Raw genomic sequence first — 57,671 nt, 5'->3', positions numbered from 1 at the left:
CCAAGGGGTCCACTATTTGGGTATATATCTTTAACGTACTTTTCTGAGGGATAATCGCTCGGCGAGTAATGGCTCGATGATTTGACTGGATTTGTAACGTTGCGGCTTATAAGTATGTTTTTAGCGCCTGCATCTTTTAATAAATCACACGCATTGTGCAATAGCGTTTTATTTTTTAAAACTAAATCGGCTTTGTCTGTGCCCATTCTTGATGAATTACCACCAGCAAGCACAACGCCTGTAAAATCTCGCTTAGCTTTTACTTCCATATTAACCACCTAACATGGCTAAGTGAGTTGTCGCACCTGTTAAGCGTTTACCTAGCTCATGGCTTATTTCTTTATTGCCCATAGCAGCTCGAATTGCCTTTACGGTCGCTGCAGTATCGTCCTCGTTTAGTAGTTCGCGTAAATCTATACCTTGTTCGGCAAACAAGCATAAGTGTAATTTACCCAGTGCCGACACCCTTAAGCGATTACAACTTTTACAAAAATCTTTACTGTACGGCATTATTAAACCAATACGACCATCGTAATCAGGATGACAAAATTCTTCTGCGGGTCCATTTAATTTCCCCCTCACGACTTGTAACCAGCCTTGAGCTAAAAGCTGGGCTTTAACCGTTTGCCCACTTAAGTGATTTTCTTCAAAAAAGGTTGCGCCGTCACCGGTTTCCATTAATTCTATAAAGCGTACCGTAACTTTGTGGTGCTTTACCCACGCTAAAAAATCCTTCAATTGGTTTTTATTAAACTGCTTGGCAAGCACCGCATTTATTTTTATATCTTTTATGCCCAGCTCTACCGCGCGCTCAATCCCTTTTAAAATAAGGGTAAGTTTGTCGTGCCCTGTTATGAGTTTAAATAGATTCGGATTTAAACTATCAATACTGACATTAAGCGCATCTAGCCCTGCTTCTGCAAATTCATCAATTTTCTTTAATAAATTAAAACCGTTGGTAGTAATGGCTACTTTTTCTATGCCTGGCGTATTTTTACAGAGTTTTATAATATCGGTTACGTCGTTTCGTAAGCATGGTTCGCCACCTGTAATGCGCACTTTTTTAGTACCTAGCTCTGCAAACGCATTTACCAGCGTGCTAATTTCATTTTTATTTAAAAAATTACGCGGCGTATCGCACTGATAACCGTTTGGTAAACAGTAACTACAACTAAAATTACATACATCGGTTATTGAGAGGCGCAAATAGTTAAACTGCCGACCAAATTGATCATTAAGCATATGCTTCCTTTTTTCTTTACATTACAACCGCAACATTAATGCTGCTAGAACCTGCTTTGTAATGTTGTTTTATTAATTGGCTTAATTGTGTTTTACACGAACCACAGTTCGTTCCACATTTAAGTTCAGAACCCAATTGCTCGACTGTGTTTGCACCGTTTTTAATGGCGTTTATAATCGGCTGCTCTCTTACTTTAAAGCAGCTACACACTTGCACGCCTTGGGTAAATTCTTCATCGGGGGTTGCATAAAGCAAAGATTGTAACTGTGTAAACGTCAGTAATGGCTCTGCAAATAAATGGTTTATCCACTCAAGTGATATTTCTTTTTGCTCATTAGAAATAACACCAACAAACGCTAATTGATCGTTTTGAATACACTGCACATGCATTGCTTTTGCCGTATTCATAGCCGACCACTGCCCTTGTAAACCAGTTAAGGTTTGGCAGTAATACAGTAAATCACTTTGTGCCTCATTAAGCGCCAATTGGTAATTAAAGCAATTACTAGCATTAACTTTGAGCCAAAAATCACTGTTTATAACAAGTTCGTTTTTAGCAAACAGCTGCATATATTGCCCAAAGGGTGCTTTAACTATATTAACGGCGCCGTGTTTGCACTCAGCCTGACCAGATAGAGGGTCAACTACCGATTGATACAACCCACTTACTGTTGCTGATGACGCAAATTGCTTGTTCCAATGAATAGGCATAAAGCATTCACCTTTTCGCACGGCATCGGTTACTTTTGCATGCGCGGTAACGTGCCCTGTTTGGGCAATTGCACTTATTAAATCGTTTTGTTTAATTGCTAATTTACTGGCATCAAGCGGATTAATTTCAATATACGGCCGTGTAATATGCGATGAAAGCGCAGTGCTTTTACCCGTACGGCTCATCGTATGCCATTGGTCGCGTATACGCCCTGAGTTCATTACAAACGGGTAATCACTTGATGTTTTTTGTACCGGTAATTGCGGCGTTATAGGTATAAAACGCGCTTTTTTATCAGCGGTGCTAAATTGGTTATTTGTAAAAACCTGACCATTTTTATAAGGCTCGTTTTTAACAACAGGCCACATAATGGGTTTTAAATTATCATACTGATCTTGTGTGAGCCCAACTAAACCAGAGAGGTTTAATAATCGGCTGCCGTTATTTTCAAAGTCGGTTAATTGTGCCCATTCTTCAAAAATGCCACTTGGATCTGTAAAATCAAATCCTTCAAAGCCCATTTTTTTAGCAACTTCGCACATAATTTGCCAATCATTTTTAGCTCCTGAATAAGGCGCTACTAACGGGCGCTGCCTTGATATTCTGCGCTCTGAGTTAGTTACTGTGCCGTTTTTTTCACCCCATCCGGTTGATGGAAAAGCAACATCGGCAAACTTTAACGTATCACTTTTTGCAATACAGTCAGATACAACCACCATCTCGCAAGTCTCTAATGCCTTTTTAATAGCGGCGTTATTGGGCAAGCTCACCATTGGGTTTGTTGCCATTATCCACACTGCTTTTATTTTGCCCGCGGCTATGTCATCAAACATATCAATAGCATTACTGCCTGCTTTTTTAGCAATAGTTGGCGAGAGCCAAAAACGTTGTACAAGTGATCGATGTGCTTCGTTTTCAATATCTAAATGCGCCGCCAACTGATTAGCCAAACCACCTACTTCGCGCCCGCCCATCGCATTGGGTTGCCCAGTAATAGAAAACGGACCACTGCCTGGCTTAAGTAATTTACCAGAGGCTAAATGTGCATTAATAATGGCGTTACATTTATCTACACCCGAGCTTGATTGATTTATACCCATTGAATAAAAGCTAATCGCACTTGGGCTTTTAGCAAATAGCGCATAAAACTCAGTAACTTGCTCAATTGCTATATCGCAAAAGTCGCCAACTGCCTCACAGCTCCACTTTTGTGCCTCTTGCAATGCGCTTTCAAAGCCGTTTGTGTGCTGAGCAATAAATTGCGTGTCGAGGTGGTTATGCTCATTTAAATAATTAAGCAAGCCGTTATAAAGCGCGGCGTCACTGCCTGGTTTTATATTTAAAAATGTATCGGCAAGCTCAGCGGTGTCGGTTTTACGCGGATCAATAACCACCACTTTCATATTTGGGTTAAGCTGCTTTGCACGCTCCATTCGCTGATACAAAACCGGGTGAGTCCATGCGGCATTAGAGCCAATTAAAATAAGTAACTCAGTTTGCTCTAAATCCTCGTAGGTACACGGCACTACGTCTTCACCAAAAGCGCGTTTGTAACCTGCCACAGCAGACGACATACACAGGCGCGAATTTGTATCAATATTGCCTGAGCCTATGTAGCCTTTCATTAATTTATTCGCGATGTAGTAATCTTCAGTAAGTAACTGCCCCGATACATAAAAAGCCACCGCATCGGGTCCGTGCTTTTGTATTATGTTGTTAAATTTATTGGCAACGTGGTCGGTTGCTTCATCCCACGTAACAGCTTGGTTATTAATGAGGGGCGACGTTAAGCGGTTATCACTGCCTGTGGTGTCGAGCAAATGCGTGCCTTTTACACATAAACGACCAAAGTTTGCGGGATGCTCTCGCATGCCTTCAAGCTTGGTTGGCACATTGTTAAAAAGTGAAATATCAACACCGCACCCTACACCACAGTAAGCACATGTTGTTTGTTTTAAACTCGTTTTATTTATAGTTGGTGACGTGTTTGCGGTTGTCATACTGCTCTCTTTTAATGTGCTTTAATTAGTGTGCTTTAATTAGTGTGCTTTAATTTATGCGGGCTGTTTTACAGGCTCATTAAGGGTAACTACATTAATAGTGTTACTTGCTTTAGCGAGTGCGCTGCTTATTACATTTTGAACGAGTTTTTCACACCCTCCACAACCTGTACTGGCTTTGGTGCTTTGCTGCACACTTGCCAAATCTATGCAGCCGTTAGAAACTGATTGTTCAATGGTGTGTTTAGTTACTTTATGACAAGCGCAAATAATAGCGTCATCAGGCAAGTCATCGGCGCTTAGCTCTGCTATTTCGCCGGCAAGGGGCATAATGAGCGCTTCGGGTGCGGTGGTAAGTTCAATGTCGTTTAAATGATATTGCAGCAAATTGTCGTAATCGCTTGTATCGCCAACAAGTACCGCGCCAATCAGCTTATTACTTTGTGAATTGGTAACTATTTTTTTATAAATACCATTGGGTTGATCTTCAAAATAATAGCTTATTGCGCCTTCGCTGCGTGCATGTGCATCGCCAATAGAACCCACTTCAACACCCATTAATTTAAGCTTGGTGCTCATATCGGCACCACTAAATTCATCGGCTTTATTGTCTAAGCCAGTACTTTGCAAAGTACCTTGCTGCGTATCTTGTAAAATATGCCCAACTGCTATTTTAGCCATGGCGTAACCAGGTGCCACTAAGCCAAAAATAAAATTATTCCACAGTGCACATTCACCAATAGCGTATATGTTTTTATCACTCGTTTGGCAGTGGTTATTAATTACAATACCGCCGCGCTCGCCTAACTCTAAATTAAACTCGCGGGCCAAATTATCATAAGGGCGAATACCTGCCGAAAATACAATCATGTCGGTTTCAAGGGTTTTACCGCCTTTAAAACACATTTTGTAACGACAACTTTCACCTTCTACTATTTCCTCTGTTGCTACCGATGTATGCACAGTAACGCCCAAGTCTGTAATTTTGTTTTTTAGTAACCGACCGCCCCCCGCATCAACTTGTACGCCCATAAGTTGCGGTGCAAATTCTATTACGTGAGTATGCAGACCCAGTTGCTTTAATGCGTTTGCAGCTTCAAGCCCCAGTAAACCGCCACCAATTACCACGCCTACTTTGCTGCCGTGGGCTGAGTTTTTTATTGTGTGTAAATCGTTAATGGTGCGATAAACAAGGCAATGCTCGCGATCTTTACCCGGTATAGGAGGGACAAATGGGAATGAACCTGTAGCAAGCACAAGCTTGTCGTATTCAAACAACTCCCCTTTAGCGGTCGTTACAGTTTGCGTATCACGATTTATGTCAACCACTTTAGAATGAGTATGAAAGCGTACTTGCCAATCGTCATAGGTTTTATTGCATGTAAGTGCGAGGTCGTCTGCGGTTTTGCCTTTAAAAAAAGACGATAGCTGCACGCGGTCATACGCTAAACGGTCTTCACCGCTAAGTGCCGTAATTTCAAATTGCTCATCAGCTTGATTTTGAGAAACTAGCTGCTGCACAAAATGGTGCCCCACCATTCCATTTCCTACCACTACAACACGCTGCTTGCTTAGCATTTACTCACCTTAAAATGATATCTACTTTAGTGATTGACTAAAGCTAACATCGAATAATTTGTTATAGGATTGTTATAGCAATATGTAAGCCAAATATATAAGCATTTAAAATCAGCAAGTTGCCTATATTGGTGCAGAGGTGAAAAGCATAAAGCCCCACAAGATGGTGCAACTGCACCATCTTGTGTCGCTATAAATTACAAGAGGATTTTAGAAGATAGTGAGGGTTAAAATTTAGCGCTCATCCATACCCACAATTTTTGAGTATCGACTTTATTAGCAGCAGTATCGCCCGCTGAGTAATCAGCGTATTTAACACCTACTGCATATTGTTTATTAATAGGTTTAACGTATTGTACGTTTAGTTCAGTACCCAAATCGTCAACCCCATTTGATTGCTCATTAGCATCAAAACTGTGATAAGCCACCAGCCATTTTCCGTCAAACGCTTTACCGTTTAAGCTTATGTAAGTGTCGTCCAAGCCTTGTGCGGGTGTATTTAAAAACGTATCTGCCCAACCATTAAATTTATGTAACGTGGCAAGCGGTGTTGCAAACCCGTAATCGCCATTATCAGAGCCAAGTGACTCTATGCCAACTTTTAATGTTACTGTTTTTATACCCAAACCATTTAAATCAACAGCGCCTTCAAGTGCATAGTAATCGGCATCAAAATCACTCACGCTTGTTGACGCAGACTGCGTTGCATACTCCGCTTTGTAATAAAATTTTATGTCGTTTAGGGTTTTATTACCGTTAAAAGAAACGCCATAAGTGTCTAAACTGTCGTCTTGTAGTGCATCGTCACTTAATAAGTAACTGTATAAAACCACTTTACCGTAGTCTGTTTTAAAGCTTGCATTAATTAGATGATCGGACGATTTAATGTCTTTATCGTCAGCAAATATGCGGTTACGCTTATTTAAATAACTGTACTGTAAATCTATGTTATTAAGTGCGTAATTAATGGTTGCTGCATCAAAGGTTTGCCTGTCTTGGCGCCAACCTACGTGCCCAACAAAACGCTGCCCATCAAGGGCTATTACTTGGCGCCCTACTTTTAGCGATAGACCATCGCGGGCATATTTAACAAAACCTTGGTCTATCTCGGTGTTTTCTGGGTCGGCAATAACAGAGTAATTAGTATTTTTCCCCACCGTATTGTTGTAATCATCTACGCCCAATAGGCTGCGAGTATCTTCTACTTCAATAAGGGCTGAAAAACCATTAACCTCGTCTGTTTGATGCGTTAAGCGGGTTCTAAGTGTTAAGCCGCTTGCATCTTTTAGAGCATTTTCTTGATCAACGCTTTCAAAACGCAGTCTAAAATCAAGATCAGTTTGCGAAGCTTGGCTTATTGAAGGCGCAGTGAAGCAACCCAGTATAAAAATAATAGGTAAGTTGTTCTTATAGTTAAGCATTTTGGTTCTCTAAGTTTTAATTATTAATACACATACCAAAGCAATAAATAAACACAGCGAAATACATTTCCACACCATAACTGGATCGCGTTTCATTATTGAACTTTTATTAGCGGTACTTTCTAAATAAGGATTAGGTTTGTTGATATCGTTTATAAACTCAGAAAAGGCTTGGTATCTGAGCTCTGGTTTAGGGGCAAGCGCTTTCATAAGGGCTTGATCTAACCAAAACGGAATATCGGCTCTGTATTTACGAATACTTGTGTAATGCCAATGGCTGTAATCTTTTGGCGCTACGTGGTTAAGTGGCAGTGGTTTGTAAGGCAATTTTGAGCACAATAACTCGTATGCAATAACGCCAAGTGAAAACAAATCACTTTTAAAATCGGCGTGCATAGTAATGAGTGTTTCGGGTGCAGTGTAGTCGGCAGTGCCTTGCGGGCAATCATCCGCAATTTGTTTAACCGACTCGTCCATAGCCGCAACACTTACTGTGCCGTAATCTATTAGCGTTACTTTGCCGTGCGCATCTATCATTACGTTATCGAGTTTTAAATCACGATGTACCATATCGAGTCGCTGAAACGCCCTTAGTGCATGTACTATTTGTTCAATAATATTGCGTACTTGGGTTATTTCTGGGTGCGGCACGTCGTGCTTCCAATCACTGAGTGTTTGCCCGTCCATGTACTCACAAATATGATACAAAAAACGACTTTGCGATTGCGTACTCAGTACTTTCATCACGTTAAGGTGGTTTATGCGTTGCCCTACCCAGCCTTCTCTTATAAAGCCTTGAAGGTAGTGCACATCGTCTTCAAAATTAACCGAAGGTGCTTTTAAAACCACTGGCGGTATATCGGGCGCTTGTTGCACTAAATAAATGTGCGAGCGACTACTGGCATGTAATTTACGAATAACCGTGTAGTCATCAATTTTTTGCCCAACATTAAGCGCAGGTGGAATTTTTCGTCGTGTTAGCGAATGATAAAGCTCATCTAACTTTTGCTCGGCAATATTTTCTACTTTTACAAGCAAACAACTTACGTTGTCGTCACTGCCTCGCGCTAATGCAAGTTCGGTAATTGCTTTAGCTGCATTTTCTAAATCAGTGTGCTCGTTAATTAATTTAGCTATATCACTACTTGGAAGCACATCGTGTACGCCATCGCAGGTTAATATATAAATATCGTCTGCTTTTAGGTCAACTTCGTATACATCTATTTCTTGATGAAGTTGTGCGCCAAGCGCACGCGTTAGCGTATCGTTTACTTTGTGATCCCGTGTAATTGCCTCTATTTTATTTTCTCGCAAGCGGGTAATACGCGTATCACCTAAGTGAAATATATAACCCGTTGCCGACTTTAAAATAAGTGCTGTAAAAGTGGTCATCCAATCGGCTTGGCGCTGACCAAGGTGATTATAATTAACCGATTGCGAATAAAGCCACTGATTTAAACTTGCTAACACCTTCGACACTGACTTTTTAACCGCCCAACTTTCGGGGGTATTTAAATACTCATTTATAAAATGAGTAACCGAAAGTTGAGACGCTTGTTTAGCATTTTTTGCTGATGAACACCCATCGGCTAAGCAGGCAATAACGCCTTTAGACTCTTTTTCTTGCGCTTTGGTATTAAGAGCTGCAAACGCATCTTGGTTTTCTGCTTTTAAGCCTTTTGCGCTGTGTCCGCCAAATGAAACGTTGAGTTCATTTTTTAGCGCTTTAGCGTGGAGTGTTTCATCAAACATAGTCAATAATGCCTTAAGTCACTGAAATAAGTTCAACGGTGCCGTCTTCATTTACCTCGGTAATATGCCCGTCTGGCTCGGTCATAAAAAACAGTGCAGCTAGGCCAAGTAATGCACTACCCGCAATAATGAAAAAGAAAGTTTGATAATCAACAAGTGACAATGCCGTTAAGTACACTACTGCACCTACATTACCGTAAGCACCTGTCATACCTGCAATTTGCCCAGTTAAACGACGCTTAATTAGCGGTACTGCGGCAAATACAGCGCCTTCACCTGCTTGCACAAAGAACGAACATGCCATAGCCGCAACAACTGCAAGCCACAAAGGCCAAGATGCATCAACCAAGCCCATTACAAAATAACCAACAGCAAGACCCATTGTAAGTACAATAAGGGTAATACGACGACCTAATTTATCTGAAATCCAACCGCCACCCGGGCGAGATGCTAAGTTCATAAATGCATAAGCAGAGGCTAAAATACCCGCGTACACCATATCAAGCGCAAACACATCCATAAAAAACAGCGGTAACATAGAAACAACCGCAAGCTCAGAACCAAAGGTTGTAAAATATAAAATATTTAAAACAGCTACTTGCTTAAATTCATAACGATGCGACTCGGGTACAGGCTCTTTAAAAATATGACCATTTACGTCAAAGGTTTTATACACTTCGTAAATATAAAGCAGAACTAAAAAAGCATACACGGCAAGTACAAAATTAGCCGAAATTAGGTTAGCACCAGTTGGTGAAAGCTTCCAAGTAAGTAATGCTAATGCGCCGTACATAGGGATTTTCATAATAAGCAGTAATACAAAGTCGCCTTTACTGGTAACTTCCATAGCGCCTACTTTTTTAGGTTTAAAGTATGTACCGCCTTTTGGTGTATCGGTTACATTTAAGTACCAAATAATACCAAATATAACGCTTAATACACCGGTTAAACCTACTGCATAACGCCAACCATCTTCGCCACCAAACATAAGTGCAATAATTGGCAGTAACATAGCCGCAGCTGCTGAACCAAAGTTACCCCAACCGCCATAAATACCTTCTGCTATACCCAACTCGTTAGCAGGAAACCACTCACTCACCATACGAATGCCCACAACAAAACCAGCACCAATAAAGCCTAAAGCAAAACGCGCTATTGCGGCTTGTTCAAATGTGGTTGCCATAGCAAACATAAAACAAGGAATACTACAGCTAATAAGTAGCGCCGCATAAACAATCCGAGGGCCAAATTTATCGGTCAGCATACCCACCACAACACGCGCTGGAATAGTTAACGCTACATTTAAAATTAGTAATGTTTTAACTTGCGCCATGGTGATTCCAAGCGAGCCCGCAATTGCACCTAATAAAGGAGCATGGTTAAACCATACAAAAAATGACACAAAAAAGACCATCCAACTCAGATGCAATACTTTCATTTTTCCTTTAAAGGATATTAAGTTAAATCCAGAACTCGGTTGCATGTTTATTTCCTCGTAAACGTATTATTGTTTTATAAATGCCCCACTCTTTTATATGAGTAGCAGCCCTAATCTTGTTAAATTTTAGTTAACCCAATACAGCAATTACTGAGCCACTAATTAAAAACCATATATTTCAGTTGGTTATATGTATTTATTATTTCAATGCGTTATAGTTGCACTATATGAGTGAGGGGATATGGGCTGTTACAGTGCAAATAAAAAGCGTTACTACTTGCTCTAGGATTTAACAAATTGGTATTGTTCAAAAAAAAGTATGAGAAGTTTGAAAATGCAAAAAACACCGCTAACTTACCAGCAGCAACTGCGCTATTCTCGGCACATTATGCTCCCGCAGCTTGATATAGACGGACAAGAACGACTATGGCAATCGCATGCTTTAATTATTGGTGTGGGTGGGCTTGGATGTGCGGTAGGTCAATACTTAGCGGCATCTGGCATTGGCACGCTTACCTTAGTTGATAACGATGAAATAGACGTGACCAACCTGCAAAGGCAAATACTGTATAAAGAAAGTGATATTGGTAGCTCAAAATGCAGTGCTGCTAAAAAACAGCTCAGCGCACTTAATAGTGAAATAGATATAAAAACCATTGAGGCATTTTTTGATGTAAATACCTCTACAGAACAGCTCTTTAATAACATTGATATAGTGATTGATTGCTCAGATAACCTAGCAACGCGCAATGCACTTAATAGCGCCTGTTTTAAAGCTAAAGTTCCGCTAGTGTCAGGCTCTGCAATACGTATGGAAGGACAAGTCGCGTGTTTTACTATGGATGGAAACAGCCACTGTTATGGTTGTCTATCACAATTTTTTAGTGAACAAACACAAAGCTGCTCAGAATCCGGTGTGCTCTCTCCTATTGTGGGGCTAATAGGCAGTATTCAGGCTACTGAAGCGCTAAAAATGCTTGCTGGTTTACCCAGCGGCTTAAGCGAACATTTATTGCTGGTAGATGGTTTAAGCATGGAGTTTAATCGTTTTAAAATAGCTAAAAACAGCCAATGTGCGGTGTGCAGCATTTAGTATCTGCACCAAACCTTGTAATGGATGATTTAACCCGTTAAAGCGTTACTCTAAATTATGGATTGTTGTATAAAGCACATCGCCCACTTTAAAGTCGTTTTTGTCCCACACTCGTCTTGAAACCAAGCCAAACAAGGTTTGCTCATCTACATTAAGCGTTAGCTGCCACTTATTATTAATAAGCTCAGCCTGAGTTAATACCGACTTTAAAACATTGCTATGCGTTGTTTGTTCAGGCCTTAACGCACTAAACGACATTTGCTCACTTTCTATAATTAGCTTATTACTGCTGTCTACAAGTTCAGGAAGTACAAAAAGTGGCTGCTCACTTTGCTTTAATTGCAGTTGATATAGCCCGTAGTCTTCATCAAATTTAACCACATCGTAATTAATTAAGCTCAGCGGTGTTTGCCTGTCGTTTGCGTAAATAGCTTTTGCAACGTGCGCACTTGCACCTTGGTTTATCACCTTACCTTTATTAAGCTGGATAAGGGTATCGCAGCAAAATAGCAGCTCTTTTAATGAGTGACTTACTATTATAAATTTTATATTAAACTTAACGGCTAACTCATTTAGTTTTGTGAGTGTTTTAAAACGCAACGACCAATCAAGCGCACTAAAAGGCTCATCAAGCATTATAAATTTTTGACCGGCAAGCAAAGTGCGCGCAAATACTACACGTTGGCGTTCGCCACCCGATAAGCTTTGTACGTCACGATTTAGTAAATCTTGTAATTCAAGTGTTTTAACAACGTATTCTAGCGTTAAGCTAGTTTGTTTATTCCCGCAGTGTTTTTGTGTAAACGCTAAATTACCTGCCACATCTAAATGAGGAAACAACGGGCACGATTGCAACTGAAGCGTAATACCGCGTTTATCGCTTGGCAACTCATGCACTGGCTGATTGTTTACATAAACGCTTTTTGCAGGCTCTAAACCACTAATACAACGCAGTAATGTTGACTTACCCGAGCCAGAAGGCCCGTGAACACCGAGTACATTAAACGACTCAAGCTCAAGGTTTATATCTAAATCAAAATTATTGAGTGCTTTAAAAAGGCTTAACTTAATCATGTTATTGCTTAACCCCTACAATGCTTTTATTAAACTTAAATAACAGCACTAAACAGGCAAACGAAATAGCCAGTAAAATAAGTGAAAGCTGATGCGCCGCCGTATAATTTAACGATTCAACATGGTCATAAAGCGCAATAGACACCACCTGTGTTTGCCCCTGAATATTACCGCCAATCATTAATACCAAACCAAATTCACCCAATGTGTGCGCAAAGCCCAAAGCAAACGCGCTACCAATACTGGGTTTTAAAAGCGGAATAATTAAATGCACAAAGCGTTTAAATGGGCTCAACCCAAGCGCAATGGCAGCTTCGTTATAGGTTTGATTAATATGCTTAAACCCAGCCACAAGCGGCTGCATTACAAAAGGCAGTGAATAAAAAAGCGAGCCAATAACCACTCCCTGAAAACTAAACGCAAGCTGTGTACCCGTTAGCCAAAACCAAAACTGCCCAAAAGCGTGATCAGGCGAAAATAAAACAAGTAAGTAAAACCCTAATAATGTAGGCGGTAGCACTAAAGGCATTGCAATTAATGCCTCTAAAAATGGTTTAAATTTACCGTTATAGCCAGCGAGCTTGTATGCCAGTGGAATACAAAAAATAAGAAGGAGTACTGCGGTTATAAAGGCAAGTTTTATAGTTAACCACAGCGCGGTTAAATCACTTTGAAGCATTGTTATCCTTTATTCTGTAACCTAATTCAATTAACTGCTGCTGCGTAGCTTCTGCCATTAAAAATTGCATAAGTTGCTTAGCGCTAGCATGCTTTTTAGTCGAGCTAATAATAACGCCTTGTTGAATTATATCGGGATATTGATTGGTAGGCAGCACGGTATAATCTAAATATTTTTGATCTTGCGTGTTACTGTAAGCCGCCCTTAGTGATGAAACAGCCACCAGCCCTACTCCTACATTACCACTTTGCACAAACTGAAACGCATGTGTAATGTTATTCCCGTACACATAATTTATTGGTTTTTTAAAATGGTTATTCGCGTAATGCTCTGAGGCACGCCCGTATGGTGAAAAACGCGGATTAGCAATGGCTACTTTATCATTTACTTTTTCAGTTTTGGGTTGCCACAAAGCAAGTTCGCCTAACGCGTAAGTGATTAAGCTGCTTTGCTCGGCATAGCCTTCTTTAATAAGCGATTGCGGGCGAAAATCGTCAGCTGATAAAAACACATCAAATGGCGCGCCATGCACTATTTGCGAATATAAAACACCGCTAGAAGCTGCTGATATTTTCACGTCAACATTAGGTAATGGGGATTTTTTTAGTAGGGTTTGCAATACAGTTTTAAAATTACTCGCTACGGCTACTTGCAGCGTTTCTTTTGCGTTTACGCTGCACGAAAGCATGCATGCTACACACAAAAAATAACCCAACCATGTATTGTAAAGCTTTGACATTATAAGTATTGTTTCAAAATAAAATGATTTAAGTAAGCAATATATATGAACGATGTTTGCAATGCACCCGGTTTATTACCAATTGAAACTGCAATACACAATATACTTGGCACAATAGCGCCAGTTAAAGACGTTGAAACCATATCAATAATGCAAAGCGTTGATCGCGTTTTAGCAAGCGATGTTAAATCAACTATAAACGTACCAGCACATAACAACTCCGCAATGGATGGCTATGCGCTATGTATTTCAGATAAAAGCTTAACCTATACACAAGTAGGTAGCGTGTTTGCGGGTCAAGTTTTTGAAGAAACGCTTACCCCAGGGCAATGCGTAAGAATAATGACCGGCGCCGCCATTGCACTCGGCGCTAACGGCGTTGTAATGCAAGAAAACGCCTCGGTTGATGGCGATAAAATTACGTTTACTGCGCAACCAGAGCTAAATGAAAACGTGCGTTTTGCTGGCGAAGATATAGCAATCGACGATGTTATTTTAAAAGCAGGCGATAAACTAAAAGCCGTTGATGTGGGGTTACTTGCATCTTTAGGAATTGCCAATATAGACGTAGTAAGAAACTTAAAAATAGCCGTGCTTTCTACAGGCGATGAGCTAATTGAACCTGGTCAGCCTCTTGAGCAAGGCGCTATTTTTGAGAGCAACCGCGCTGTTATTATTAGTGCGCTGCAACAAAAAAATATCGACGTGATAGATTTAGGAATTATTCCTGATGACAAAGAACTCATCACTAATGCATTTTTGAAAGCGAACGAACTTGCCGATGCCGTAATAAGCTCAGGTGGTGTATCGGTTGGTGAAGCCGACTTTACGAAAGAAGTGCTCAACGAAATTGGCAATATTCACTTTTGGAAAATAGCCATGAAACCAGGCAAACCTTTTGCCTTTGGTAAACTAGCTAACAGTTACTTTTTTGGCTTGCCAGGTAACCCTGTGTCGGCTGCTGTCACCTTTAATCAGTTAGTAGAGCCTGCACTGCAAAAGCTGTCGGGTCTTGGTGAAGTAAACCCTAAAATGCGCTTTAACGCTGTTACTACATCCGTTATTAAAAAGCGCCCTGGCAGAGCTGACTTTCAGCGCGGTACTGCAACAACTAACGAGCAAGGTGACTTGGTGGTTGCCCCGTTTAATAAACAGGGCTCGGGTGTGCTTTCGTCGCTTAGTAAAGCTAACTGCTTAATTGTAGTGCCAGCACAAAGCGGCAATATCGAAAAAGGTGCAACGGTAAGTATTGAGTTGTTATAAATACTTAATATAGACATAAAAAACCAACTAATGTTGGGCTTTTATGTCTAATATTTAAGTCAATTAATTAGAACAACGATTCAAAATCGCCATTTGAAAATAAAACCCCGGGGATGCCACGAACGGCAGTAACGTCAGCTATTTTAGTATCACCAAAATATAAACCGCCACTGTAATTACGGCCCTTTTGTTTTACATCTAACCAACGGCCATTTTCGCCTTTCGCAATGAGGTTAATATTGCCACTAACATCACGAATACGTAAATCTAGCGCGCTATTTTTTACACTAACAAATATATCTGTAGAAGTAAGTTCAGATAAATTTTCAACATCACCTACGTATGCAAATTTAAAGTCGCTTGCTCCACTTAATGGAAAATCTAACTCAAAAGTAAAGGCTAAATCATCATTGTCTTCGCCAATAAAAGGCGAAGCCTCTACTGCTGTGATATGAAATGCAGTGTTTTGAATGCCGCTTACGTAATTACCATTAAAATCAAAGGTAGATAACGTAGTTGACTCCTCACCTAGTGAATTAACAAAACGATTTAAGTTTAATGATAAGTCACCTTCTAGTTTACCCGCTGCTTTATTGATAATTACATTGGTCGTGATCTGCGCTATACCTGTATCAGCTTCTGGGTTTAATTCACTTTGAGCATCTATACCATCAAATTGAATCACCAGCTCACTCACATCAACACTTAATACCGTAGCGCCATTTGTGACAGTTGCACTCATTACACCTTCAATTTTATCTCCCAGTACACCACTTACCCTAAATGTTGGGATTGATAAATCAATTGCTATAGGTAAATCATCATATGTGCCAGTAATAGCCCATGTATAAGGTGATTGGCTATAAATGATATCCAAATCACGAAGCTTATATTGTCCTGCTGGCGTAGAGCCTTCTGCAAGTGGAGAATAGTTTGTAATAACTTCATTTAAAGCATTAGTAAGCGCACTAAGAGTTCTTTGTGTGTCTTCATCAAATGCACCTTCAAGCTCAGTAAATTTTGCGTCTAATTCATCTGAGTAAGCTTTTTCTTGAAGTCTTGCAACACCTATTATATTTCGCGTATCAACAAGTAACTCTCTTGAATCTAAGCTTTGTACTTCTGCTGAACGAGCCTGCCAATTTGTGAATGTAGTTACGCTCGCAATGGTTTGCTTAACTTGACCAGCGACATTTTTCAGCAAAGCATTACCTTGGTCGCTAAATAAGTTATCTGTAACATACTGCACTGCTAAATCGCTGTAATCTTGCCACGCTTGCTGGTCAGTCTCCAAGTTAGTAAATGCATTAAAAGCACTTACAACGCTAAACGTACTATCAGCAACACCACCTAAAATTGCCGCGTAAGTAAATGCGTTAGTAACCATTTCTGCTTCAACACTTGCATTTAAATTACTGTGCGTTAAATGATAAAAAGGCGTGGCTGATAAACTAGCCTGTGCTGCACCAAAACCTTCGTCAGTAATTGCTTTACTCAATGGCGATAAATAAACCGTATTTACACCAGGAGCACTAAAAGCAGCTGCTTTGTAATTAAGAGTAACGGCTGTTAATTCTTGATAGTCGATTAAACGGTTCGCGTTTAAGTCATTTGCATCACCACGAACTGTTCTGCCGCAACCGGTAAAGCGTGGGCAAGGTAGCGTTGTATCACTAGGTATAAACTCAAAGCTATTAAAAGTAAGTGGAGTTACATTTATACTCGCAGTATTGATGTTTTCGACTTCAATTGATTCTTTCACCACCCCATCACTATCTAAAACATTAAGCGTTCCCTGTGGTGATTGCCAATTAGATACATAAAAATTTACAGAAGAAGATGTTGAAACTTCACTCACTGCAACAGATTCTGAACTGTCACTGTCTGATGAAGAACCACAACCTACCAATGCAATAGCGACCCCTAAAGGTATAATTTGTTTTAACATCTTCATTCCTTAAAACTTAATGTTCACGTACCAATTCACATTCGCATAATAGGCTTTATCTAAATCTAAGCTATCTGTTTGTAAATTAAGACCAAAATATTCACTTTCTATACCAACCAAAAACGCTTCACTTTTTGTTTCGTAGCCTGCTTGTACTTTCCAATGATCCCAAAAGTGAATGCGGCCTTTTAATTGGCTAAACGTGTCTTTATCGTAACGTTTTAAAGTTAGTTGGGTTGAAAAACGCTCGTTTATTCTGTAATCGGCAAATGCTTGTAGTCGCATTTCCATCTCAAAATCATGCGATTCGGTATTTCCAAATGCAGACGTTTTTAATGATACTGTTGGCTGGGTAGTAATGTCGCCGTTGTCATTTTCACTAAATGGAACTTCTGTAGTTTGGCCTTTAACAAAGCCACTATCGTCGTAATCTGTTTTATAGAGTAAATCTTTTACACTAAAACCAAGTTGTAGTTCATCATTTACTTGCCAATCAGCAAAAATATCTAGGCTATAGCCTAGGCCTTCAGGTTTCTGGTCTGGTGTGAATTTTTTAAATAAAATATCTTTTGAAAAATTGTAATCAACAGTTACAGCACCTTCAACTTCATCGCTATAAATTTCGCCATTTACAGTAGCATCTTGAAAATGCGTACTCGAAAAAACGGATAATTTAGGTGTAATTGTTAATGAATTTTTATCTAAAAACTTAAAATCGTAAGATACAAAAACACCATTTGAAGTCGCTTGTTTTGCATCTAAATTATATGTATAAAAACGATCCTCAAACTCTAAATTATTTTTTTCAGTGTGAGTGTATTTGGCCGTATCTGGATCAAAATTAAGCACGTAATCATAGCGACTTTGTAAACCAACCTTAAAATTCCCGAAACCCACACCGACTTCAAATATATTGTAAGTAAATGCACTGTCTCCCGATTTTAGTGGTGCATCGAAATCATCGACAAAAGCTTGTACTGGCTGTGCTTCGGTGTAAATTTCTGCGTCAAAATGTGTAAATACTTGAAATTGGTTATCTGCGGAAACAAATGGAGAAATAAGAGCTGTTGAAAATCCTAACAAGAGAATTTTTTTTTTCATAATTTAATCGCTTTCTATAAAAAAAGGGAAAAGCGCTAGGCTTTTCCCTTTTATAGTTTAAATATTACTTAGATGAATCAATTAAATCAACATCAGTGTAATCAACCACGTCACCATCGATATAGGTTATTGAAATACCATTAGTAATCTCGGTTACTGTACCAAAAGACATCATAGCCTCATTGTACATAGCCATAACGCTACCTATGTAATCCGCACTTTCGCCATCAGTAATAGACAATGTGTAACCCATAGCATCATTCACAGTAATATCTAAGGTACTGTCAGAGCTCATTACTTTAAAGTCTACATCACCAGATACACCTTCTAATGAAATAGAACTTGAATCTGTTTCTTCATCAGCTGTAATGCTTAACACGCCGTTAAAGCCAGAATCGCCATCCATAATTTCAATATGGTTAGTCGTTTCAGTCATTATGATTTCTGCATCATCTACATTATCAGCCGTCACCGCGCCATCAAAAGTAAATACTAAACATGAATCGATTTGAGTAGCATCAATTGTACCTGCTGCAAATTCAACACAATCTGTCAATGCTGCTACTTGCGTATCAGCAGTTACAAGCTTAATAGATGCATCATTTTCGCCTACCAGCGTAGCACCCCAAGCAACAACTAGCTTATCACCTTCATAAGAAGCCGCTGCGTTAATCATTTCACCTGTAGTAGCATTGCTAAGCATAAGTGTAAGATCATCTAAGCTGTAATTGTAAGCCCAGTTAGGGAAACGTGTAGATGTACCCGATGCAGAATCACCCATACCAGAAACTTCATCGATTACATCAGCTACAATTTCAGCAGCATCAATAATAGCATCACCACCAGTACTCGTTAGCACTGTCATAGTCGCTAATGACTCTGACGTAGCTTTAACAGAAGCTAGTACAGTTAGTTTAGGAAGCGCTTCTTCTGCAGCAACTTGAAGCGCTAACGCAGCTGTAAACTGCTCTGCTGCTAATTCAGCTTTATCAGTAGCAACTTTAACCATTGCATCAGCATCATCAACTAATGTTTGTGCTGCGTCTTTATCTTCATCTGTTACAGCAACATCTAAATATGCTTGTGCAGCTGCTTTAGCTTGCGCTATAGCAATTTCCAATGCATCTACAGTTGTAGCAAATTCAGATGCGGCAGAGACTGCTGCTGTTGCAAGCTCTAAAGCAGCCGCTGCATTAACAGCGGTATCGATCGTCGCGTTTTGTGCATCAGCAAGCGCTGAAGTAGAAGCAGCTTCTGCTGTCATTGATAGGGTTTGCTTCGCATCTGCAACATCTGCTGCATCAATAGCAATAGCTTTAGCCGCCGTTACTTCAACATCAAACTCTGTAACAGCCGCATCAACAGCAATAACTAATTCAGCAAGCGCTGCGTCAAACGCACTTACTTTGTCAACTTCTGTATTTGCATCAGATAGTAGATCTTCTGCATTATCAAGAATTTGTTGGTATGTATTATTTTGGTCAACAAGTAATGTTGCTGCTGAAACAAGACCTTGAGACTTAATAAATAATTTATTTACTTTATTTGCTAAATCGGCAGTTTCAGCTTCATTAACAAGTGTAGCTACTGCACTTGCAAATGCGACAGCACTTGCTGCATCAGTAACCGTTTCTCCACCTAGAGATTGAGCATCTGCTAAGTTAGTCTCAGCTGTCACGACTAAAGCTTGTAAAGTAACAAGTTCAGCTTCTGATGCTGTAACCTCTGCTGTAACAGAAACAGCTAATTGAGCATAAAAATTGTCATCAGCTTCACAGTTATCTGTACAACCTAACTTTTCTAATGCTTTTTTAACTTTTTTAGCAATAAGCGCTAAACTAGCGTCAGTTGCTGCGCCATTTTTAATAGCTTTATTTTTTGCTGCTTTTGCTTTAGCAGCAATGCCAGCCGCTTGTAAAATAAATGCATCTTTTTCAGCATCTGTTGCATTTGGATTAACAACATTGAATGCATTTATAATTGCAGCTTCAATAGCATCATCATCACCAGTAGCAATGGCTAAAAAAATGTTAGATGTGTTTGTTACTGCTTGTTGAAGTTTAGCCGCTAACGCTGCAATTTCAGCATCATCACTACCGCTTAACTTACCATCTTTAATGCCTGTTTTTAATTTACTTAGCACATCGCTAATAGAGTCTAAACCTTGAATAGATGACGCTATTTGAGAAATTGCTAAAATACCTTCGCTTAACTCTTCTTCACCGTCTACATCACTTAAATCAACTGCACCACCAATTGAAGGGTCAGCAAGTAACTCTGGTATTTGAAGTGTGCTATCAGGTCCCATTAATTGGAAAAAACTGCGTAAACTTACTTCAGCAATAGTAGGAGGACCAACCTCTCCTCCAGCTGTAATAATTAACTGAGAACCGATAGTCGTAAACAATGTTGCATTAGCTGTTAAAGAACGAGATACACCTGGATCGCCTTGAGCTCCACTTGCACCTGACGTATCAGCTGTAATTGCTGGGACAAATTTGATTACTGACAGTTCTAGATCAGTTTTGTACCATTCACCAAATTCAATTGCAGTATCGCCATCATTTACATCATCAACTTCTGGGGCTGTTGCGTAAGAACCACAACCTAAGTAAGCATCACATCTTAAAAAGCTCTCATCGCCTTCTTCTGACGTTTTAACTGTGATGTAAACTGGTCCAGTAAAGTTATCTTCTAAGAAAATGCTGTAGCGTCCGCTTTCATTTGTTAGAACATCATCAGGGTTACCTGCAATTTTGTTTGCTTCTAAATCAGCATCGGCTGCATCTTGCGATAAACCTTCTCCAGAGAAAGATTCAGCTTCAGAAGAGGCTTCTAATCTAAATGCAACAGGTACACTTTGACCAGTTGCATCTAATGTAGAAACGCTTACTACCGCGTTCATCATTGCGCCTTTAACAGCTTTACCAGTTACTTCAACATTAAATTGAGCATCATCTGATGAGCTAAAAGATTCAACAGGAGGTACGTATACATTCCTATCGTTATCAGAACCACAAGCTGTTAAGCCCAATGTAAGTGCAACTGATGCTGCAATTGGTGTAAATTTGATCATACGCTTCGACATTTATTTCTCCTTGATAGCTTGAAATGAGTATCAGAAATTAGTTTAGTCACAATTTGCATTGTTCAAGTTTACAAAAATAATAAACGAACACGCAATACTAACCTTTGTTACTAGAATTCTAAAAATACCATTAAGCCATATATTTTTGCTACATATTTATACATTTTATTAAATGTATTTTGATTTTATCTACATACTATTTCTTTATGACCCTCAGTAATCTAATTAAAAATCATAAAAACTCAGGACGCTAAAATATAGTATATCCATTTTGTGAATTGAATATTACATTTAATTTAGTTTGTTAATATTATTCTTCAAGTAAATGCGATGAATCGAAGAAAAAAGCGGTTTTTTTACTGAACTGGAATGAAAATTAACTAAAAAAATATGACTATGACAACATTCAAATTTTTTCAATCGCTAAGCATTGAGCCATATATTTGGTTTTTCTTTTTATTACCTAAGGCAATTTAATCGCGATGCGAGGTTTGTAATCTAGTGGGCTCGCTAACTGCGTTGAAAATAGCTGGCTAGAGAAAATAAGTTTAATATCATCATGATTCAATATGTTAGTAAGTCTCTTAACCAGAGTTCAGGTTAAGTAATAACCGAGCAAATAGTCCCCAACACGAACCCAAGGGCAATGCATGTTTGACATCTATGCTGCGTTATCGCCTATTTATAGTAAATAACACCATAGGCGTTGCCTTGCCTAAAAACCAAACATACAGCTGCAAATTCAACCTCGAAGATAAATAGACCCAGATATTGAAATAATTACTACATAGAAAACCCCACTGCATAATCACAAGAGGGACTTTATTTTAATAAGGAACCCTTACAACCCCTTCCATTAATACTCGTGCACTGCGGCTCATACTTGCTTTGGTAACTAGCCAATTACCTGCAGTATTTTTAGCTTCAGCACCTACTTTTAGCGTGCCCGACGGATGACCAAAGTTAACTTCACTCAATGCACCGCCACCAGCGGCTATATTTACGAGTGTGCCTTCAATAGCCGCAGCCGTACCAATAGCTACAGCCGCTGTGCCCATCATGGCGTGGTGCAGTTTACCCATCGACATAGCACGTACTAATAAGTTGATATTGGCAGCCTCAATCATTTTACCGCTAGACGCTTTGTAATCTAAAGGCGCTGCAACAAACGCAACCTTTGGCGTATGTTGGCGAGCTTGCGCTTCACTAATGTTAGTGATTAAGCCCATTTTAACAGCGCCATAAGCACGAATAGTTTCAAGCTTTTCAAGCGCTGCAACATCGTTATTTATATCGTCTTGCAGCTCTGTGCCGGTATAATTAATATCAGCGGCGTTAATAAATACAGTAGGAATACCTGCATTTATCATCGTGGCTTTTAAAGTACCAACACCCGGTACTTCTAAGTCATCAACTACGTTGCCTGTTGGAAATAACGCGCCATCGCCATCAGCCGGGTCTATAAATTCAAGTTTTACTTCAGCTGCAGCAAATGTAACGCCATCGAGCTCAAAGTCGCCGGTTTCTTGTACTTCGCCATTGGTCATAGGGACATGCACTAATATGCTTTTTTTAATATTAGCCTGCCACACCCGCACGATAGCAACACCGTTATTAGGTACTCTGCTTCTATCGACTAAACCATTACTAATGGCAAAAGCACCGACTGCTGACGTTAAGTTGCCACAGTTACCACTCCAATCTACAAAAGGTTTATCTATAGCCACTTGACCAAACAAGTAATCAACATCGTGTTCGGCTTGCTCACTTTTACTTAAAATGACGGTTTTACTGGTACTTGATGTAGCACCGCCCATGCCATCCGTTTGCTTAGCATACGGATCGGGGCTGCCAATAACACGCAGTAATAAATTATCGCGCGCCTCGCCTGCTACTTGAGCAGGCTTTGGCAAATCAGTTAAATTAAAAAATACACCTTTACTGGTGCCGCCACGCATATAGGTTGCAGGCACTTTAATTTGCGGTTTAAACATAATGCTTGCCCTTATGCAGATTGTGTTGCTTCTAAAAAGTCTTGAGCAAAGCGCTGTAATACACCACCAGCTGCGTAAATAGAAAGCTCTTCTTGGGTGTCGATACGACACTTCATAGGCACAGTGAGTACTTCACCATCTTTACGGGTAATACTTAAATTAACGGTGGCACCTGGCTTTAAATCGCCTGCTACATTGTACGTTTCACTGCCATCAAGCTTTAGAGTTTTACGCGTTGTGCCTGCTTTAAATTCAAGCGGTAAAACCCCCATACCAATTAAGTTAGTACGGTGAATACGCTCAAAGCCCTCAGCTGCTATTACTTCAACACCAGCAAGTCTTACGCCTTTTGCAGCCCAATCGCGCGACGAACCTTGACCGTAATCGGCACCGGCTACAATAATAAGCGGCTGTTTACGCTCCATGTAAGCTTCGATTGCTTCCCACATACGGGTATTAGTACCTTGTGGCTCTAAGCGTGCGTAAGAACCTTGTTTAACGTCGCCGTTTTCGTCAAGTACCATTTCGTTTAGCAGCTTTGGATTGGCAAAGGTTGCACGCTGCGCTGTTAAATGATCGCCCCGGTGCGTTGCGTACGAGTTATAGTCTTCCTCTGGGACGTTCATTTTGGTCAGGTATTCGCCAGCAGCGCTGCTTGCCATAATTGCGTTTGATGGCGATAAATGATCCGTTGTAATGTTATCGCCAAGGACTGCAAGCGCGCGCATACCGGTCATAGTGCGCTTACCCGCAAGTGCACCTTCCCAATAAGGAGGGCGACGAATGTAGGTGCTTTCTGGGCGCCAGTCGTAAAGTGGGTCGTTATCTTCACCGTAATCTACGGTTAAATTAAACATCGGCTCGTATACTTTTCTAAATTGCTCAGGCTTAACGCTTTGCTTAATTACTGCATCAATCTCTTCGTCAGACGGCCATAAATCTTTAAGCGTAATATCGTTGCCTTGTTGATCTTGCCCTAGTATCCCTTTTTCAATATCAAAGCGAATAGTACCTGCAATGGCGTACGCAACAACTAAAGGAGGTGACGCTAAAAATGCTTGCTTAGCATAAGGATGAATTCGCCCGTCAAAGTTACGATTGCCCGAAAGCACCGCTGTCGTGTATAAATCGCGATCGATGACTTCTTTTTGAATAACAGGGTCAAGGGCACCGCTCATCCCATTACAGGTAGTACACGCAAAACCAACAATGCCAAAGCCAAGTTGCTCAAGCTCTGTTAGTAAGTTTGCATCTTCAAGGTATGATTGCACTGCTTTTGAGCCCGGTGCTAATGAAGTTTTAACCCAAGGTTTGCGCGTTAAGCCTTTTACATTTGCGTTACGGGCAAGGAGTGCAGCGGCAATTACATTGCGCGGATTACTGGTATTGGTACAGCTAGTAATAGCCGCAATAATACATGCGCCGTCTGGCATTAAGCCCTCTTCATTTTCAACGACACCCGAAATACCTTCTTTAGCTAAATCGCTTGTTGATACACGGCGGTGCGGATTAGATGGACCCGCAATATTGCGCCCCACGCTTGATAAATCAAACGTAAGTACACGCTCGTATTTTGCGGTTTTTAAGCTATCGCTCCAAAGGCCCGCTGTTTTTGCGTAGTTTTCTACAAGGGCAATTTGTTCTTCTTCACGCCCTGTTAAACGCAAATAATCTATTGTTTTATCATCGATATAAAACATGGCTGCAGTTGCGCCAAATTCAGGTGTCATGTTTGAAATGGTTGCTCTGTCGCCAAGTGTAAGCGCGTCTGCACCTTCACCGTAAAACTCTAAATAAGTAGATACAACACGTTGCTCACGTAAAAATTCAGTAATAGCCAGCACAATATCGGTTGCGGTAATACCTGGTTGGCGCTTACCTGTAAGCTCAACACCGACAATATCAGGCAAGCGAATATAAGAAGCACGGCCCAGCATTACGCTTTCAGCTTCAAGCCCGCCTACACCCACAGCAATAACACCCAGCGCATCAACATGTGGCGTGTGGCTGTCGGTACCAACTAGTGTATCTGGAAATGCAATGCCATCTCGGTTTTGAATAACCGGCGACATTTTTTCAAGATTAATTTGATGCATAATGCCGTTACCCGGTGGAATAACGTCAATATTTTTAAAGGCAGTTTTTGTCCAGTTGATAAAGTGGAAACGGTCATCATTTCGTCTGTCTTCAATGGCGCGGTTTTTTTCAAATGCGTCAGGATCAAAACCGGCATGCTCTACCGCTAGTGAATGATCCACTATTAACTGCGTAGGTACTACCGGATTCACTTTTGCCGGATCGCCGCCTTTGGCTGCAATTGCATCACGAAGCCCTGCTAAATCAACAAGTGCTGTTTGGCCTAAAATATCGTGGCAGACCACACGCGCCGGATACCACGGAAAATCTAAATCTTGTTTGCGCTCAATTAGCTGATTAAGTGCATCGGTTAACATGGCAGGATCGCATCGGCGTACTAGATTTTCAGCAAATACACGTGATGAATAAGGTAGCGTGGCGTATGCACCTGGCTTAATTGCATCTACGGCTTCTTGCGTATCGTAGTAGTCGACATTTGAGCCCGGTAAGGGTTTACGGTATTGGGTGTTATTAATTATGGTCATAATAAATTCGCTAATTGGTGACGGTGTTTGCTCACAGCTAGCGTGTTTAATGAAAAGTTTGAGAAAAACTGCTCGCTAGTGGCTATGTGCAATAAAAAAGTGAGCACATGCGTGCTCACTCATTTTTTAACGTGACTCTATTGGTGTGTAACTACGTGCATCAGGGCCTGTGTAATCGGCACTTGGGCGAATAATACGGTTGTTAGCGCGTTGCTCTTTTACATGCGCAGTCCAACCAGTAACACGGCTCATTACAAATATTGGCGTAAATAACTTAGTCGGAATATCCATAAAATGATAAGCAGATGCATGGAAAAAATCAGCATTACAAAACAGCTTTTTCTCGCGCCACATAATCTCTTCACAACGAACAGACACAGGGTAAAGCACGGTATCGCCTACCTCTGCCGCCAGTTTTTCAGACCACTTTTTAATAATTACATTGCGTGGATCAGACTCGCGATAAATCGCATGACCAAAGCCCATTATTTTGTCTTTACGTTCAAGCATGCCCATTACTTCTTGCTCAGCATGCTCTGCACTTGTAAAACCTTGAATCATATCCATAGCTGCTTCGTTAGCACCACCATGAAGTGGGCCACGTAGCGTACCAATCGCACCTGTTACACAAGAGTGAATATCAGAAAGCGTTGATGCACACACACGACCCGCAAATGTAGAAGCATTAAACTCATGCTCTGCGTATAAAATTAGTGATACATTCATCACTTGTGCAAATAACTCGCTAGGTGCTTTGTCATGTAACAGTGTTAAAAAATGTGCGCCAACAGAGTCGTCATCAGTTTGTGTTTCAATGCGTACGCCATCATGTGTAAAGCGGTACCAGTAACAAATAATACTTGGGAACACAGCAACCATACGGTCGATTGCATCATTAGCTTCGCTAAAATCAAGCTCCATTTCAAGGTTACCCAACATTGAACAGCCCGTGCGCATTACATCCATTGGATGCGCATCTTTAGGAATATTTTCAAGCACAGTTTTAAGTGCATCTGGTAAGCCGCGTAAGCTTTTAAGTTTAGCTTTATATTCAGCCAATTCGCTAGTTGTTGGTAACTCACCGCGTGAAAGTAAAAAAGACACTTCTTCAAACTGCGCTTTTTCGGCAAGTTCGCTAATATCGAAACCACAATACGTTAAACCAGAACCACTTTGTCCAACAGTACACAATGCTGTTTGACCAGCCACTTGCCCGCGTAAACCCGCGCCGCCTAATGCTTTATCTACCATGATTTTCTCCTATCTTAAATTTGTGTGTGATTTTATTTTTTAATAATTATTATTTGTCAGTTTTTGATGAAAAAAGTGTGTCGAGTGTGTTCTCGTACGTGTGGTAATCTAAAAAGTCGTAAAGCTCAGAGCGCGTTTGCATATTTTCAATTTGGCTTTGTTGTGAGCCTTCATTTAAAATTGCTGAATACACGTTTAATGCTGCTTTATTCATGGCTCTAAATGCACTTAGTGGGTAAAGCACCATTTCAACACCTACATCGCTTAACTGCTCTTTTGTGTAAATAGGTGTTTGGCCAAACTCAGTAATGTTTGCCAAAATTGGAACGTTAATCGCTTTTGCAAATGCTTGGTAATCAGCAAGGTCGTGCACGGCTTCTGCAAAAATAGCGTCAGCTCCGGCTTCAACACAGGCCGCTGCACGGTCTATCGCGGCATTTAAGCCTTCTTTTTGAAAGGCATCGGTACGGGCCATAATATAAAAATCGCTATCGGTTTTTGCATCAACCGCCGCTTTAATGCGGTCAACCATTTCACCTTGGCTTACAATTTCTTTATTAGGGCGATGGCCACAGCGCTTTTGCGCTACTTGATCTTCTATATGAAAACCCGCCGCACCGGCTTTAGTCATTTCTTTTACCGTGCGTGCAATGTTAAACGCCCCACCCCAACCGGTATCGGCATCAACAAGTAGTGGTAGATCGCTAGCACCTGTAATACGGCGAATATCTTCAAGCACGTTATCAAGGCTTGTCATACCTAAATCAGGCATACCAAACGAGGCGTTTGCAACACCGGCACCTGAGAGGTAAATAGCCTGGTGACCCATTTTTTCAGCCATCATCGCGGTGTATGCGTTAATAGTACCTACTACTTGTAACGGGCGGTTATTGGCAATAGCGTGTTTAAATTTTAATCCTGCTGACATTACTTTCTCCTCACTTTGAACGGTTGCTACGTGGAGTAACTTATAGTTTTAATCTGTAATTGTGACTGTTTAACTGCTCTTGCTAGCTTTTAGCTTTTAACAGCTTATGCTTTCTGCTTAGCTAATAAATCAAATTTGGTTTGAATATTTGCTTGCGATGCACTTATGTGGCGCTTCATAAGCATTTCGGCCAGTTCGCCATCGTGGTTTTCAATCGCGTTAATAATAGCTAAATGCTCATCAAACGCTTTTGATACACGCGGCCCCACCATGCCCATTTGTACACGGTACATGCGTATTAATTGATAAAGCTCATTACACAGTAAATGAATTAAATGCGCGTTTTTACTGCCTTGAATTATACGGTAATGAAAATCTAAATCGCCGGCTTCTTGATAGTAAGATTCGCCCTCTTTAACACGTTGTGTTTGTAGGTGCTGATTAAGTAATTGCTTTAAGCCTTTTACTTCTTCGGGTTCCATATTGTCGGCAGCCAGCCTACATGCCAAGCCTTCAAGCGAACTGCGAACTTGATAAACTTCAATCAAACGCTCAGCGGTAAGGGCAACTACTCGGCAACCTACGTTAGCTTTACGCTCAACAAGGTAGCAACTTTCTAAGCGATTTAATGCCTCTCTAAGCGTTGCACGGCTTACACCATAACGTTTGGCAAGCTCAGGCTCTGATATTTTACTACCTTGAACTATGCTGCCTTCAACAATCTCACGGCGCATATCTACAAATACCTGATCTGATGCGGTAGTAATAGGCGCTTCGTTTAAAAATGTGTGTGTCATAAGTTATTTTTTAGATTGTCGACAATTAATGCCGTTACTATGGGCTTATCAAAAAACCATGTCAACCCTTGAGCACAACAAAAAGACTAAAAAACGCACTCATTGTCGACACTATTAATCTAAAGTCGTATAAAATCACCTTTAAAATAGAGTAAAACAACAAAGTGTCGACACAGTAATAAATTGGATGTTACGTTTTTAAGCGCTGAAAATGCGTTATATAAATGCTATTATCGCGCTTTATTTTTATAGTATGAGCTAACGCGTGAACGCCAACACTTTTATTCCTGAGCACTTTATTGATGACGTAAAAACCTATTTACCAGCGCATCTAAACTTAGATGACTTTTTAAATGCGTGTCGTCGACCGCTCAGAAAATCTATCCGCGTTAATACATTAAAAATTAGCATTGAAGAATTTGTAGAACGTGCAACTGAAAAAAATTGGCTGCTAACCCCCATCCCTTGGTGCAGTGAAGGCTTTTGGTTAGAACGCCCAAGCGATGAAGAGCAAAACCTCGCTCTTGGTAATACTGACTTACATCTAAGCGGTGCGATGTACGTACAAGAAGCAAGTTCAATGCTGCCGCCTATTGCCTTAAAACAAAGTATTAAACTCGCTAACTCGCAAAATAACACCGTGCTTGATATGGCATCAGCACCGGGTTCTAAAACATCACAACTTGCAGCACTTATGGATAACCAAGGCGTGCTTGTTGCAAATGAGCTTTCGTCATCTCGTTTAAAGGTACTTAGCGCCACCTTAAAACGCATGGGGGTTGGTAACTGTGCGCTCTCGCACTTTGATGGCGTTATATTTGGCAACTACATGTTTGAATGCTTTGATAGCATATTGCTAGACGCGCCATGCTCTGGCGAAGGTACTGTGCGTAAAGACGCCGACGCACTAAAAAATTGGTCAATAGAATCAAACATACAAATAGCCCAAGTACAAAAAGACTTAATTAAAAGCGCATTTTACGCATTAAAGCCAGGTGGCACGTTAGTGTATTCAACCTGTACACTTACTCCGCTCGAAAACCAGCAAGTATGCGATTATTTACTCAGTGAATTTGGCGACTATATAGAGCCACAATCCCTAAGTGATTTATTTGAAGGTGCAAGCGAAGCCACAACTAATGAGGGCTATTTACATGTATGGCCGCAAACCTTCGATAGCGAAGGCTTTTTTATTGCTAAATTTAAAAAGCACGCAAGTTGCGATAACCCAAATCAAACTGTTAAAAAAGGCGCGTTTCCGTTTAACGAGTTTGATAAAAAGCAAAGTGCCGCGTTTATGCAGTCGCTTAAAAAGCACTTTGAATTAACTAATCTTCCTGGCAACTTAATGCAGCGCGACAAAGAGCTGTGGTTATTTCCACAAGGGTTTGAAGCCCTGCAAAATAAAATTAAGTACGCACGCTTAGGTATTCAAATTGGCATTATTCATAAAAATGGCTTAAGGCTAACGCACGAGTTTGCAACCGTATTTGGCAATGAGTGTAAAACTAATGTATTTGCTTTAAATAACGAGCAAGCAAATGATTATTTTCAAGGTAAAGATATACGCTTAACTGAAGCAACTCAGACAATAGGTGAGGTGGTATTAACTCTGTGTGGGTGCCCTATTGGGCTGGGAAAATGGCAAAAAAATAAGATTAAAAACTCACTGCCGCGAGATCTCGTGCAAAATACGCAGTTAATAAGCTGGGTATAAAAAATGGATAACCATTTTAAACTGCGCATAAAAAATCTAAGCATTTGTTATTAAATATAACTAAATGCAAAATTTAGTTATGCCTTTTATCATTACTTAACTACACTTTTAAGTACTTTCTTCTTCTCCCTAAGAATCTAGAAAGTTTTTTTAGTTAACGCAAGACTCAACAGAGAGTCATTCTAAAGCCCAGAGTTTTCCTAATTACTCTGGGCATTTTTTAATTTTCAACTAAATCAAATTCGGTTAATTCCCCAGAGCCATGAATCAATTGATAGCGCGCTAAATTGCCTTGTTCGAGTGTTATTAAACTAATCGCAGAGTCACTTACTAAATACTTTTGCCCTTCGCCCTTAGTTTGGTGTTTATCTACTTCCATATGCCAACGTTTAGTAAAAAAGTTAAGTGGGCTTTTTGGTCCATATAAAATTGAATCTAGTTTATCGAGTACGTTTATTAATTTACGTGGAAATTCGTTTTTAATACCACTGGCGGTAAGTTGCCAAATTCGGTTTGGGTGATTACCAAAACGTTTTTGCACTGAAAAACAAAATGAATAGTGCACGTCTCCCGATAAAATAAGCGTTTCGTTTGGTGTATCAGTTCGCCTAAACGTATCGAGTAGTTTTTTAGCCGATCCTTCGTGTGCCATCCAGTTCTCTACATCAACCATAAGCGGTTGCCCGCAAATATTAAACATGGCTTGAATAGCTTCTATTGATTTAACACCAAATACGGGGGCTGGTGATACAATAATAACCTGATCGTGGCTTAATAGGCTTTCTTCAAGCTCTGTTAGGCGTTCCCAATCAAGTAGACCTGAAGGCTCGTTAAAATTTTGCTCATTTCGCCAACGGTGCGTACGTGTATCTAGCACCACTACTTTTGGGGTTGTAGTTAACTCGTAATGCCAAAAACTAAAATCGTTTAGTGGTTTATCAAATGCTTTAAACTGCCATAAATTATTAGCAGTACGGCTTTGCTTAAAAGGTGTTAGTAACTCGCCTGTTTTATTTAGTGCGTCGTTCCCCATTCCTTGGAAAAGCCAATAACTAATTAAGCCGTTATTAATGATTCGTTTACTACTTGGATTTTCATTTATAGCTTGCTCCCACCCAGCGGTGAGGTTCCAATCATCGGTTACATCGTGATCGTCAAACATCATTAATGTCGATACATTGGCAAACAACCGCTCTACTTCACTTAAGCCTTTTGCATAATCAATCAGTGCTGTTTTTTCAGCGTCAAAAATAGTTTTGTTTTGCTTGTTTTGACCTGAATACGTTGTATTTTGTATATCAACGCATTGCCAAGCAGCAGCACTAAAATTTAATAAATAAAGCGCTATGTATTCTTCAAAATGGATAAGGTGATTGTAGGCTTTTACACTTGAAAAGTGAGGTTCGTCTTTTTTTAGCCAGTAACCTATACCTAATTTTGAACGTTTTTGCCAAGGCGTTTTTGGTAAATACAAATGACGATTATAAAGTTGCTCTTTTATATCGTCCGGTAACTCAATGGCAAGTGGTTGCTCTTTATAAATACCGAGTTGCTTAACTAACTGATGAATAGCTAATAACATGGGGCCTGCTACGTCATCGGCGTAAACCTGGTCACCGCTCAGTAATAGCAATTGTGCGCCTTGATTATTATTACCGCGCTGATTATTTTGCCAGTGACTTGCAGACACTAAGCTATCTTTTGCTGGATGATGTGCATTACGGCACGAGCCATGCAAAATATCATTTAATTTATTAGGAATTACAAATGCAGGCGTTGTTTGACCGCTATAGCACCAAGGCGATAAATCGATTACTGTATCGTCAATTACAAGCTCATAGTTTAATAAGCTATCTAGAGGGAGTTTGTTGTCTATTGGCTTTATAATGACGAAATGCAGATACAAATGTTCCCCTAAAGAAACAGTGTGTTGATCACTATAACACTCAACATTTAATAAGTTTATTTGGCAGTTTGCAGACTTGCTGGTAGCAAACTGAATACAGACTCCAGTTTGCTCTGCACGGCGCACCATTGGCCCCATTAGTAAAATAGGAAGGTTTGCCGTGTGAGTTTTCATGCATTTAGCCTTTAGCTGCTAATTTAAATAAAGAATAAAAGTTCTCGGTAGTCGCTTTAGCCAGTTCATTAAAGCTAATGCCTTTAAGTTCGCTAATGTAATAAGCAACGTCTTCTACGTATGCTGGCTGATTTGTTTGCCCACGATACGGTACCGGTGCTAAATAAGGCGAGTCGGTTTCTATTAATAAGCGATCGAGTGGGATTTTTTTTACGACTTCTTTTAGTTCTAAAGCATTTTTAAAGGTAACAATGCCGGAAATCGAAATATAAAAGCCCATGTCTATCGCTTTTTTGGCCATATCCCAGTCTTCAGTAAAACAATGCAATACGCCACCGCAATTTTCCGCTTTATGTTCACGCATTAAGTTTATGGTGTCGACACGTGCATCGCGAGTATGAATAATTAACGGCTTTTGTAATTCGTTAGCTACTTCAATATGCCCAACAAAACTGGCTTGCTGTACTGCATGTGTATCTTTTGAATAATAATAATCAAGGCCTGTTTCGCCAATAGCGACTACTTTGTCGTGCGATGCTAGGTCAATTAACTGCTGCTTGTTAAGTGCGTCTTTTTGATCAAGTGGATGTACGCCACAAGAAGCTGATACATCGTCGTAATGCTGAATTTTATCAAGCATACTCGGGAACTGATCAAGTGTTACACTTACACATAAAAAATGCTCAACCTTTTTAGCACGTGCTTTATCAAGCACTTGGTCAAGGTTTAAATCAAGTTTATCAAAATCAAGACGGTCTAAATGGCAATGCGAATCTACAATCAAAATTGGGCCTATTTTTTACTACATGGTGTAAGTCGGATTACCGGAGTTTAACATAGTCCCCAGTAGCTTTTCGATCTTAGAATTAAGGTTTGTTTTATCATCTAAGAAAGTAATACCTATCCCTGGTGGGTTAGAGCTTTGTGCACCTTGTGGGGTGATCCACGACACTTTACCCGTCACTACATCATCTTCTAGTGCATCAGGCAAGGTAACTCTAAGTGCCAATGAGTGCCCTACTTCGTAACGCATATTAGTGGGTACAAATAAGCCACCTTTTTTTAAATAAGGCATATAACAACGATATAATTCATCTAGATCATCTATATCAACTAATAGCTCTTGCATGTTTAATCCTTTTTATGAATTACGTAATATGTGCGCTAATCGCGATACTGCAAGCGGTAAATTAAGCCCAAGGATTTTTGTGTTATTTTGCAAAAATTCACTCAGAGCCTGTTGCGCAATCTGATATGCATCAAAGCTCATGCCTTGCATTAACTGCTGCTTTAGTTGCTCACTTAAGAACAAAGTAAATATGCGAACAAGCTCAGGCTGTTTATTTATAATATCGACTAACACTTTAAAATTATGACTTTGTTTAAACTCAGTTGCAAACTTATAAAGCATATCAATACTTTGTAACTGACTTTGCTCTTGCCAATGCTTAACTTGTAATGGTTGGCTATAAAAAAGTGGCAACCAGCTATAACCTTTAATTTGCAATGACTCAAGCCATTGCTGGGCAAGTTGTGTGTTTATTACTTTTATATCTGTTTTAGCACACCGGCTTAATATCGTGGCCGGAAGCTGTGCAGCTTGGCTTGTTGTAAGTATCAAAAATCGGCTATTACTTGGCTCTTCTAGCGTTTTTAATAATGCATTTGCTGCGGCGGTTGTCATTTTTTCACAATTTTTAATAACAACTACTTTGTTACCATTTTGCGCCGCAGAGTGATTCATAAAATCACTGATCCCGCGTATATCGTCTACGCCAATACTTTGCCCATCAACCTGCGTTAAACGTTTATCAGGGTGCGTGCCTGCAAGTGTGAGTAAACAACTTTTACAGTGGCCACATGGTGCTAAAATACTATTAGCAGCTGCTGATTGCTGTACTATATTTTGGCACAATAAGGCATTAGCTAACTGATCGCTTAACTCGAATTTACCAACGCCAATGGGTCCACAAAACAACTGTGCATGATGAAAACGTTGGCCACGAAAGCTCTGCGCTAAGCGTTGCTGTGTATCGTGTAGCCAAGGCAGTGCCATATTATTTTAGCCCTTCAAAAAATGTACGTAGTACGTTAGTTATATCGCGGTGTACTTTATCGATGTCTTGGTTTGCATCAACTGTTTTAATTGAGCTGTCGTCGTTAGCAAGCTCAAGGTAACGCATGCGAGTGCGCTGAAAAAACTCAATAGCTTCTTGTTCAATACGGTCAAGCTCGCCACGCCCTTTTGCACGTTCAAGGCCAATAACAGGGTCAATATCAAGGTAAATAGTTAAATCGGGCTTCAATCCTTTTAATACCATTGATGATAACGACGCTAGTGTATTTGAGCTAATACCTCGTCCGCCACCTTGATATGCTTGAGATGATAAATCATGGCGATCAGCCAATATCCATTGACCTTGCTCAAGCGCAGGATTAATGACGTTATGCATTAACTGCGAACGCGCCGCATACATGATCAGCAATTCGGTTTCAAAGGCAATTTCTTCTTCATGCTCTGCTTTTACAAGTGTGCGCAGTGATTCGGCTAGTGGTGTTCCGCCTGGTTCACGTACATTTATAAAGTCGATCTGTTTTTTGTTTAAAAAATCTTGGCATAAGGAAATTGCTGTTGATTTACCAGCCCCTTCTAGCCCTTCTATTACTATAAATTTTGGTTTCATAAAATATTAATTCTTTTTATTTAATATATACGTTTTAACTGCCGCGTTATGCTGCTTTAACGTGGTTGAAAATTGGTGGCTACCATCGCCTTTTGATACAAAGTAAACATATTCACTTTGCGGCGGATTAACTGCAGCTAAAATAGCGGCTTTTGATGGCATTGCAATCGGTGTTGGCGGTAAACCATTAATTCGATACGTATTGTAAGGCGTATAATCGCGCAAATCTTTACGTTTAATATCTCCATCAAAACTCTCCCCTAAGCCATATATTACGGTTGGATCGGTTTGCAGGCGCATATTGGTGTTTAATCGATTAACAAACGCTGATGCAATTAACGGACGTTCACTAGCAAGGCCTGTTTCTTTTTCAATAATTGAAGCCATTATTAGTGCTTCGTATGCTGTTTTATAGGGTAGATTAGCAGCGCGCTGCTGCCAAGCATCATCTAATGTTTGCTGCATTTTCTGTGCTGCACGTTTTAATACACCGCTTGCAGTATCGTTATTATGATAATGGTAAGTGTCGGGGAATAACCAGCCTTCTAAGTGCATATTATTACCCAGTATTTGTGTACTTAGTTCATCACTTTTTAAATCGTTTTGTAAATTATCGGCTTTTTTAATAGCACTTAGTACTTCACGTAAGTTTTGCCCTTCAATAATGGTAAAACTAAAACTGACTTGCTGGCCTTGATTAATTTTTTTTATATTACTGATAACACTATCGGCTGTTAGCTCGTAAAGCCCCGCTTTTAAGTCGGTGAGTGTGGGATCTAATTTGGCAATTACCTGATAGCGCCAGCAACTTTCTACCCAGTTTTTAGCTTGCCATTGATGGCATAACTTATTAAAGCCAGTGCCATGCTTAACTTCAAATTGTGTGTTTTGAGCTACCTTTAACGGGCTATTTATTGTTGCTTGTAATTGCTGGTAACCAACAGCAGTGGTTATAACAGCTAAAAAGAGTACCGATAAAATAACTTTTAACACTCAGCCTCCTTGGCTAATAATTTAGTTAATAATGCGTGGCTGTCGTCTGTATTAAATACCTGTTGTTCAATACGTTTTACTGGTACTGCTCCCATTAAGCTATTACACACAAATACGGCGTCTGCTTGGATTAAGTCTTCTACTTTCACGCGTTTAAATTCAACTGGTAATTTAGCACATAACGATTGTAGGTAAACGCCCTTTATTCCGCACTCATCAAGCAGTGGCGTAAACACACACTTATTTTTAATCGCAAAAATATTAGCTGCTGAGGCTTCAATTACATTGTTATTGTAATCAAGCACTAACACATCGTCGCAATTTTGCGTTTGCATTGCTTTTTTAACTAGTACTTGCTCAAGCCGGTTTAATGTTTTAAGACCTGCTAAATAAGGTTGTGCAGCTAATTTAATCGGGCTTATTTCTAGACTTACACCCTTTTTAGTAAGCGCACTGTAATTACTAGGGTAATCTAATACACTCAATAAAATAGTAAGATTACACTCACTTGGCAGCCCATAACCACGTCCGCCTTCGCCTCGCGTTACAAGTATTTTAAGCACGTTGAGTGATGCTGCTTTTATATGCAAAGCAATTTGATTTTCAAGGCTATTAAAATCTAACTCAGGAAAACCCAAACGCTGTGCACATTCAATCAAACGCGCTTTATGGTGAGCCCAATACTGTACTTGCCCATCAACAACTTTAGCCGTTGTAAAAAAGCCGTCACCGTAATTTAAGCCTCTGTCACGCGTGCTTAAAGTGCTGTTTTGATCTACTGCTATTATTGTTTGCATTTTATTTGGCATATAAAAAAAGCCCAGTTAAACAACTGAGCTCTTATAATTTGATTCGTTGTTAAAAAAGATTATACCTTTTTAAACAGCAACGAGCCATTAGTACCACCAAAACCGAACGAGTTACACAGTGCAAAGTCTAGCTTTGCATCACGTGCAGTGTGCGCAATATAATCTAAGTCACACCCTTCGTCTGGGTTATCAAGGTTAATAGTTGGCGATACTTTTTGATCCGTTAACGATAAAATCGAAACGATTGATTCAACAGAACCCGCAGCACCTAATAAGTGACCCATCATTGATTTAGTCGAACCAACCATTACATCTTTAGCTGCATTACCAAAAATAGATTTAACAGCGGCAGTTTCGGCTTTATCGCCAGCATGCGTTGATGTGCCGTGTGCATTAATGTAGCCCACTTGCTCTGCATTTACTTGCGCATCGTTTAATGCATTTTGCATTGCAAGGGCAGCGCCTGCACCGTCTTCTGGTGGTGATGTCATGTGGTACGCGTCGCCACTCATGCCAAAGCCTACAAGCTCAGCATAAATTTTAGCACCACGTGCTTTAGCATGTTCGTACTCTTCAACTACGACAACACCAGCACCGTCAGAAAGCACAAAACCATCGCGGTCTTTATCCCAAGGGCGAGAAGCCGCTTGTGGATCGTCATTGCGGGTTGATAGTGCACGTGCAGCATTAAAGCCACCCATACCAATTGGTGTACAGGCTTTTTCGGCGCCACCGGCAACCATTGCATCAGCATCGCCATAAGCAATCATACGCGCAGCATGGCCTATGTTGTGCAAACCTGTTGTACAAGCCGTTACAATAGAAATATTTGGGCCACGAAGCCCATGCATTATTGATAAATGACCTGAAATCATATTAATAATGGTAGATGGCACATAAAATGGCGATAACTTACGCGGACCACTATTTAATAGTTTAATGTGGTTTTCTTCGATAAGCGTTAAACCACCAATACCTGAACCTACAGCCACACCTATACGTGTTGCATTTTGCTCTGTTATCTCGAGGCCAGAATCTTCAAAAGCTTGAACACCCGCTGCAATGCCGTACTGGATAAATAAATCCATTTTTTTTGCATCTTTTGGTGACATATAAGCCGATGCATCAAAGTCATTAATTAAACCAGCGAACTTTGTACCAAATTTTGATGTATCAAAGTGGGTTATTGTTTGAATACCACTTTTACCATCTAATAAGCCTTGCCAGGTTGATTGAACATCATTACCTAGCGGCGTCAACATTCCTAAGCCAGTTACGACGACTCGACGTTTAGCCACGGTTTGCCTCCAATAAGGGATATTTTTATAAGGTGGATGATCATACCCAAGCTACCTCAAAGTGCTAGTCCCAAAATAGATTAAAAACGCATAACACTAGCAAAAATAATTTTTAGTTAAGATTGGGAGTTAAGGTTTGTTTTTGAATCACGAACTTTGAGGTGGTTTGGATATATAGATTAAGGGCAGCGAATGCTGCCCTTAATTTGCGATTAATTACTCAGCGTGAGCTGTAACGTAATCGATTGCAGTTTGAACTGTAGTGATCTTTTCAGCTTCTTCATCTGGGATCTCAGTATCAAACTCTTCTTCAAGAGCCATTACTAGTTCTACAGTATCAAGAGAATCTGCACCTAAGTCATCTACGAAAGAAGATTCATTTTTAACTTCTTCTTCTTTAACACCTAGTTGTTCAATGATGATTTTCTTTACGCGTTCTTGGATATCGCTCATTCTTCTTTCCTTTATTAAAAACGCCAATGCGTTATTTTCAGATTGCGGCGTAGTTTACGCCGCATAATTCTCTGATTCAATGATTTGGCCATAAATAATTGTCTGGTCAAACCTCTGAGTGTAAGTTTTATCTTTTATCGCTTATTTTCACAGCAATTTCAAGTATGTTTAAAGCAAGTTCACAAATAATTCAATGTTTTTGAGTTAACTAACTTAACTTAATTTTATTATTTAGCCGATATTATGACTACTAAACCATGTACATCGCACCATTTACATGCAAAGTTTCGCCTGATACATACGCAGCTGCGTCAGATGCTAAATAACACACTGCAGCAGCAATTTCGTCTGGTTGACCTAAACGCCCTGCTGGAACATTGGCAAGCGTTGCTGCTTTTTGCTCATCAGTTAAATCATCAGTCATATCAGTTTGAATAAAACCAGGTGCCACTACGTTAACTGTAATACCACGAGATGCAACTTCGCGCGCCAGTGACTTAGAAAAACCAATTACGCCTGCTTTAGCCGCTGCATAATTAGCTTGTCCTGCATTACCCATAGTGCCCACTACTGAGCCAATATTGATAATACGGCCTTTCTTTTTCTTCATCATTGGACGAAGTACCGCTTTAGATAAACGAAAAATCGAGCTTAAGTTAGTGTCGATTATATCGTCCCACTCAGTCTCTTTCATACGCATTAATAGGTTGTCACGTGTGATACCTGCGTTATTAACAAGTACGTCAATATCGCCAAAATCAGCTTTTATTGCGGCAAGTGTCGCTTCAATAGATGCAGGATCCGTTACATTTAATGCATAACCTTTACCACTATCACCCAGGTACTCACTGATTTTAGCAGCGCCTGACTCACTTGTAGCAGTGCCTGCAACTTTTGCACCTTGTGCAACTAATGTTGTTGCAATTGCTTTACCAATCCCACGGCTGGCGCCAGTAATTAGGACAATTTTGCCCTCTAATGAAAATAAATTAGACATTTTATATACTCTTATTTAGCTGCATCAATTGAAGCGGCGTCGTTTACTGAGCCACAGATCATTGCTTTATCAATTCGTTTAGCAAGTCCTGTTAATACTTTACCAGGACCAAATTCGTAGCTTTGTGTTACATCTTGCGCAACCAAGGCTTGTACTGTTTCTGTCCAGCGAACTGGGCTATAAAGCTGACGTACTAGTGCGTCTTTAATTGCATCAGCTGACTTTTCAGCTTTTACATCAACATTATTAATTACATCACACTTAGGTGTATTAAATGTTAAAGCGGCTAAGTCTGCTGCTAGCTTATCCGCTGCTGGCTTCATTAGTTCACAATGTGAAGGTACGCTAACCGAAAGTGGTAATGCGCGTTTAGCACCAGCATCTTTACATGCTTGTGATGCTCTATCTACTGCCGCTTTATGCCCTGCAATAACAACTTGACCAGGAGAATTGTAGTTAACTGGAGATACAACCTCACCTTGCGCTGAGGCAGCACATGCCTCTTTTATTTCTTCATCGCCTAAGCCAATAATCGCAGCCATTGAACCTACGCCTGCAGGCACAGCTTCTTGCATATATAAACCACGGTTTTCAACAAGCTTAACAGCTTCACTCAAGCTTAGTACGTCGCTACACACTAGTGCTGAATATTCACCTAAGCTGTGACCGGCCATAACAACGTCGGCATCTGGGTTTGCTGCAAGCCAATCACGGTAAATAGCAACACTTGCAGTTAATAATGCAGGTTGCGTACGATGAGTTTGATTTAATTTTTCTTCTGGGCCATTAAGAACTAGCTCTGCTAAGTCGTAACCCAATGCATCTGATGCTTCTGCAAATGTTGCTTTAACAATGTCAGAACTCTCTAGTAGCTCTTGTAACATACCAACGCTTTGCGAGCCTTGACCTGGGAATAGAAGTGCAATTTTTTGTGCCATACTTTGCTCTTTTTAATTAAACAAATAAATAATGAAATACACGGCACATCAATTATTGATTAACCGCCGTGTCTTTAGAATGTGTTTTTTCGAAAATAGCGGCTATTTTATCAGGAAGTTGACGTTCAACCTCCTTTACCGCTTCATCAATTGCTGCTTGAAATGCTTTAGCTGACGCATTTCCATGACTTTTAACGACAATACCGCGCAATCCTACCAGAGAAGCACCGTTATACTGGTCGGGGTTCACCCTTTTATAGAGTTTTTTTATTATTGGACGCAATATAAACGCCATACATTTATATAAAAGGTGCTTTTCGAGCGCAACTGTAAACTTATTCATAATAAGCTTGGCAATGCCTTCGCATGTTTTAAGTGCAACGTTACCCACAAAACCTTCGCATACAATAACATCAGCCTTGCCAGAAAAAATATCGCTTCCTTCGCTATAACCAATGTAATTAATATGTGGGCTTTGCTGCATTAATTGTGCAGCCTGTTTAATATCATCGTGACCTTTAATATCCTCAGCGCCAATATTTAATAAGCTAACGCGAGGGTTATCGCAGCCAAGTGCTTGGCCAGCAACTACAGAGCCCATAATGCCAAACTGATACAGCATTTGCGCATCGCAATGCACATTAGCACCTAAGTCGAGTAAATATACTGGGTTTTTAAGCTCTGTAGGAACGGATGAAATGAGTGCAGCACGTTTTACACCTGGCAGCATTTTTAGCACATAGTGAGCCATAAAAAATAGCGCACCAGTATTACCTGAACTAACACACGCTTGAGCTTCGCCTGACTTAACTAAATCAAGGGCAACACGCATAGATGAATCTTTTTTTGAACGCACAGCAATTGCAGGTTCACAAGCATTAGTGACTATTTCACTACAGTGACGAATTATGAGTCTAGGATGAGGTAAGGAATCGAGGGATTCGAGTTCTTTAGATATAACGTCTTCATTGCCACATAAAATGAGAGTTAAATTGGCATGAGCGTTTACTGCGTGAACGGCAGCAGGAATAGATGAACGGGGGCCGTAATCGCCCCCCATCATATCTAACGCTATGGTTAGATCATTCAGCATATAAGTAATCTCTTATTTAGAAATTACTTGAACGCCTTTGTAGTAACCATCTGCAGTCACATGGTGACGACGATGAGTCTCACCAGATGTTTGATCTACAGTTAAAGTTGGACCACTGATCGCATCGTGTGAACGGCGCATGCCGCGTCTTGCACGAGACTTTTTGCTTTTTTGTACAGCCATAGTCTTCTCCTAAGAATCTTTCTTAAGTTGTTTCAAAATATCAAATGGATTAGGTTTATCATCTTCCGCCTTTAAAACACCAAAGCTGGCAGGCTTTGCTGAATAACTGCATGAAGCTTCGTTGTGGGTAGCTACTAATGGAATTGCTAAAATTAGTTCGTCTTCAATTAAATCAAAAACGTTAACTTCACCATTTTCATCAAGCGCTACTTCATCGTAGTCTTCTGGAAAAATATCTAACTCTGTATCTTCACCTACTGGTGAATATGCAAAGTCTTGAACCAAATCCAACCCTAAATCACCATTACAACGTTGACAAATGACAGTAACGTGTGTGGACAAATTGCCTCTAATCACAGCGAAACCTTGATCATCATTCTTGCAATGTATTTTTACCGCTATTTCACCTACTTCTTCCTGCACAACTTTCTCTAAACGAGTAAGTTTTTCAAGCGGTACAATTCCGTCATACTTTAAACGGTGCTGCGCTGCTTTGCCTGGATGAAGAGTGATGGGAATTTTCACCTTTTGCATAGGGGCTGCATCATATAGATAGTTAGTTTGTTAGTCAAAGTAAAAAACCATTTTTACTTGGTTTTTAACGTGTTTTACTCTCGGATCTGATTTATCCTAACTCAATCTGAATTATCTTAGGGAAACAGTCCGTGAAGCACCCACTTATTTTAGCGTCAAGCTCGCCTTTTAGGCAGTCTTTATTACAAAAATTTAATTTACCATTTGATATATTTTCACCAGACGTTGACGAGTCAGCACTTGAATGCGAAACACCTACCGAACTGGTTAAGCGTTTAAGTGAATTAAAAGCCTCTGCAGCTAATAAACACTTTAACAAAGGGTTAGCTATTGGATCAGACCAAGTCGCTGTGTTTAACAATCAAATTTTAGGTAAACCACACAATAAACAAAATGCCGTAAAACAACTAAATTTATTTAGCGGGAATACTGTAACATTTTTAACTGGGCTTTGTGTTTACGATATTGCAACTGGCACTAAAAAAACCTGCGTAGAACCGTTTAATGTGACGTTTAAAACACTCAGTGATGCACAAATTAGTGCTTATTGCGACGCAGAGCAGCCATATAACTGTGCTGGCAGTTTTAAAAGTGAAGGGTTAGGTATTTGTTTATTTGAAAAGTTAAGCGGAGACGATCCTAATAGCTTAATTGGGTTGCCATTAATTAAACTCAGCCAGTTACTGGCTGAGTTTGGTATTGATGTACTTACTGCTCAGGGTAAGTAATTTAGCCAAGCAGCAAAACCTGTTGCAGTTGCAGATAATTATCTACCGTTGCAACAGGGCTAAGCTTATTTAGTTGCTGTGCGTTGTGCACCCCCATGGTTACACCAATTCTATCCATGCCAGCAGCTTTTGCCATTGTCATGTCTATTTGAGTATCACCAATCATTACGGCCTCTTGAGCGCTTATGCCAAGTTCTTCAAGTAATTGATACAGCATATCTGGAGAAGGCTTTGATTGCGCTTCGTCACTTGTGCGTGTTGCACTAAAAAAATGTCTAAGTTGGCTTTGATCAAGCAAACGCTCTAATCCATCCCTACCTTTACCTGTGGCAACAGCTAAAACAGCACCTTGCTTTTTTAAAGCAGTTAAAACGCTGACAACATTAGCAAATACAGGAGTTGGCGTGGTATCAACACTATATTGGTGTTTATACCCTTTAATTAGCGCTTGATGCTGCGCGGTATCATCAGGAAATAAAACATCAATTGCTTTTTCAAGCGACATACCAATAATATTTTTAATTGCTAAATCACTTGGTGACACTAAATTAAGTGACTCAGCACTACTACGAATACAGTTAACTATTTTAGTGACTGAATCCATAACGGTGCCATCCCAATCAAAAATGACGAGCTTATATTTTTTAATTGGCGTCACTTCAATCACTGTTTTGCGTCTCGTAATTTTAGTAATGTATTTTTAAGCGTTTTATCAAGGGGCGCTTCAATACGCATCGTTGTTTCGTTTTTAGGATGATAAAAACTTAAATCGTGTGCATGTAAAAATAATCGGTTTAAGCCAACTTTACGCATAGATTCATCAAACCCTTGATCGCCGTATTTATCATCACACGCTATTGGATGACCTTTACACTGCGTATGCACACGAATTTGGTGTGTACGACCTGTAACAGGCGACGCTTGTACAAGCGAGCAATCATTAAAACGTTCAAGTACTTTAAAACGCGTATGCGAAGGCTTGCCCTCAGTGTTATCTACACGTACTACGCGTTCACCCGATTTAAGCGTATTTTTACGCAGCCCTTCGGTTACATTTTTAGTTTTAGAGTCCCACTGCCCTTCAACTAGTGCCCAATAATTTTTTTCCATTGTTTTTTCACGAAGCTGTTCATGCAATGCTGTTAACACCGAACGACGTTTTGCTATAAGTAAACAACCCGATGTATCACGGTCAAGCCTGTGAACTAGCTCAAGACTGCGCTCCTCTGGGCGAAGCGCGCGCAAAGCTTCAATTAAACCATAACTTAAACCACTGCCACCATGAACAGCCATGCCTGAAGGTTTATTTATAACGATAAGGTATTTATCTTCAAATAAGATATCGTTTTCAAGGCGAGTTACTTTATCTAGTTTTGATGGTACAAACTCTTCACGCTCAGCAACCCTGATAGGTGCAATACGAAGCACATCGTCAAGCTGTAGTTTATATACAGGCTTAATACGCTTTTTATTAACGCGTACCTCACCTTTGCGCAAAAGTTTATAAATAGCGCTTTTAGGCACCCCTTTTAAATGGGTAATAAGAAAGTTATCAATACGCTGACCTAAATGGTCTTCATTGATCGTGACATAAGTTACTTGTAAGTCGTTTTTTTCTGACATTGCCTAATCACTAATTTAAGTAAAATAATTTAGTTGCTAACACTGTAATAATAGTGGGATAATCAGCAGCGCAAATATTTAGTATTTGCAAATAACAACGGTGCTTTTTAACACATTAAAACATTCGTGATGCACATTCTGGGTAGCCGATCATACAGATCCGAGTTAAGTTTTCCAAAGCTTTTATACATACCTAGTCAACACGTGCGATCAATTAACGGCAATGCGCGTAATATATTGCTGGTTAAGTTTGAACATGAAGTGGTTTTTAATGCGATTGAGAAAGCAATGAACAGATAATTTGTCTGATAGTGACGACGTAAAAACACGTCGTTCAGCATTTGCTCAATTATTGTAGTACCGTACAGCAGCTTATTTAGAACTAAAAAAATCTAATAAATAAGCGTTCATTAACATTGGTAGCAACTTTTGCTCTTAAAATGGATATTAGTGATACATAAATATGTATTACTCACCAACTTAATGAGCCCTACGCACCTAATATGAATGACATTTAGTAAGATTGATATGACAGGCCAACTTCTGGGTAAAACATGTAAACGTAGCTGAAAAGCCGACTGTTTTAACACCATTTAGAATTTAATAACGGTAATACACGTTATTGTTTGCCAGCATTTAAAATACTGCGTACGAAAATACAGAGCCGTTCCGTTAAAGACCCAGTCGTGAGGCTGCACATTCTAAAAATAGGAACAACTGAACAGGCGATAAAAACATCGTCATGTCAGCGACATAAATAAGTAGAGTAACAATATGAAACGTATGCTAATCAATGCAACGCAGCAAGAAGAAATGCGCGTAGCACTGGTTGATGGCCAGCGCCTATATGATTTAGATATAGAAAGCCCAGGTCACGAACAGAAAAAAGCCAATATTTATAAAGGCAAAATAACCCGCATTGAACCATCTCTTGAAGCAGCATTTGTTGAATACGGTGCTGATCGCCATGGTTTCCTCCCTTTAAAAGAAATAGCCCGTACTTACTTCCCTGCAGGTTACACTTTTCACGGTCGTCCGAATATTCGCGACGTAATCAAAGAAGGTCAAGAAGTAATAGTACAAGTTGATAAAGAAGAACGAGGCCAAAAAGGCGCAGCGTTAACTACTTTTATCAGCGTTGCTGGTAGTTACTTAGTTCTAATGCCTAACAATCCTCGTGCCGGTGGCATTTCTCGCCGTATTGAAGGTGATGAGCGCACTGAACTTAAAGAAGCACTAGGTCGTTTAGAATTACCTAAAGGTATGGGCTTAATTGTTCGTACTGCTGGTGTTGGTAAATCGTTTGAAGAACTAAACTACGATTTAAAAGCATTATTAGTACACTGGGAGGCTATTGGCCAAGCAGCCGACAGTGCTAAAGCGCCTTTTTTAATACACCAAGAAAGTAACGTAATATTTCGCGCCATTCGCGATTATTTACGTCGCGACATTGGTGAGATATTAATTGATAAACCACGTGTTTTTGAAGAAGCTAAAGCGCACATTGAGCGTTTTCGTCCTGATTTCATGAGCCGCGTTAAGCTTTACCAAGGCGATACGCCATTATTTACACATTATCAAATTGAAAGCCAAATCGAGTCAGCGTTTCAGCGTGAAGTGCGTCTTCCATCTGGTGGTTCAATAGTTATTGACCCTACTGAAGCATTAACATCTATCGATATTAACTCGTCTAAAGCAACAAAAGGCGGTGATATTGAGGAAACAGCACTAAATACTAACTTAGAAGCTGCTGATGAAATTGCACGTCAGTTACGTCTTCGTGACCTAGGTGGTTTGATTGTAATCGACTTTATCGATATGACCCCTCCACGTCATCAACGTGAAGTAGAAAATCGCTTAAAAGATGCTGCTCGCCCAGATCGTGCTCGTGTTCAAATTGGCAAAATCTCACGCTTTGGTTTACTTGAAATGTCGCGTCAGCGCTTGCGTCCTTCATTAGGTGAAGCAAGCCAAGGCCCATGCCCTCGCTGTAGCGGACAAGGGACTATTCGTTCTAACGAATCAATCGCACTTTCTATTCTTCGCTTAATTGAAGAAGAAGCAATAAAAGACAATACGACACAAGTAAATGCACAAGTGCCTGTTGCTGTTGCCGCTTATTTGTTAAATGAGCAACGACGTAGTGTTCATCGTATTGAAAAACATCATAAATGTGATGTAGTGATTATTCCTAATCAACATATGGAAACACCACATTACGAAGTTATGCGTTTACGTAAAGACGAAACACTTGAAACGGTAAGTTACGGACAAGTTATTGCGCCTGAGCCTGAAGTATTTGAGATGTCTAAATCTCCAAGTACTCCAGTACGTGAAGAACCAATGCTAAAAGGTGTAGTAATGCCTTCTACACCAGCTCCACAAGCAGCGCCTGCACAAACAGCTAAGCCAGTGACCAATGAGACTAAAGCTAATGGTGGCTTATTTACAGCAATCACTAAGTGGTTTAAGTCGTTATTTGCTACTGAAACGGTAGAAGAGAAAAAAGAAGCCGCTGAAAAGCAGCAAGAAGAAGCACGTAATAACCGCAGAGGTAACGATAACCGCCGTCGAAATAACAATCAACGTCGTCGAAATAACCCTCGCACTAAGCCTCGTGCTGAACGCAGCAATACTGATCAAGATGAAGCTAAAACTGATTCACCAGTAACTAACGAGAACCAAGAAAGAAACGAAAATCGCAACAAGCGCCGTCGTAATCCTAACTCTCGTAAGCGCCCAGAGCATAAAAACCAAGAAAAAGATCAAGTTAAAACTGAAGCCCCTGCAAAGGCGGAAGTAGAAACTGATTCTAAGCCAGCACAAGCTGCAGAGCCTAAAGAGCAGAAGCCTAAAGTTCGCCGTCAACGACGTAATTTACGTAAAAAAGTACGTTTACAAGACGAAAATGCTGAACAAGCAAAAACAGTAGATAAAATAACAGAACAAACTGTGGTAAGTGATGAAAAACCACAAGTTAAAGAGCAAGTTACGCCTACTGTAGAAAAGCAAACGCAAGCTCCAGCAGAAAAAACAGCGCATATTAAAGAAGAGAAAGTTGACGTTGTTGATTCTAACGATGAAACATCTGCATCTGATGGAGAACAAGAGCAAACACGTACACGTTCACGCCGCTCTCCTCGTCATCTTCGTGCATCTGGTCAACGTCGCCGCCGACCAGAAGGTGAAGGTTCTGAAAACAAATCAGACGAAACACCTGCATTTGTACCAGTAGCAGATCAAGCTGCAGCTGAGTATGAAGCTGAACTTAAAGCTAAATCGCAAGAAACCGCTGTTGATGCTTCTGAAAAAGTTGAACAAGCACTTGCTGTAGAAGACTTGGCTAAAGTTGAAGCGGTTAAAGAATCAGCTGAAGTTGAAGCACCTGCAGTGACTGAGCAACCCGCTAAAGTTGAAGCGCCTGTAGTGACTGAGCAACCCGCTAAAGTTGAAGCGCCTGTAGTGACTGAGCAACCAGCTAAAGTTGAAGCGCCTGTAGTGACTGAGCAACCCGCTAAAGTTGAAGCACCTGTAGTGACTGAGCAACCAGCTAAAGTTGAAGCGCCTGTAGTGACTGAGCAACCAGCTAAAGTTGAAGCACCTGTAGTGACTGAGCAACCAGCTAAAGTTGAAGCACCTGTAGTGACTGAGCAACCAGCTAAAGTTGAAAAATCAGTACAGCATGTTAAAACCGTCGTTTCGCAAGGATCTGCAAGTGCGCCAATGGCACAACCTACTCCTGTAGCTGATAGCGAAGTAAAACATATCTCTGTTGCAATGGCTCACGACAAACGTGAACTAGTACCCGACAGTGGCTTACGTGCAGGCTCAATCAAACCTGCTGGTCGTGCAAGCTCTGCAATGACTAAAACAATGAGTGCTGATTAGTAACTAACGCTCATTAAAAAGCCCCGCTATGTACTCAATAGCGGGGCTTTTTTGCTTTAAGTGCTATGTAAAGCGCTTCTAACGTGATCAAGCCCTACAAGTAAACACCAAACGTTAAATCCATAACCTGTAGACGCACAGCTTGCTGGCGTTTAAAAACGACGTTTTTACCAAAATTATTAACTAGCAGTACCTTTTTAATGCATTGCAATACATTAAGACTCACCTCACCTTTTTTAATTCACCATTTAAAGCTTTGAGAAGCTGCGCTTCTAACGTGAGCAAGCTCTACGTCTACAGGTAAACACCAAACGTTAAATCCATAACCTGTAGACGCACAGCTTGCTGGCGTTTAAAAACGACGTTTTTACCAAAATTGTTAACTAACAGTACCTTTTTAATGCATTGCAATACATTAAAACTCACCTCACCTTTTTTAATTCACTATTTATAGCTTTGAGAAGCTGCGCTTCTAACGTGAGCAAGCTCTACGTCTACAGATAAGCACCAAACGTTAAATCCATAAACTGTATGCTGGCGTTTAAAATTAAGTTTTCTCACAAAAAAACGCGGTCTACTTGCCGCGTTTTCAATAAAGCTAAAACATTATTTATGTAATGTTTATTCTTGCTCTTGTTCCATAAAACGTTGTAACTGATCTTTTAAATTTGGCGGAATACCTTTAATCACTAAGGTATCAGTCGCTTCATTATAAGTAACGCGCTCACCTAAATGTTTACGCTCAAAACTTACACTTACGCCACCACCTAGACCTGAAAACTTAACCATACTGGTTACCGTTTTTTTATCTACAGGGAAGGTTTCTTCTAAGTCATAGCTTTGTTCTTTACAAAAACTGTCGAACGGGCTGTCATCGCCTTTAGTGAGCGTTGCTGATAGATCGCTCACACTTGCATCTTCGCCTGTAGTTACGCAATCATTACAGTAATCAAATACTTGTTTACGTAAGTCGTCTTTTTCTGATTTATCAAACTGTTGCTCTGATAAATAATCCTCTACTGCGCTAAGCATTACTTGGCTTTGCTGTTTTGAATCAATACCCTCTTCACAACCTAAAAAGTCTAAGAAAAAGTCAGCAACTTTACGTCCAGCTCGTCCTTTGATAAATGAAATATAACGGTTGTCGTCAGCTTGTGTATCCCACGCTGTTAAGTCGATGCGAGCAGCGAGTTGCATACGCGATATATCTAAATGGCGAGAAGCTGCTAAATCAAGCTCTGAAGTCATTGAATAATGTTCTTTGATGTTAATCATCGCAATTAACATGTAATCGGTAGCAACATACTGATAATGACAAAATACTAAATAACCTGTTTCACTAAAAGCATACTTATCAAGCTCTTCTTTTAAGACTGTTGAAGCTTGCTCTGTCATATGCCAAAAGCCCAACTCATCATTACGGTAACTTTGCATTGCTGATGCTACAATACTGTTTTTGTCTCCACTGAAAGCACAATAACCTTTACCAGGTTTACCGTTGTACGCATGATGTAACTGCTCAATGAACACGGCCACTTTATCGTTGATGATCATTTCATCATTTCGAAGGTGAATTTGCGTATCGTCGTCTTTTTTGTCTACATAATGAACGACTAATTTTTTAACGTCTGTTGTCATCTTTGTTTTTCACGCCTCTAGTGTTAAAATACGGGAATATAACTATTTTATTGAACCAACTGATGCCAATCTTATCAAAATACTCTAATGAAGAAGTAGAACAAATCGTCGATCAGCTTATTGATGTGCTAACTAAACATAATGCACCGGTTGATTTAAGCCTTATGTGTTTAGGAAATTCTATCACGCATATCTTAAAAGAGCATGTACCAACAGGGAAAAGACAAGCCGTAACTGAGAACTTTGCAAAAGCATTGTCACAGTCGGTTAAATAAACTCTATGAACTTATCGCAGCACAATCAGTTTTCATCAAAAGCGAGTCAGTTATTAAGCTGGGGGCATTGGTTCACCTTTGCCAACATCGGCTTAGCGCTATTTATTAGCTTAAGCTATTTATTTGCCGATTCGCCACCAACTAGCTTTATGGGCATAACTTATATGCTAGTGACATGGCTTAGCCACACTAGTTTTATTGCCTTTTTAGCATTTGTGCTGACGGTATTTCCGCTTAGTTTGATTTTCCCCTATCCTAGGCACATTCGTGGAATGGCTGCTGTAATTGCTACGTTTGGCGCATCACTGCTTACTCTTGATGCTTATGTGTATGTTAATTTGGGCTATCATTTAAGCACTTCCGCTTTGCCTGAAATCATCTCACTACTGTGGCATCGATTAACAAGTTCGCCTGCTTTAACAACTCTTTTTGCCGGCGGTATTGTTCTGCTAATCTTAGGTTTTCAACTCGTTGCCAGTAATCTTACATGGCGGCATTTAGCGCGTCTAAAACAGTTTAAATTTGCACGTTACGCAAGCTCATTTTTAGTTATATGTTTTGCGCTTAGCCACAGCATTCATATTTGGGCAGATGCTAACTTAAAATTTGATGTAACAAAGCAAGATAATGTTTTACCACTTTCATACCCTACAACAGCTAAAAGTTTGTTAGCTAAAAATGATTTACTAGATATCGAAACATATAAACAAGCTCATAGCGTTAAAATTAATAACCAAAATATTAACTACCAAATACCAACTCCTCTTGAGAAATGTGAAGATTACACTCAGGCTAATATCGACATTTTTGTTTTTGAAACCGACCAACAATTAGCCGACTTTATTTCAGAAAATAAAGGTCTACATAAAACAGAGCAGTTTTTACAGCCAACTAATCATAGCGACATGCTATTTAGTTTGGTATACGGTTTACCTGCCTTTTATAAAGTTGCGATAATTGAAGAGCACACTCTTCCCGCATGGCAGAGCCAACGTCGCAGTATTGAAGTAAGTGGTATTAACGAGCTGAGCTTTATTAATGACCAAGCTCACACTAACAGTGCGATTAGAGTTATTAGCGGTTCAAAAGTTGTATCCCCACGCAATAACGCAACGCAAATCTTTGCTTTTAGCTTAGTAAATGATACTCAAGAAGTGGTAAGTACATCAACCTTATACAGCTCAGATAAAAGAATCTCAAAGGTTGAAGGCTTAATTCAACCAAGTGATTTAATTGCGACTAGTGTCGGTCAGTACTTAAATTGTAAAGCGATTGCCAAACAAACAATGTTAGGTGTTAACCTATACAAGAAAAAAGACAATATGGGTGTTAATTACTCCCAAGGTGTAGTCATAGCATACAAAAAAGATAGGATCACATTAATAGACTCAGATGGGAATTTTAAAAACATCTCTGCCGCTGAAGGGTTCTCTATTGAGCAAGGTTTAGATATTCCATTTTTAGTACAAAGCATTAAGAAGTTAAAAACATTCACTCAATAACTGTAATCCTGACCTAGCTTGCTATAACGTCAAGCTAGGTTATAGTTTTTATTTTGGAACTGCGTTTTTAGCAACGCAAAATAAATTCATGGATGCCCTGCTATGATTAAACTTGTTAGTTACTTATTTTATTCACTTTGCATCTTTATCTGCTTTTATAATAACGCCACGACTTACTACAAATGCGTGACAGAAAAAGAGACTGTTTTTTCTCAGTTTCCTTGCGATCATCGCGCAACTACACACAAAGTAAATACCACAAACATACTGCAAAATGGCCCTGAAGTTGATTATAGAAAACAACTAAACGATCTTGAGCGAGAAAGGCTTTTGGCTGGGTTACAAGCTGAACTTCGCAGTAACAACCATAAATTAACGATACTCGATCGTGAAAAAGAGCGAGCTGAATACAAGCAACAACAGCGCCTTAACCATATTTTAGCCGACGATGAGAAAAATATAATTACTAAAGATATTACCAAGAACATTAAACGAATTAATAAAGAATATAAAAAAGAAGTATCTGCTATTGCTAAAAAAATTAAAGAACTAGAAAAAAAAATATTAATATACAAATAAAACGCTCATAAAGCATTATGAGCGTGTTCGTAATTTAGCTTGGTTTTAAACTTAAAATAACATACCCTTAACACAATAGAGTATAAACTCTAACGTATAATAAGGAATGCTTATGCAACCACATCGTATTGCTGAACTAATTTTAACTGGCTTTAAAAAGCACTATAAGCTATTTCAAAAAACCACGGCAAAAGCCCCTCTCGCTTTTGCTAATAAAGATTGGCAAGCAATTAACGATATAAGCCGTTTACGTATTAGCTATTATGATGATCGTGTTAACGAAACGACACAATTTTTAAAAATAGAACATCCTACAGATACCCTTGATGAGTCTCTTTGGCTTGCAGTAAAAAAAATATATCAACACTTTTTATGCTTTCACCCACAAGCAGAGCTTGCCGAAACATTCTATAACTCTGTATTTTGCCGTCTTTACCATAGACGTTACTTTCATAATGACTTTATATTTGTACAAGCCACATTAAAAGACGCGCCATCTGTTCCGGTTGAATCCGAGTATAGAAGTTATTTCCCGGTAGTTGATGGTTTAAAGCCTACGATAAAACGTATTATCAATCACTTTGATTTTAAAGCCCCATTTGTAGATTTAGAACGAGATATACGCTTGCTTGTTAAAGCATTTTACAAACAAGCCCCCGATACTCACCACCAACCTTGGCAAATGCGCTTTGATATATTACATACTGCATTTTATCGTAACAAAGCGGCGTATATTGTTGGCCGTGTAGTTTCTCAAAGCGGTGTGCAACCTTTTATTATTGCAGTACTACATCATAAAGATAAAGGCTTATACTTAGACGCCTTGCTCACTAAATCATCACAAATGCGTGTTATTTTTGGCTTTGCGCGTGCTTATTTTATGGTGGAAACTCATGCACCTTCAGCGTTGGTAAGGTTTTTAAATCAGCTAATGCCAAACAAAACAATTGCAGAGCTATACAACGCGATCGGTTTTCATAAACAAGGCAAAACTGAATTTTACCGCGAGTTTTTAAGTCATTTAACGCATTCAAGTGATGAGTTTACAATTGCACCTGGTACACCGGGCATGGTGATGATGGTATTTACCCTCCCCTCTTTTGGTTATGTATTTAAAGTCATTAAAGATAAGTTTGGTGAAAGCAAACCATTTGGTCGCAACACCGTTTTAAAGCGCTATCAGCTCGTAAAGAGTCACGATCGCGTTGGGCGTATGGCTGACACTATAGAGTATTCTAATGTCGTATTTCCTTTGGCTCGTTTTGATAGTAATTTGCTTGAGCAATTACATAAAACAATTGGCTCCTCTATGATAATTGAAGGCGATTGGTTGATTATAAAACACCTTTACATTGAACGGCGCATGACACCACTAAATCTGTTTTTAGAAAACGCTAATGACGAAAGTGCAGCAGATGCAATAGAGGAGTACGGCCAAGCACTTAAAGAAATGATTGCCGTTAATATATTTCCTGGTGATATGCTATTAAAAAACTTTGGGGTAAGTAAGCATAAGCGTATTATTTTTTATGATTACGACGAAGTACAATACCTTACAGATATGAACTTTAGAGAATTACCTAAAGCTAAAAATTACGATGACTATTTAATGAGTGAACAAAGTTACTCTGTCGCTCCACAAGATGTTTTCCCGGAGCAGTTATGTACTTTTGTTACACCTAACCCAACTTATAAACAGTTTTTATTAAGTACACATCCCGAATTAGTTGATGTTAGTTTTTGGAAACAAGCACAGCAAAACATAAAAAATGGGCATGTGAGTCATATTTACCCATACCCGACAGCACAGCGCTTTATTCACCACTGGTAGGCGCTAAAGGACACACAATGAATATAAGTAAAATAGATTTAAATTTACTGGTTTACCTCGACACACTACTACGAGAATGCAACGTAACACGCGCTGCAAACCAGTTGAGTATTACACAACCTGCAATGAGTAATGGCCTTAAACGTCTTCGTAACTTATTTAACGACCCTATTTTAGTTCGTACCAGCGATGGTATGGTTCCAACTGAGCGTGCTTTGGAGTTACAACCCGTTATACGTGGCATATTAATGACTCTTGAAGAAACTCTAGCACCTAATCGAGAATTTGAGGCAAGCCAAAGTAAACGTGTGTTTAGGATTATGGCAAGCGACTACGCAGCAAGCACGCTAGCACCCAAACTGCTTAGTAAATTACATGACGAGGCACCCGACACCACATTAGATATACTTACCCCAAGTGATGTGACTTTTCATGATGTAGAAAATGGTAAAGTTGATATGGCTATCAATCGTTTTGAAAACTTACCACAATCTTTTCATCATAAGCGTATTTGGAAAGACAGTTTTTGCTGTTTAGTAAAAGCCGATAATCCAATAATTGAAAGCTTTAGCCTTGATAGCTATTTAAAAGCACGCCATATTTGGGTAAGTAAAACAGGTTTTGGTGTTGGTGTAGGAATGGATCCAAAAGACGTGCAAAAGCTAGGGTGGGTTGACGAAGCCCTCGCTCACTTTGGTAAACATCGTAATATCGCTACATTTACGCGTAATTATCATGTAGCGATTCATTTAGCAAAAGAGAAAAACCTTATTGCCACTCTACCATCTAAAGCCGCTAATATTTATGTCGACGATCCTGGACTTAAAATACTAGAACCTCCTTTTCCTATTCCTCCTTTTGAACTTGATATGATTTGGAGTCCACTGCTGCACCGAGATGCGAGTCATATTTGGTTGCGCCAAAAAGTAGCTGAAGTTGCCGAGGAACTAAAGTAGCTTTATTACACAATACTTTGTAAAAATTGCTAGGCTAATAGAAAAAATTAACCTAACAATTTACAAACAAACAACAAAACAATTAATATCAAAGACTTAGGAATAAAAAGCATTGTGGAATGACCTTTGCTTTTATTAAATTGAAGTTTATATTCATTTAATAAAAGAGGTCATTATGAACACCCATCAAGGATCAGAAGTAAATCATATTACAGACATCATTCAAGTAATGAACAGTGGCATCGACTTTTATGAAAAAGCCCTAGAAAAAATTGAAGACCCTGCAATTGGCGCTCTTTTTCAGCGCATGATCGATGCACGTAGAGTGAGTGTTGAGCGCTTGCAGCCCTATGCTATTAATGAAAAAGGTGAACGCGAAGATGGCTCTTCGTTCGCTATTGAAGCACGCCGTGCATACACTGGACTGCTTACAACATTTAGCTCACACAACGATAGCACCTACGTGAAGGAGCTAGAGGAAGTTGAGGATAAAACCCTTGAAGAAATTAAAGCCGCGATGGATAAACCACAACCTGCTGACTGTGAAGCTGCTTTGGCTAAAACACTACTAACAATGCAGAGTTGCCATGCAGAAATGAGTCGCATGAAAAACCATTAAACTTGATTTTGACGCCAAGCACCCAGCCATAGCGCTGGGTTTTTTATTGTCTTAAAGTATTCATTTATTTTATTTTACATATAACGACATAATTTATACAAATATTTAATATTATTAGAATATTTAATTAACTACATTTTATTTTAGCTGTGCTAGTTTTATTAATAGGATCCTGAAATCTTGCTGTGGCGCCGCAGCTTTAAATTATAAATAAGGTCCCAATATGAAAAAAAACTAGCTCAACTGCAAAATAATGCTGATGTAGATATGACTGCGATGTTAGATATTGTATTTATACTACTCATTTTCTTTATTGTTACTACTTCATTTGTTAAACCTGTGGCCATTGAGTTAAATCGTCCGCTCGATAGCCCTCAAATAGATAAACCGGTTAAAAATGCTTTATTTAGTATAGATGAAAGTAATGGGGTTTACTTCTCAGGTAGATTGATTGACTTAGAGCAAGTGTCGACTAACCTAGCAATGTTTGCTGCAAAATATGAAATAAGTTCAGTATTGATAAAAGCTGACGAAAACAGTAATCACAACACCCTAATGAACGTGATGAATAATATTAAAGAGTATGAAAACTACTCCATTTCTTTAATCTCGAAATAATACTAAGCGGCTTAAATGTGGTCTATTTAACGATAAGAAAATCGTGTCGATAACCAGGTAAAAATTTCGTTGTTTAGTTGTTCCATATCAGAAATTTTTAACACAGTTAGCGACAGGTTTAAGCCCTCAAATTGATCAAGTATTATTGCGGATGGGTATTATACCAATCTGCTTATATATGGGTCTATTTAACGTTAAGAAAATTACGCTAGAACTAGGCAAAAATTTTTGTATTTAGTTGTTCTAAATAAAAAATTTTTAACGACGTTATAGTGCAATTTAATTCGTTAAATTGATCAAAGATTTATGCAGGTTGGTATTAGATATAGGATAACTCTTTAAAGTAACAAAAAAGGGCCTTGCGGCCCTTCAACTTTAAATAACAATAGGAGAGTTATTTATTAAAAACGATATTCTGCGCCTATGTAGTAATAAGCACCATTAAAACCAAATGGAGCTGAACGGCGAGAGTATTCAAATACACCGGAGCTGCTTACTACAGTGTTACCGTTAGCATCAACGATTGTGCCTGAACGTGAGTTACCAATTTTGTTTTTGTCTGGGTAAACGTCAAACAGGTTATTAGCACCAATATTCACAGATAAATCTTCTGTTACGAAGTAATTAACTTTAACATCCGTTAAGATTTCTGCCGAATAAGTTTGGCTATCACCATCCTCTACGGTGTATTCACCAAAACGATTCAGTGATAAATTAACCGTCCAGTCATCACGTTGATAAAGCGCGCTTAAATTAATGCGATCCTCTGGTTGCCACTCTTCGATGATTGAAATCTCTTGTTCCGAGAATACATCTTCAACCGGCACAGTTTCTAAACCAGAACCTGATGGCGTAAATAACGATACAACATCAGTTTCAGTAAAGTTAGCCGCAAGTGTAAAATCAAGCGTACCG

The 57,671-nt window shown here is 39.7% G+C and carries 48 protein-coding genes (2 of these 48 running past the window's edge); 12 read left to right on the top strand and 36 right to left on the bottom strand.

Annotated features, from left to right (window positions below):
- The 7 genes from NRL14_RS07305 to NRL14_RS07275 all read right to left on the bottom strand — a co-directional run.
- Window positions 1-269 carry the beginning of a molybdenum cofactor guanylyltransferase gene (locus NRL14_RS07305; RefSeq protein ID WP_306724329.1) on the bottom strand. 412 nt of this gene lie to the left of the window's left edge, so only the first 269 of its 681 coding nucleotides appear in the window; its start codon is at window positions 267-269; the stop codon falls past the left edge of the window.
- Between the two features lies 1 nt (window position 270).
- Window positions 271-1,242 (bottom strand): GTP 3',8-cyclase MoaA, encoded by a 972-nt coding sequence (gene moaA, locus NRL14_RS07300; RefSeq protein ID WP_149606339.1) that lies wholly within the window; start codon window positions 1,240-1,242, stop codon window positions 271-273.
- 16 nt (window positions 1,243-1,258) lie between these two features.
- A complete protein-coding gene (locus NRL14_RS07295) occupies window positions 1,259-3,955 on the bottom strand; it encodes a nitrate reductase (protein WP_149606340.1) in 2,697 nt (898 codons plus the stop codon).
- A 54-nt stretch (window positions 3,956-4,009) separates the two neighbouring features.
- Window positions 4,010-5,533, bottom strand: coding sequence for an FAD-dependent oxidoreductase (locus NRL14_RS07290; RefSeq protein ID WP_149606341.1), 1,524 nt, complete (start codon window positions 5,531-5,533; stop codon window positions 4,010-4,012).
- A 227-nt stretch (window positions 5,534-5,760) separates the two neighbouring features.
- On the bottom strand, window positions 5,761-6,954 hold the full coding sequence (locus NRL14_RS07285; protein ID WP_149606342.1) for an alginate export family protein: 1,194 nt from the start codon (window positions 6,952-6,954) through the stop codon (window positions 5,761-5,763).
- 9 nt (window positions 6,955-6,963) lie between these two features.
- Window positions 6,964-8,706, bottom strand: a complete 1,743-nt coding sequence (locus NRL14_RS07280; RefSeq protein ID WP_149606343.1) for a bifunctional protein-serine/threonine kinase/phosphatase — start codon at window positions 8,704-8,706, stop codon at window positions 6,964-6,966.
- A 13-nt stretch (window positions 8,707-8,719) separates the two neighbouring features.
- Complete coding sequence (locus tag NRL14_RS07275; protein ID WP_149606344.1) at window positions 8,720-10,189, bottom strand: NarK family nitrate/nitrite MFS transporter; 1,470 nt, start codon at window positions 10,187-10,189, stop codon at window positions 8,720-8,722.
- A gap of 289 nt (window positions 10,190-10,478) precedes the next feature.
- On the opposite strand from NRL14_RS07275, the gene NRL14_RS07270 reads away from it, so the two are divergent.
- Window positions 10,479-11,237, top strand: coding sequence for a molybdopterin-synthase adenylyltransferase MoeB (locus NRL14_RS07270; RefSeq protein ID WP_149606345.1), 759 nt, complete (start codon window positions 10,479-10,481; stop codon window positions 11,235-11,237).
- A gap of 45 nt (window positions 11,238-11,282) precedes the next feature.
- Here the strand turns inward: NRL14_RS07270 and NRL14_RS07265 are convergent, their stop codons facing one another.
- Genes NRL14_RS07265 through modA form a run of 3 tightly spaced genes read right to left on the bottom strand, consistent with a single transcriptional unit; the run spans window position 11,283 to window position 13,729 of the window.
- On the bottom strand, window positions 11,283-12,311 hold the full coding sequence (locus NRL14_RS07265; protein ID WP_149606346.1) for an ATP-binding cassette domain-containing protein: 1,029 nt from the start codon (window positions 12,309-12,311) through the stop codon (window positions 11,283-11,285).
- Between the two features lies 1 nt (window position 12,312).
- Window positions 12,313-12,990, bottom strand: coding sequence for a molybdate ABC transporter permease subunit (gene modB, locus NRL14_RS07260; protein ID WP_007375247.1), 678 nt, complete (start codon window positions 12,988-12,990; stop codon window positions 12,313-12,315).
- Complete coding sequence (gene modA, locus NRL14_RS07255) at window positions 12,977-13,729, bottom strand: molybdate ABC transporter substrate-binding protein (protein WP_188085526.1); 753 nt, start codon at window positions 13,727-13,729, stop codon at window positions 12,977-12,979. Before modA ends, modB begins: the two co-directional genes overlap by 14 nt.
- 45 nt (window positions 13,730-13,774) lie before the next feature.
- Between modA and glp the strand changes: the two genes are divergently transcribed.
- Window positions 13,775-14,992 (top strand): gephyrin-like molybdotransferase Glp, encoded by a 1,218-nt coding sequence (glp, locus tag NRL14_RS07250; protein ID WP_149606347.1) that lies wholly within the window; start codon window positions 13,775-13,777, stop codon window positions 14,990-14,992.
- Window positions 14,993-15,059: 67 nt separating this feature from the next.
- Here the strand turns inward: glp and NRL14_RS07245 are convergent, their stop codons facing one another.
- The 8 genes from NRL14_RS07245 to NRL14_RS07210 form a co-directional block, all read right to left on the bottom strand.
- Entirely contained in the window at window positions 15,060-16,940 is a 1,881-nt protein-coding gene (locus NRL14_RS07245; RefSeq protein WP_149606348.1) for a hypothetical protein, read from the bottom strand.
- 9 nt (window positions 16,941-16,949) lie between these two features.
- Window positions 16,950-18,041, bottom strand: coding sequence for a hypothetical protein (locus tag NRL14_RS07240; RefSeq protein WP_149606349.1), 1,092 nt, complete (start codon window positions 18,039-18,041; stop codon window positions 16,950-16,952).
- A gap of 64 nt (window positions 18,042-18,105) precedes the next feature.
- Window positions 18,106-21,129 carry a hypothetical protein gene (locus NRL14_RS07235; RefSeq protein ID WP_149606350.1) on the bottom strand — a complete coding sequence of 1,008 codons (3,024 nt, stop codon included), beginning with the start codon at window positions 21,127-21,129 and terminating at the stop codon, window positions 18,106-18,108.
- An 827-nt stretch (window positions 21,130-21,956) separates the two neighbouring features.
- Window positions 21,957-23,123 carry a 2-methylaconitate cis-trans isomerase PrpF gene (gene prpF, locus NRL14_RS07230; RefSeq protein ID WP_149606351.1) on the bottom strand — a complete coding sequence of 389 codons (1,167 nt, stop codon included), beginning with the start codon at window positions 23,121-23,123 and terminating at the stop codon, window positions 21,957-21,959.
- A gap of 11 nt (window positions 23,124-23,134) precedes the next feature.
- Entirely contained in the window at window positions 23,135-25,744 is a 2,610-nt protein-coding gene (gene acnD, locus NRL14_RS07225; RefSeq protein WP_306724328.1) for a Fe/S-dependent 2-methylisocitrate dehydratase AcnD, read from the bottom strand.
- Window positions 25,745-25,870: 126 nt separating this feature from the next.
- Window positions 25,871-26,995, bottom strand: a complete 1,125-nt coding sequence (gene prpC / locus NRL14_RS07220; protein ID WP_149606353.1) for a 2-methylcitrate synthase — start codon at window positions 26,993-26,995, stop codon at window positions 25,871-25,873.
- Window positions 26,996-27,044: 49 nt separating this feature from the next.
- Window positions 27,045-27,923 carry a methylisocitrate lyase gene (gene prpB / locus NRL14_RS07215; protein ID WP_149606354.1) on the bottom strand — a complete coding sequence of 293 codons (879 nt, stop codon included), beginning with the start codon at window positions 27,921-27,923 and terminating at the stop codon, window positions 27,045-27,047.
- 104 nt (window positions 27,924-28,027) lie between these two features.
- Window positions 28,028-28,720 (bottom strand): GntR family transcriptional regulator, encoded by a 693-nt coding sequence (locus NRL14_RS07210; protein ID WP_002962362.1) that lies wholly within the window; start codon window positions 28,718-28,720, stop codon window positions 28,028-28,030.
- 265 nt (window positions 28,721-28,985) lie between these two features.
- On the opposite strand from NRL14_RS07210, the gene rsmF reads away from it, so the two are divergent.
- Window positions 28,986-30,437: a 16S rRNA (cytosine(1407)-C(5))-methyltransferase RsmF gene (rsmF, locus tag NRL14_RS07205; protein ID WP_306724327.1), complete on the top strand. Its 1,452-nt coding sequence runs from the start codon at window positions 28,986-28,988 to the stop codon at window positions 30,435-30,437.
- Window positions 30,438-30,657: 220 nt separating this feature from the next.
- Here the strand turns inward: rsmF and NRL14_RS07200 are convergent, their stop codons facing one another.
- The 14 genes from NRL14_RS07200 to yceD all read right to left on the bottom strand — a co-directional run bounded on the left by NRL14_RS07200 (window position 30,658) and on the right by yceD (window position 42,499).
- The gene (locus NRL14_RS07200; protein ID WP_306724326.1) at window positions 30,658-32,517 is read right to left on the bottom strand and encodes an alkaline phosphatase D family protein; all 1,860 of its coding nucleotides are present in this window, start codon (window positions 32,515-32,517) and stop codon (window positions 30,658-30,660) included.
- Between the two features lie 4 nt (window positions 32,518-32,521).
- Window positions 32,522-33,301, bottom strand: a complete 780-nt coding sequence (locus NRL14_RS07195) for a TatD family hydrolase (RefSeq protein ID WP_007375259.1) — start codon at window positions 33,299-33,301, stop codon at window positions 32,522-32,524.
- A gap of 18 nt (window positions 33,302-33,319) precedes the next feature.
- Window positions 33,320-33,646: a PilZ domain-containing protein gene (locus tag NRL14_RS07190; protein ID WP_007375260.1), complete on the bottom strand. Its 327-nt coding sequence runs from the start codon at window positions 33,644-33,646 to the stop codon at window positions 33,320-33,322.
- A 12-nt stretch (window positions 33,647-33,658) separates the two neighbouring features.
- Window positions 33,659-34,573 (bottom strand): DNA polymerase III subunit, encoded by a 915-nt coding sequence (locus tag NRL14_RS07185; RefSeq protein ID WP_007375261.1) that lies wholly within the window; start codon window positions 34,571-34,573, stop codon window positions 33,659-33,661.
- A 1-nt stretch (window position 34,574) separates the two neighbouring features.
- Complete coding sequence (gene tmk / locus NRL14_RS07180; protein ID WP_008135397.1) at window positions 34,575-35,201, bottom strand: dTMP kinase; 627 nt, start codon at window positions 35,199-35,201, stop codon at window positions 34,575-34,577.
- Between the two features lie 6 nt (window positions 35,202-35,207).
- A complete protein-coding gene (gene mltG, locus NRL14_RS07175) occupies window positions 35,208-36,194 on the bottom strand; it encodes an endolytic transglycosylase MltG (protein ID WP_306724325.1) in 987 nt (328 codons plus the stop codon).
- Window positions 36,188-37,003 carry an aminodeoxychorismate lyase gene (gene pabC, locus NRL14_RS07170; RefSeq protein ID WP_306724324.1) on the bottom strand — a complete coding sequence of 272 codons (816 nt, stop codon included), beginning with the start codon at window positions 37,001-37,003 and terminating at the stop codon, window positions 36,188-36,190. The genes mltG and pabC overlap by 7 nt, the downstream gene beginning before the upstream one ends.
- A 59-nt stretch (window positions 37,004-37,062) precedes the next feature.
- Entirely contained in the window at window positions 37,063-38,301 is a 1,239-nt protein-coding gene (gene fabF / locus NRL14_RS07165) for a beta-ketoacyl-ACP synthase II (RefSeq protein WP_008135390.1), read from the bottom strand.
- Window positions 38,302-38,517: 216 nt separating this feature from the next.
- Complete coding sequence (acpP, locus tag NRL14_RS07160; RefSeq protein ID WP_002962377.1) at window positions 38,518-38,754, bottom strand: acyl carrier protein; 237 nt, start codon at window positions 38,752-38,754, stop codon at window positions 38,518-38,520.
- A 250-nt stretch (window positions 38,755-39,004) separates the two neighbouring features.
- Window positions 39,005-39,751 (bottom strand): 3-oxoacyl-ACP reductase FabG, encoded by a 747-nt coding sequence (fabG, locus tag NRL14_RS07155; protein WP_007375266.1) that lies wholly within the window; start codon window positions 39,749-39,751, stop codon window positions 39,005-39,007.
- 11 nt (window positions 39,752-39,762) lie between these two features.
- Window positions 39,763-40,689: an ACP S-malonyltransferase gene (gene fabD, locus NRL14_RS07150; RefSeq protein WP_306724323.1), complete on the bottom strand. Its 927-nt coding sequence runs from the start codon at window positions 40,687-40,689 to the stop codon at window positions 39,763-39,765.
- Between the two features lie 52 nt (window positions 40,690-40,741).
- Entirely contained in the window at window positions 40,742-41,782 is a 1,041-nt protein-coding gene (plsX, locus tag NRL14_RS07145) for a phosphate acyltransferase PlsX (RefSeq protein WP_007375268.1), read from the bottom strand.
- Window positions 41,783-41,794: 12 nt separating this feature from the next.
- Window positions 41,795-41,965, bottom strand: coding sequence for a 50S ribosomal protein L32 (gene rpmF / locus NRL14_RS07140; protein ID WP_002962381.1), 171 nt, complete (start codon window positions 41,963-41,965; stop codon window positions 41,795-41,797).
- A gap of 9 nt (window positions 41,966-41,974) precedes the next feature.
- On the bottom strand, window positions 41,975-42,499 hold the full coding sequence (gene yceD / locus NRL14_RS07135) for a 23S rRNA accumulation protein YceD (protein ID WP_007375269.1): 525 nt from the start codon (window positions 42,497-42,499) through the stop codon (window positions 41,975-41,977).
- A 131-nt stretch (window positions 42,500-42,630) separates the two neighbouring features.
- Between yceD and NRL14_RS07130 the strand changes: the two genes are divergently transcribed.
- The gene (locus NRL14_RS07130) at window positions 42,631-43,227 is read left to right on the top strand and encodes a nucleoside triphosphate pyrophosphatase (RefSeq protein WP_306724322.1); all 597 of its coding nucleotides are present in this window, start codon (window positions 42,631-42,633) and stop codon (window positions 43,225-43,227) included.
- Between the two features lies 1 nt (window position 43,228).
- On the opposite strand, the gene NRL14_RS07125 is transcribed toward NRL14_RS07130, so the two are convergent.
- Both NRL14_RS07125 and rluC read right to left on the bottom strand, forming a co-directional pair.
- Entirely contained in the window at window positions 43,229-43,894 is a 666-nt protein-coding gene (locus tag NRL14_RS07125; protein WP_306724321.1) for an HAD-IA family hydrolase, read from the bottom strand.
- Window positions 43,891-44,850, bottom strand: coding sequence for a 23S rRNA pseudouridine(955/2504/2580) synthase RluC (gene rluC, locus NRL14_RS07120; protein ID WP_002962392.1), 960 nt, complete (start codon window positions 44,848-44,850; stop codon window positions 43,891-43,893). The genes NRL14_RS07125 and rluC overlap by 4 nt, the downstream gene beginning before the upstream one ends.
- 774 nt (window positions 44,851-45,624) lie before the next feature.
- Here rluC and rne point away from each other — a divergent pair.
- A complete protein-coding gene (gene rne / locus NRL14_RS07115; protein WP_306724320.1) occupies window positions 45,625-48,738 on the top strand; it encodes a ribonuclease E in 3,114 nt (1,037 codons plus the stop codon).
- A 621-nt stretch (window positions 48,739-49,359) separates the two neighbouring features.
- Here the strand turns inward: rne and yejK are convergent.
- Window positions 49,360-50,376: a nucleoid-associated protein YejK gene (gene yejK / locus NRL14_RS07110; protein WP_033037823.1), complete on the bottom strand. Its 1,017-nt coding sequence runs from the start codon at window positions 50,374-50,376 to the stop codon at window positions 49,360-49,362.
- A 62-nt stretch (window positions 50,377-50,438) separates the two neighbouring features.
- On the opposite strand from yejK, the gene NRL14_RS07105 reads away from it, so the two are divergent.
- The 7 genes from NRL14_RS07105 to NRL14_RS07075 all read left to right on the top strand — a co-directional run bounded on the left by NRL14_RS07105 (window position 50,439) and on the right by NRL14_RS07075 (window position 56,756).
- Entirely contained in the window at window positions 50,439-50,651 is a 213-nt protein-coding gene (locus NRL14_RS07105) for a DUF1414 domain-containing protein (protein WP_007375276.1), read from the top strand.
- A 5-nt stretch (window positions 50,652-50,656) separates the two neighbouring features.
- Window positions 50,657-52,153 carry a DUF3413 domain-containing protein gene (locus NRL14_RS07100; protein ID WP_306724319.1) on the top strand — a complete coding sequence of 499 codons (1,497 nt, stop codon included), beginning with the start codon at window positions 50,657-50,659 and terminating at the stop codon, window positions 52,151-52,153.
- Window positions 52,154-52,255: 102 nt separating this feature from the next.
- Window positions 52,256-52,732 carry a hypothetical protein gene (locus NRL14_RS07095; RefSeq protein WP_033022918.1) on the top strand — a complete coding sequence of 159 codons (477 nt, stop codon included), beginning with the start codon at window positions 52,256-52,258 and terminating at the stop codon, window positions 52,730-52,732.
- Between the two features lie 112 nt (window positions 52,733-52,844).
- A complete protein-coding gene (gene aceK / locus NRL14_RS07090) occupies window positions 52,845-54,563 on the top strand; it encodes a bifunctional isocitrate dehydrogenase kinase/phosphatase (protein WP_007375279.1) in 1,719 nt (572 codons plus the stop codon).
- Between the two features lie 17 nt (window positions 54,564-54,580).
- The gene (locus tag NRL14_RS07085) at window positions 54,581-55,519 is read left to right on the top strand and encodes a LysR family transcriptional regulator (protein WP_007375280.1); all 939 of its coding nucleotides are present in this window, start codon (window positions 54,581-54,583) and stop codon (window positions 55,517-55,519) included.
- A gap of 175 nt (window positions 55,520-55,694) precedes the next feature.
- On the top strand, window positions 55,695-56,138 hold the full coding sequence (locus tag NRL14_RS07080) for a PA2169 family four-helix-bundle protein (protein WP_149614569.1): 444 nt from the start codon (window positions 55,695-55,697) through the stop codon (window positions 56,136-56,138).
- Between the two features lie 267 nt (window positions 56,139-56,405).
- The gene (locus NRL14_RS07075) at window positions 56,406-56,756 is read left to right on the top strand and encodes an ExbD/TolR family protein (protein ID WP_373462521.1); all 351 of its coding nucleotides are present in this window, start codon (window positions 56,406-56,408) and stop codon (window positions 56,754-56,756) included.
- A 401-nt stretch (window positions 56,757-57,157) separates the two neighbouring features.
- Here NRL14_RS07075 and NRL14_RS07070 read toward each other — a convergent pair whose 3' ends face one another.
- Window positions 57,158-57,671, bottom strand: the 3' portion of a protein-coding gene (locus NRL14_RS07070) for a TonB-dependent siderophore receptor (RefSeq protein ID WP_306724318.1). 2,522 nt of this gene lie beyond the right edge of the window; the window shows 514 of its 3,036 coding nt (coding positions 2,523-3,036); its start codon lies off the right edge, out of view; it ends in the stop codon at window positions 57,158-57,160.

Origin of the sequence: Pseudoalteromonas sp. 20-92 (assembly GCF_030847595.1) — a bacterium.
Classification (GTDB): domain Bacteria; phylum Pseudomonadota; class Gammaproteobacteria; order Enterobacterales; family Alteromonadaceae; genus Pseudoalteromonas; species Pseudoalteromonas fuliginea.
Note: the sequence above shows the minus strand (reverse complement) of the source record. Positions and strands in the feature narration are given on the sequence as shown.

Bases quoted from the DNA above. Each gene is read 5' to 3' on its own strand.
- pabC (WP_306724324.1), bottom strand. From the start codon at position 37,003: ATGCCAAATAAAATGCAAACAATAATAGCAGTAGATCAAAACAGCACT.
- plsX (WP_007375268.1), bottom strand. From the start codon at position 41,782: ATGCTGAATGATCTAACCATAGCGTTAGATATGATGGGGGGCGATTAC.
- NRL14_RS07265 (WP_149606346.1), bottom strand. From the start codon at position 12,311: ATGATTAAGTTAAGCCTTTTTAAAGCACTCAATAATTTTGATTTAGAT.
- tmk (WP_008135397.1), bottom strand. From the start codon at position 35,201: ATGAAACCAAAATTTATAGTAATAGAAGGGCTAGAAGGGGCTGGTAAA.
- NRL14_RS07080 (WP_149614569.1), top strand. From the start codon at position 55,695: ATGAACACCCATCAAGGATCAGAAGTAAATCATATTACAGACATCATT.
- fabD (WP_306724323.1), bottom strand. From the start codon at position 40,689: ATGGCACAAAAAATTGCACTTCTATTCCCAGGTCAAGGCTCGCAAAGC.
- acpP (WP_002962377.1), bottom strand. From the start codon at position 38,754: ATGAGCGATATCCAAGAACGCGTAAAGAAAATCATCATTGAACAACTA.
- NRL14_RS07240 (WP_149606349.1), bottom strand. From the start codon at position 18,041: ATGAAAAAAAAAATTCTCTTGTTAGGATTTTCAACAGCTCTTATTTCT.
- NRL14_RS07085 (WP_007375280.1), top strand. From the start codon at position 54,581: ATGAATATAAGTAAAATAGATTTAAATTTACTGGTTTACCTCGACACA.
- rluC (WP_002962392.1), bottom strand. From the start codon at position 44,850: ATGTCAGAAAAAAACGACTTACAAGTAACTTATGTCACGATCAATGAA.
- NRL14_RS07105 (WP_007375276.1), top strand. From the start codon at position 50,439: ATGCCAATCTTATCAAAATACTCTAATGAAGAAGTAGAACAAATCGTC.
- yejK (WP_033037823.1), bottom strand. From the start codon at position 50,376: ATGACAACAGACGTTAAAAAATTAGTCGTTCATTATGTAGACAAAAAA.
- NRL14_RS07245 (WP_149606348.1), bottom strand. From the start codon at position 16,940: ATGTTAAAACAAATTATACCTTTAGGGGTCGCTATTGCATTGGTAGGT.
- prpC (WP_149606353.1), bottom strand. From the start codon at position 26,995: ATGGTAGATAAAGCATTAGGCGGCGCGGGTTTACGCGGGCAAGTGGCT.
- NRL14_RS07210 (WP_002962362.1), bottom strand. From the start codon at position 28,720: ATGACACACACATTTTTAAACGAAGCGCCTATTACTACCGCATCAGAT.
- NRL14_RS07275 (WP_149606344.1), bottom strand. From the start codon at position 10,189: ATGCAACCGAGTTCTGGATTTAACTTAATATCCTTTAAAGGAAAAATG.
- NRL14_RS07270 (WP_149606345.1), top strand. From the start codon at position 10,479: ATGCAAAAAACACCGCTAACTTACCAGCAGCAACTGCGCTATTCTCGG.
- yceD (WP_007375269.1), bottom strand. From the start codon at position 42,499: ATGCAAAAGGTGAAAATTCCCATCACTCTTCATCCAGGCAAAGCAGCG.
- NRL14_RS07190 (WP_007375260.1), bottom strand. From the start codon at position 33,646: ATGCAAGAGCTATTAGTTGATATAGATGATCTAGATGAATTATATCGT.
- NRL14_RS07095 (WP_033022918.1), top strand. From the start codon at position 52,256: ATGATTAAACTTGTTAGTTACTTATTTTATTCACTTTGCATCTTTATC.
- prpB (WP_149606354.1), bottom strand. From the start codon at position 27,923: ATGTCAGCAGGATTAAAATTTAAACACGCTATTGCCAATAACCGCCCG.
- NRL14_RS07200 (WP_306724326.1), bottom strand. From the start codon at position 32,517: ATGAAAACTCACACGGCAAACCTTCCTATTTTACTAATGGGGCCAATG.
- modB (WP_007375247.1), bottom strand. From the start codon at position 12,990: ATGCTTCAAAGTGATTTAACCGCGCTGTGGTTAACTATAAAACTTGCC.
- aceK (WP_007375279.1), top strand. From the start codon at position 52,845: ATGCAACCACATCGTATTGCTGAACTAATTTTAACTGGCTTTAAAAAG.
- NRL14_RS07285 (WP_149606342.1), bottom strand. From the start codon at position 6,954: ATGCTTAACTATAAGAACAACTTACCTATTATTTTTATACTGGGTTGC.
- modA (WP_188085526.1), bottom strand. From the start codon at position 13,729: ATGTCAAAGCTTTACAATACATGGTTGGGTTATTTTTTGTGTGTAGCA.
- rpmF (WP_002962381.1), bottom strand. From the start codon at position 41,965: ATGGCTGTACAAAAAAGCAAAAAGTCTCGTGCAAGACGCGGCATGCGC.
- fabG (WP_007375266.1), bottom strand. From the start codon at position 39,751: ATGTCTAATTTATTTTCATTAGAGGGCAAAATTGTCCTAATTACTGGC.
- acnD (WP_306724328.1), bottom strand. From the start codon at position 25,744: ATGACCATAATTAATAACACCCAATACCGTAAACCCTTACCGGGCTCA.
- rne (WP_306724320.1), top strand. From the start codon at position 45,625: ATGAAACGTATGCTAATCAATGCAACGCAGCAAGAAGAAATGCGCGTA.
- NRL14_RS07235 (WP_149606350.1), bottom strand. From the start codon at position 21,129: ATGTCGAAGCGTATGATCAAATTTACACCAATTGCAGCATCAGTTGCA.
- moaA (WP_149606339.1), bottom strand. From the start codon at position 1,242: ATGCTTAATGATCAATTTGGTCGGCAGTTTAACTATTTGCGCCTCTCA.
- NRL14_RS07295 (WP_149606340.1), bottom strand. From the start codon at position 3,955: ATGACAACCGCAAACACGTCACCAACTATAAATAAAACGAGTTTAAAA.
- prpF (WP_149606351.1), bottom strand. From the start codon at position 23,123: ATGTTTAAACCGCAAATTAAAGTGCCTGCAACCTATATGCGTGGCGGC.
- NRL14_RS07100 (WP_306724319.1), top strand. From the start codon at position 50,657: ATGAACTTATCGCAGCACAATCAGTTTTCATCAAAAGCGAGTCAGTTA.
- NRL14_RS07185 (WP_007375261.1), bottom strand. From the start codon at position 34,573: ATGGCACTGCCTTGGCTACACGATACACAGCAACGCTTAGCGCAGAGC.
- NRL14_RS07075 (WP_373462521.1), top strand. From the start codon at position 56,406: ATGACTGCGATGTTAGATATTGTATTTATACTACTCATTTTCTTTATT.
- NRL14_RS07280 (WP_149606343.1), bottom strand. From the start codon at position 8,706: ATGTTTGATGAAACACTCCACGCTAAAGCGCTAAAAAATGAACTCAAC.
- NRL14_RS07290 (WP_149606341.1), bottom strand. From the start codon at position 5,533: ATGCTAAGCAAGCAGCGTGTTGTAGTGGTAGGAAATGGAATGGTGGGG.
- glp (WP_149606347.1), top strand. From the start codon at position 13,775: ATGAACGATGTTTGCAATGCACCCGGTTTATTACCAATTGAAACTGCA.